The organism is Stenotrophomonas sp. 116085_Sma (genome assembly GCF_056479585.1).
In genome coordinates, this window is the sequence record NZ_CM151057.1 from 2,578,964 (window position 1) to 2,635,864 (window position 56,901).

The following is a 56,901-nucleotide window of genomic DNA, read 5'->3' on the forward strand; positions in this document are numbered from 1 at the left end:
GATCGCGGCTGCTGACTGCCTGCGGATCCAGCAGGCCCAGCTTCACCGCCAGCGCCTGCATCACCTCCAGCGGCGGCAAGCGCAGCGGCCCCACGGCAAACGACGCCAGCACTGCCCCCAGCAGTGCCAGCAACGCCACCATCAACATCGTCCGCCCGCGACGGCGGCGCCGATCCGCCGGACTCATGCCTTCGGCAACGCCGCCAGGGCCTTGGCCAGCGCCAGTGCGCCAGCACCGGAACCGACACTGGTGTACTTCAGCTGCACATCCGGCATCACCCAGACCCGGTTGGCCTGCCCGGCCGGCGTCTGCTTCAACATCGGGTACGCCTTCCACAGGCCCTCGGCGCCGCCGAACAGCTGCAGGTCATGCTCGGTCACCAGGATCACCTCCGGTGCCGCAGCGACTACGCCCTCGTTGCTCAGCTGCGAGTAGTTCTTCACCCCGGCTTCGGTGCCGATGTTGACGCCACCGGCCAGTGCGATCAGCTGCGCCGACGCACTGTCGGCACCGGCGACGGTCGGAGAGCCACCGGCGCCGGTGGCCGAGATGTGGATCACTCGCGGCGCATGGCCCAGGCCCTTGCCAATCGCTGCAGCCTCGTCCAGCTGCCGCTGCACCTGCGTGGCCAGTGTTTGCCCCGCTTCGGCCAGCCCTAGTGCCGCGGCGACCTTGCGCACCTTGTCCGGCGCCGGCTGCAGGTCATCGATGACCACCGCCGGCTCGCCCACCTCGCGCAGCTTTTTCGCCAGCTCGGTGTGGCGGCGCAGGCTGTTGCCAAGGAACAGCGAGCCCTTCAGGCTCAGCACGCCTTCCACGCCCGTGGTGCGGTTGAACAGGAACTGGTGCGGCGCGGCGAGGCCAGCCTGGGTGGTGGTGTTGGTGGGCGCAGCGAACACCTGCCTGCCCAGCCCCAGCGCCTCGATCACCGCGATGACATCGTCGCCACCGGCAATGATCCGGCTGGTGTCGGCCACTTGGACGTCGGCGCCATCATCGGAATGCACCTTGGCCGGCAGCACGGCCTTCTGGTCGAGCACCGCCGGCATCTTGGCACCGACCACGCGCTGCCAGCCTGCCGGCAACGCGGTTTCCGCAGCCGACGCTGTGGCCGACGGCTCGACAGGCTTCGCGGCATCCGAAGGAGCCGAGGGTCCGCCACAGGCAGCCAGCGCCAACGAAACAGCCAGCGGAAGCGCACACAGGCGCAGACGGGACGCGATGTTCATGGAGGTTCTCCTTGCTGGCGGGGCGACGTGCACGCCGCCCCGCCGGGTGACTTACTGCTTGGGGGTGATGCGGGTGATGCGATCACCCTTCGGATCTTCGGCGCCGCGCGACTTGTTCACCGCGAACACATTGCCCTTGCCATCGGCACGGACATGGTTCGGCAGCGTGCCGCCGTCGAGGTTGGCGACCACCTTGCCGTCGCCGTTCACCACGGTGACGGTACCGGCGCCGCGGTTGCTGACATAGGCCAGGCCGGAGGCATCATCGAAGGCGACGTTCAGCGCACCGGCGCCGACCGGGACATCGTGCAGCACCTTGCCGGCGGCCACATCGACGATCAGCAGGTTGTCGGTGCCCTGCGAAGCCACGTACAGGCGGTTGCGCGCCGCATCGAAGGCCACGCCCGAGGCGCTGATCGAATTACCCAGGTCGATGACCTTGTCGACCTTCCCGCTGGCCACATCAATCACCGCTGCTTCCGGCGTACCGATGCTGACGGTGAACAGCTTGCCGCTTCTCTCGTCCAGCACCAGGCTCATCGGGGTGAACTTGCCGTCATCGACGCCGGATTCCAGCGTCACCTGCGGCAGCTCCTTGAAGGTCTTGGCGTCGAACACCGACAGGTGGTCCTCACCCGTGGCCGAGGCGAACACCTTGCCGCGGGCGCCGTCGACCACCACGTCGCGCGCGTGCGGCACGGTGTCGACCGGGAACTGGTGGACCAGCGACAGGTCCTTCTGGCGATAGACCGCGATCGAGTTCTGGCGGGTATTGGTGACCCAGACATTGCCGTTGGTGTCATCCACGCCCACGCCATAGACCGCGTACACCGCACCGTTGGTGCTGCCTGGCACCTGCGCCGGGGTGATCGCCTTGGTCACCTTCAGGGTCTTCGGGTCCAGCTTCAGCAGCTGCGACTGGGTCACCGGCGGGCGGCCCACGGCCGAGGTGACGAACACGGCATTGCTGGCCGCGCTGTAGGCGGACTGGTACAGGCCCGGCACCAGCTTGTTGGACTGGGTGACGAACTGCGCCTGGCCCGACAGCGGCAGCTGCGGCGACACACGCAGCTTCAGCACCGTGGCCGCGGCCGGCTGGCTGGCGCGCACCACCACCGGGTGGGTACCAGGTACCGCATCGGCCGGAATGCTCAGCTGGGTCTTGAAGTTGCCATCGGCATCGACCACCACCGGCTGTGCGTTGAGCACGCTGTCGCCACGCAGCAGGCTGACCTTCTGGCCGGGCACGAAGCCACGACCGACCACGTCGGCGGTGCTTCCGGGAACCACGTTCTCACCGCGTGAGACGACCTCACCCTTGAAGGTGGCGTTGGCCGGCTGATCGAACACCGGTTGCGCGGTGGCAGTCACCGCCAGCAACAGGCCGGCGGCGAGAGAGGTGAGACGGAAAGACGGACGGAACGACATGGAAGGCTCCTTGCACACGTAGGCCGCGCCACATGGCGCGGGATTCATCGGTTGCCTGGGCCGCTGCACGCCGGCAGCCTCGCCTGGGTAGTGGGGACGCACGGCATTGCGTGCGAAGGGATTCATTCGGCGGCGTTGTCACCGCCCGTGGCGGCGCCGTCACCGGCACTGCGATCGGTCACGCCGTACAGCTCGTGCAGCGCCGCGTGGAACGAGGCCGGCAGCATCGGGCCGTGGCCCAGACCCTCGAACTCGCGGTACTGCACGCTCAGTCCCGGCACCCTGGCCAGCCGCTCGGACAACTGCATGGCTGCATCCGGCGTGGCACCGCCAATGCGGCGCAGGTGCGCGACCACGCGCGGGTTGTTCATGTCGCGCTTGCCGCGATCACCAACGCGCTCGGCACCGCCGAGCATCAGCCACAGCTTCGCCGGCTGGCCATGCACGTTCTGCACGAACTGCTGCTCTGGATCGCCCAGCGCAGCGCCCTGGCTCCACCACAGCGACGGGCTGGCGGCCAGATAGGACTGGAACGCGGCAGGACGGGTGTACAGCGCATTGAGCACGAACAGTCCCCCCAGCGAGTGGCCCCACAGCGCTTGCTGCTGCGCATCGATGCGTGCGCGGCGCTCGACTTCCGGCTTGATGCGGCGCTCGATCACATCGAGGAAGGCCGCTGCACCGCCGCCAACTGCCTGCGTGCTGCCGCTCTCGTCGTCGGCGCGGTCGATCCACGCGGTGTAGTCACGGGTGCGCGCCTTCGAATCGATGCGCAGATCGTTGTCGTAGCCGATGAGCACCAGCACCGGCGGCGCCTTGCGCGCGGCCAGCTCGGCCAGGATCGGCTGGTCCAGCACCATCGCCACGGCATTGCCATCCAGCGCGTACAGCACCGGCAGCGGCGCCTTGCCGGCCTTGGCCGGGATCGCCACATTCACCCGCCAGCGGCGTTGCTGGTCGGGGCTGTCCACCACGAACTGCTCGAAGCGATAGCTGGCCGCCGGCTCGTCGAGCACGGTGTGGCCGATCTTCTGCAGCGGATTGCGCTGCTGCGCATGGGCGTAGGGGGTGGCCAGGAGCAGACCCATCATCAAGGCGGCCAAGCCGCGGGCCAGCGGACCACGGCACGAAAGCGGGACGAAATGCTTCATCAGCGGCGGCAGGAGCGGCCCACGGCCGCCGGTTCACAAGGGACCGCAGTCTACCTTAAACGCGAATGATTATCACATCGATCAAACGTCACGCTATGTATCACGCGCGCGCACGGCCAGTTGCACAGGAGGCGGCACTTCCCCTATTTTGCCGGCCACCGGGGCATTGGATCGCCCCGCTTCCAGCGCAGCCATGGATGGCGGGCACTTCCCGCCATCCGGGTCGCGCTCATCTGCACACAACCGCCATGGGATTGGATCCCATGATTGTGAGACCCCCTTGAAGCACACCGCACTGATCGCCCTTACCTTCGGCCTGCTTGCACCGTTGGCCGCCCACGCCGCGCAGGATCTGCCGTCGCTCTACCAGGCCTTTGAAGAGGCCGGCAATTCGACGTTGAGCATGGAACAACTCAACCAGACGGTGACGTTCACCGCCGTGGCGCTGGGCGTTTCCAGCAACCTGGCGGGCGAACCGCTGATCGAGGCCGGCGATGACCAGGGCAATGTCCTGGCCCGGCTGACCACCGACGACGAGCAGCAGGCGGCCAAGCTGGGCGCCCTGGAAGAAGGCGCAACGTTCACCGCCAGCTGCACGCTGCAGTTCAGCTCCGGCACGGACTACCTGTCCTTCGGCGATTGCACCGTCAAGTAAAAACGAAGCCGGCAAGATGCCGGCTTCTCTTCCTTGCCTCTGTAGAGTCGAGCCATGCTCGACTCGCACAGCGTCACGGCCCCGAAGGCACCGAACCATAGACATTCTCCTGCGGCGTGCCCGGCAGCAGCGAGAAGATCATGATCACGATTCCACCGCCCGGCACCAGCGCCAGCAGGAACAGCCAGCCCGACTGATTGCAGTCATGCAGGCGCCGTACGGTCACTGCGATCAGAGGAACGATCGTCGCCAGCCACGTCACACACAGCAGTACCACCATGCCGATCAGGATGCCGGCCAGCGCATCGGGACTGTTGCGCAGCAGGATCGCCAGCACGCCGGCCAGCAGCATCACCGCCGTCGCCACCAGGAACAGGAACAGCTGGTACATCCAATATTCGCGGCGGTTGGCGCGGCCCTCGAACTGGGCATAGCGCTTCAACGGCAGAATCATTTCCTGCACGGCATCAATCCTTGAAAAAGTGGCCGCGCAGTGTGCCAAATGCACGCGCACAGAACAATGTGGCGACGAACCATGCTCGACTGCCATTGCCCTCTGTAGAGCCGAGCCATGCTCGGCTGCTTTTCCAGAAGGCACCCGTAACCGGCGCAGGAGCGAAGTCGAGCATGGCTCGACTCTACAGAAGCTGGGTCAGCGGCCCTTCGCGGCCCTTGCCGCCTCGCGCTCGGCGCGCAGCCGGTCCAGCTTTTCCTTCAGCTTGATTTCCAGGCCACGCGGCACCGGGTTGTAGTACACGCGCTCGCCCATCGCGTCCGGGAAACCGGTCTGGTCCAGCGCGATGCCCCCTTCGGCATCATGGTCGTACTGGTACTCAGCGCCGTAGCCGAGCTCTTTCATCAGTTTGGTCGGCGCGTTGCGCAGGTGCAGCGGCACCTCTTCGGTACCACTCTCGCGCACGTCGGCCTTGGCCTGGTTGAAGGCCGCGTAGCCAGCGTTCGACTTGGCGGTGCTGGCCAGATAGAGCACCAGCTGCGCGAACGCCAGCTCGCCCTCCGGGCTGCCCAGCCGCTCGTAGATGTCCCAGGCCTCCAGCGCCATGCTCTGCGCACGCGGATCAGCCAGGCCGATATCCTCGATGGCCATGCGGGTCAGCCGGCGCGCCAGATACGACGGATCGCAACCGCCATCGAGCATGCGGGTCAGCCAGTACAGCGCTGCATCGGGGTTGGAGCTGCGTACCGATTTGTGCAGCGCCGAGATCTGGTCGTAGAACTGCTCACCGCCCTTGTCGAAGCGACGGGTACGATCGGCCAACACCTGGGTCAGGGTCTGCGGCGTGATGCGCCCGCCCTCCCCGCCTGCCAGCTCGGCGGCGATTTCCAGCAACGTCAGGGCCCGGCGCACATCACCGTCGGCAGCGGTGGCGATTTCCAGCAGCAGCTCGGGCGCGACCTCGATGCCCTCTTCGCCCAGTCCCCGCTCGCGGTCACCCAGTGCACGCTCCAGCGCCTCGACGATATCGGTTGGCGAGACCGCCTCCAGCACATGCACGCGGCAACGCGACAGCAGCGCCGAGTTCAGTTCGAATGATGGATTTTCAGTGGTGGCGCCAACGAACAGGATGGTACCGCGCTCGATATGCGGCAGGAACGCATCCTGCTGCGCCTTGTTGAAGCGGTGCACCTCGTCTACGAACAGCACGGTGCGGCGGCCTTCGGCGAAGCGCTGCGCGGCCTCGGCCAGCACCTGGCGCACTTCCGGCAGACCGGACAGCACGGCGGAGATGGCACGGAATTCAGCGTCGGAGTACTCGGCCAGCAGCAGCGCCAGCGTGGTCTTGCCGCAGCCGGGCGGCCCCCACAGGATCATCGAATGCACGCGGCCGGATTCGACCGCGCGACGCAGCGCGCTGTCCGGCGCCAGCAGGCGCTTCTGCCCGACCATCTCGTCGAGGGTTCGCGGGCGCATGCGCTCGGCCAGCGGGCGCAGGTGATCCCGATCGACGCTCAGCAGATCGGGGCCGGGGAAGGAAGTTGAACGATGTCTTGCCACCTGCCCATTGTACCGTGAGAGCGTGCCAACCAAGGTTGGCACCCACCAGGGCGGTGCTGGTCGACACCCACCAAGGCGGTGCCGGTTGGCACCCCCAGAGCAGGTAGCGCCGGGCCAAGCCCGGCGTCACCCATCAATTGCCGATGACGTCGGTGCCCTTCGGCGGGGTGAAACTGAAGGTGCCGGCGGCGAAGCCCGGGTTGCGCTTCCAGCCACTGAAGCTGATCACGGTACGCTGGCCCACGGCGTCGGTGATCTCCATCTTCGCCAGGCCCTGGGCGTTGAAGCCCAGCGCGGCGTACTGGAAGCTGGCCTCGGTTTCGCGCTTCGGCGACAGCGACAGCCACTGCAGGCCATCACGCTGTGCGGCCTCTTCGCTGACGTCGTACTGCTGTTCCAGCAGCGCCGGGTTGATCAGCGCGGTCAGCGGGCTGTTCTGCTCTTCCTTGCCCTGCTCGCGCACGGTGGCCTGCTCCAGGTCCGGCTCGTACATCCAGACCTTCTTGCCGTCGGCCACGATCAGCTGCTCGTGCGGGCGCACGTACTCCCAACGGAACAGGCGCGGCGCCGACAGCGCCACACGGCCACTGGTCGATTCCTTCACCTTGCCGCGGCTGTCGAACACCTGCTGGTTGAACTGCCCATCCAGGCCCTTCAGGCCACTGGTGAAGGTCTTCAGGTCATCGCGGGCGCCGGCCCAGGCGCTGCCGGCGGCGGCGCAGGCCACGGCCAGGGTGGTGGTGGCAAGGAAACGGCGGAAGCGGAAGTTCATGCGGAAATCCTGTGGGCGCGGGCGCCAGGAAAGGTGGTTGCCAGTGTGCCCGGGTAAAGATGAATGGGCGATCAGGGCGACATTATGCCGCCCCTAACGTCCATCGGCGATTCAGCCGCCCGAGCCGGGCAGCTTGCCGTACAGCACCTGGCCACGGAAGCCGCGCCGCACTTCGCGATACAGCGCGCGGAACGCCGGATAGTCCTGCGGCTGGCACAACGCCTCCGGCCCGCGCACCGCGTTCTGCTGCAGGCGATGATGCACGGTGACCTCCTGGCCTTCGCGGCTCCAGTCCACCCGATACTCGCCGGCCGCGTTGGCGAAGCGCTGGCTGGCCGGAATGGCGATGATCGGTGCATTGGCCGGGAACTGCAGGCGGTAGGTTTCCTCGCGCAGGCTGGCATTGCAGTAGAACGGCGTCTCGTTGGCGGGCGCCGAGGCGGTGGCGTACAGGCCGCGCACCGACTCCCCACCTGGCGGATCCGGCACCGCCATGCCACCGGCCACGCTGAAGTCGGCGTAGTCCTCGGCCTGGAACGCCATGCGATAGCCGAACGGCCGGGTCAGGTCGACCGGCACGCCCTGGATCTGCAGCTGTCCTCGCCCGTCGAAACCGGACGCGGCCATGATCTGCTCTTCAGCGCGCGCACGGTTCTGTGCGTTGAGCTGGGAGAACTGGGCGCGCATGCCGATCTCGGCGTTCTCGCCAAGCTTCGGAATGGTCTCGCCGCGCAGGTTGCCGTTGGCGTCGAAGGTGAAACGCACGTCCATCGAGGTGGCATTGCGTTCCGGCGTATTGGCCGGGGTGCGCGCCAGCGTGGCATCGCGCGTGCGCATCACCGGCGCACCGAGGTCACCTTCCGGCAGCTGGCCGAAACGCGCCCACGCGGTGGTCGAATCCAGGTACAGATCGAACTCGGGAATGTAGGTGATGGCGTGGTTGAAGCGGCCCAGCACCGGGATCTTCGGCAGCGTCGGTCCACCACCGGCACCGATCAGCACCGGCGAACTGGCGATGCCCTTGGCCGCCAGCAGCGCCTCCAGGATCGTGACGTGATCCTTGCAGTCACCGTAGTGGTTGTCGAGGATGCTCAGCGCACTGTTCGGCTCCAGGCCGCCATTGCCCAGGTACACCGCCACATAGCGGATGTTCTGCGCAACCCAGCGGTACAGCGCGTCCGCCTGCTCGCGGCGGTCGCTGATACCAGCGGTGATCTCATCAGCCAGCGCCTGCAGCGCCGGGGTCACCTCGGCCGCCGGGCCCGCCTTGAGCTGGTAGGCGCGACCCATCTGCGACCAGTCACGATAGGTACTGGCCATGATGTTCGGGCCGAACTCCCAGCCCGCCGCCGACCAGTTCTGTGCCGGCATGGCTTCGCGACGCTGGTAGCGCCAGCGCCACTGCGCCTGGCCGTTCTTTACCGTCGGGCGATCGCTGCCCTGCACGCCACGGCTGTCGACGAACATGGGCAGGTTGGCCGGCGCACTCAGGGTGACCTCGGCGTCCTCGTACTCGGTAAACACATTGAACGTCTCCCACAGGCCGAAGTAGCCCGGGAAGTACGGCGTGGCCTGCGTGCGGCGCACCTGGTAGTACAGGCGCGTGCCCGGGGCCAGGTTCGGGAACACGATCACCCGCACCTTGCGGTCGGCGTACATCGCCGCCGAAGCGCTGGAGTAGCTCTCCTGGGTGTAGATGCGATCGGCCGGCACGTCGCGGCGCTGGCCGTCGGCGGTGATGGTGTAGGCGCCGAGCACTTCCAGCGTTTCCATCTTCTCGCTGTAGCTCAGCCGCACCTGGCTGAACTGCTCGACGGAGGCCTTGGTCTTGAGCAGCACTTCGTAGATTTCGGTCTGCACATTGCCCGCATCGGGCCGCACCTGGTAGTCGGCGCGGTAACGGACAATGCTGAAATTGTTGCTGGCTTCGGTATCGCCGCGGGTGGAAGGCGGCGCCGTGGCGGGCGCGGAGGTGGCGGTGTCTGCCAGTGCCGGGCCGGCAGCCATCAAGGCTGCCAGCGCCAGCGCCAGCGCGCTTGGTACGGGGTGAAGCATGCGTCGGTTCCTTGGACGTCGTGGGGGATACGTCGGTTCTTACTTCGGCGGCGGCGGTGCCAGCACCGTGCGGTCGCCGTTGTGCTCGGGCGGGCTGACCACCCCGGCCGCTTCCATGGCCTCGATCAGTCGCGCTGCACGGTTGTAGCCGATCTTCAGCCGGCGCTGCACGCCGGAAATCGAGGCACGGCGGGTCTCGGTCACCACCCGCAGTGCTTCGTCATACAACGGGTCGGACTCGTCGCCGGACGAACTGTTCTCCGGCAGCCCGGTGGCGCCGACGACCACGCCGTCGCCCATTGTCTGCACTTCGTCCAGCACGCCGTCGACATAGTCGGCCGGACCCATCGCCTTGAGGTGCTCGACCACGCGATGCACTTCATCGTCGGACACGAACGCACCATGCACGCGCTCGGGCAGCGCGGTGCCCGGCGGCAGGTACAGCATGTCGCCGTGGCCGAGCAGGGTTTCCGCGCCGGACTGGTCGAGGATGGTGCGCGAGTCGATCTTGGAGCTGACCTGGAAGGCGATGCGGGTCGGGATGTTGGCCTTGATCAGGCCGGTGATCACGTCCACCGACGGGCGCTGCGTGGCCAGGATCAGGTGGATGCCGGCCGCACGCGCCTTCTGTGCCAGTCGCGCGATCAGCTCTTCCACCTTCTTGCCGACGATCATCATCATGTCGGCGAATTCGTCGATGAAGATGACGATGAACGGCAGCGTTTCCAGCGGGCGCGGCGCCTCGCCCAGCTCGGGGTTCGGCTTGAACAGCGGGTCCATCAACGGCTGGCCGGCATCCTGGGCTTCCTTCACCTTCTTGTTGAAGCCGGCCAGGTTGCGCACGCCTACAGCGCTCATCAGCTTGTAGCGGCGCTCCATCTCGGCCACGCACCAGCGCAGGCCGTTGGCAGCCTCCTTCATGTCGGTGACCACCGGCGCCAGCAGGTGCGGAATGCCCTGGTAGACGCTCAGTTCGAGCATCTTCGGGTCGATCATCAGCATCCGCAGGTCTTTCGGCGAGGCCTTGAACAGCAGGCTCAGCACCATCGCGTTGACCGCCACCGACTTGCCCGAACCGGTGGTGCCGGCCACCAGCAGGTGCGGCATGCGCGCCAGGTCGGCCACGGTAGAGCGGCCAGCGATGTCCTTGCCCAGCGCCAGGGTCAGCACGCTGGCCGACTTGTCATACTCCTTCGACCGCAGCAGTTCGGAGAGGTAGATCATCTCGCGGGTGACGTTGGGGATTTCCAGGCCGATCACCGACTTGCCCGGAATCACGTCGACCACGCGCACCGACTTCACCGACAGGCCACGCGCGATGTCCTTGTCCAGCGAACTGATCTGGCTGACCTTGATGCCCGGCGCGGGCTCGATCTCGAAGCGGGTGATGACCGGACCGGGGTTGGCGCCGACCACCTGGGCGTCGATGCGGAAGTCCTTCAGCTTGAACTCGATCTGTCGCGACAGCGCGTCCAGGGTTTCCTTGTCGTAGCCCACCGGCTGCGGCTTGGGGTCGTCCAGCAGGGCCAGCGGCGGCAGGTCCGAACCATCGCCGTTGACGCCACGGAACATCGGAATCTGCGTATCGCGCTTGGCCCGGTCACTCTTCTCGATCACCGGCTCCGGGCGCGGCTCGATCTTCACCGGCTCACGCTTGGCGCGCACCTCGGCGTCGGCCTTGCGCACTTCCTGGCGCTCCTCGCGCATCACCCGCGTCTGCTGCCACTCGGTGACTTCTTCCTTCTTGCGCGCCAGCAGCGGCGCCAGCGACATCACCCCGCGGCCGATCTTCTCCATCACCGTGAACCAGGACAGCCCGGTGGCCAGCGTGATCGAAGCCAGCAGCAGCACCAGCACGAACAGGTTCGCGCCCAGCGCGCCGAAGCCTACCGTGAGCGAATTGCCGACCAGCTTGCCGAGGATGCCGCCGGCACTGGAGACGTCGCCACTGAACAGTCGTACGTGCAGGAAGCCGGTGCCGGCGATCAGGAAGCCGACCAGGCCGACCAACCGCAACGCGGGGTCCAGATCGTTCTCGCCCTTGCTTTCGCGCTTCAGGCCGAACATCGCGATCCAGGCCAGCGCGCCCAGCACCACCGGCAGCAGGAAGGCGATGTAGCCGAACAGCTGCAGCAGTACGTCGGCGATCCACGCGCCCGCGCGGCCGCCCATGTTGTGGACCGGCGCGACCACGCTGCCGGTGTGCGACCAGCCCGGATCGGTGGCTGAGTAGGTGAAAAGGCTGGCTGCCAGATACAGCAGCGCCGGTGCGATGGCGATCAGACCCAGGTCGCGCCACAGGCGCTGACGGCGTGGATTGTCGGTCGGGGCCGCTGCCGCCGAGCGACGCGATGCCTTTTTGTCGTCGGACTTGGAGCGTTCGGGGACCTGCTTCGCCACCTTAGACCATACCTTTGGAATGCGCTGTTAGTGTTTGATAATAAACGAGACGGCGTCAGTTTTCAGTTATCCGTTGCCGCACAGGCAGGGACAGGGCCCAAAGCCGCCCGTGGATGACGGCGTTCTGTTCATCGGCTTGAATCGCCCTGCCCCAGCCGCCACTCTATGACCAGCCAAGGATGCTGTGCAAACATCGCCGCGCCTTGTCCCATCTACCTTTTCGCGAGTCTACATGAGCACCAGCCTGCCCTCCCGCCACCAGCGTCTTGTCATCCTCGGTTCCGGCCCGGCCGGTTGGACCGCTGCCGTCTACGCTGCCCGCGCCAACCTGAAGCCGGTCGTCATCACCGGCCTGCAGCAGGGTGGCCAGCTGATGACCACCACCGAAGTGGACAACTGGCCGGGTGACGCCCACGGCCTGATGGGCCCGGACCTGATGGCGCGCATGCAGGCCCACGCCGAGCGCTTCGAGACCGAGGTCATCTTCGACCACATCCATACTGCGGACCTGTCGCAGCGCCCGTTCAAGCTGATCGGCGACAGCCACGAGTACACCTGTGACGCCCTGATCATCTCCACCGGCGCGACCGCCAAGTACCTGGGCATCCCGACCGAAGACGAGTTCAAGGGCCGCGGCGTGTCTGCCTGCGCCACCTGCGACGGCTTCTTCTACCGTGACCAGGACGTGGTCGTGGTCGGCGGAGGCAACACCGCCGTGGAAGAAGCGCTGTACCTGTCCAACATCGCCCGCAAGGTCTACCTGGTCCACCGCCGCGACACCCTGAAGGCGGAAAAGATCATGCAGGACAAGCTGTTCGCCAAGGTCGCAGCCGGCAAGATCGAAACCGTCTGGCACCACCAGGTGGAGGAAGTGCTGGGCAACGAGGCCGGCGTGACCGGCGTGCGCGTGAAGTCGACCCTGGACGGCAGCACCCGCGACATCGACGCGCATGGATTCTTCGTGGCCATCGGCCACCACCCGAACACCCAGCTGTTCGACGGCCAGCTGACCATGAACAACGGTTACCTGGAAATCCGTTCGGGCCTGGGCGGCAACGCCACTCAGACCTCGGTGGAAGGCGTGTTCGCCGCCGGCGACGTGGCCGACCAGCACTACCGCCAGGCGATTACCTCGGCCGGCTTCGGCTGCATGGCCGCACTGGACGCCGAGCGCTACCTGGATGCACAGGGCAAGGCCAGCTGAGGCTGGCTTCTGTAGCGTCGAGCCAGGCTCGGCTCAGGTAAAGGCCGACGCTTTCGCGTCGGCCTTTTGCTGTCATGAAGACGCCATGGCGACGTTCTCCGGCAGGCCATTGCGCTCGCCGCCCACTTCCGGGTACGCAGCGAACTGTATAAGGCATCGGCTTGGACTGTACTCCGTCGGTATCAAGCACATGCGTTTCCCAACCAAGCGTCCCTATGCTGTTGCGACCGCAGCTCAGCTTTACCCGGCTGGGCTGATCGGGAGTATCGACGATTACTGTCGTGCCGGTACAGGTCCAGCCTGGTGGACATACCGTGTTCTTCGTGACCAGGCGAATTGGAAACTGCGGATGGCCGTCGAACGTCACATCTACCTCGCGCGAGCTTCCGGCTGGCACGTCGATATCCGCGACGGGATGCCCGGTTAGCGGCGCACAGGCTTTGCCCTCCGCCCACAGGCGATAGCCCTTCTCCACACCTTTCATCGACGCCGCGCGGAAAACAGGATCCTGCAAGGCAGCCACATCGTCGGGATTGGAGTGATATGCGGTCTCGACGATGATCGATGGCATCGTTCCGATGCGGTTCTCACCGTGCCGACCCGAGGTCGCCATCTCACGGACAGGAAAATTTTCGTACCCCGGTTGACTCTGGATGATCTCACGCATTCCACACAGGATGCTGTCCCCCAGTGCCTTGTCCTGCGGTTTGGATTGGTGGTAATAGACTTCCGCGCCGCGAACACCTGGGTCAATACTGCCGTTGGTGTGCAGGCTCAGCATCACGTCGACGCCGAGATGATTGGCGTAGTTGGGACGAGCACGGATATCCTCCTTCACCTCTCGATCACTGTCGGGACTATTTGGAAACTCATTCCAAATGTCAGCGCGGTCAGGAAAAAGCGCCTTGAGGTGGTAGCGCGCCGACATATGCTCCCACGGATGTATGGCCTCCGGATGAGGTTCCACCGAGCGGCTTCGGGCGCGATACACGACCAGACCACTCCTTTGCTCTAACAGATCCTCAAGCGCGTCACCATATATCGGGCTCAGCACATCTTCCTGCAGCCCGAGCGGAGACGGCCGCTGGAACTCCCATTCCCCGCCCGGATGCAAGGCAATGTATCCATGACTCGAAGACACCAAGGCTTTGCTGTGCGCTGATCGGGATTCCGTCATCGCGGACGGGGGGGTGATCCTCTGGGAAGTGCTCGTCCATCGACTTACCCTGAAAGAGGAATTCCACATCCAGGGATTCCATCCCGGACCGCTCTGAATAGCGTCGCAGATCGGCAGCCAACGGCTCCAGGAAGAGCTCACCATAGCTATCCTTCTTTCCGGGAAGGTACCCCGGACCAAAGTTGATGACCATCCTGCGCTTTCGGGGTTCAATCACTATGCCGACAGTCACCTGACGTAGTTTCCCTTGGTCCTGCAAATGACGCGTCAACCGGGTTGCCACTTCCCGCTCAAGCATTGCCACAAGTTCGGCATACATGCCCGGATCTTCGACTGATGACGAGGCTTCAACTCCGGAGGCTGACACTGGCGGCACACAGACCAAGCCCAGCGCGACTACCAGGACTGTAGATCTAAATCCATTCATTGTTGATCTCTCCATATGGATGTTTACGCGCACCACTTCGGTTGCGTGCCACCACCGTGCGCCCGCACCCACTGACAAACCGGCATCGGGCGCGCACATATGGAAATTTCAAACTTTCCTCATACAGGCAGCGAAACGAACCAACCTTATCCCACCAACACCGTTCGCATCCCACCTGCCCTATCCTTCCCCCATGCCCTCCGCCCGCTTCCTCGACTCCCTGCAGTCCATTTCCGCCACCGACTGGGATGCCCTGCACGACGGCTGCAACCCGTTCGTCAGCCACGCCTTCCTGTCAGGCCTGGAAACCCACGGCTGCTTGCGCGAGGACTGGGGCTGGCAACCTCAGCACTTCACTCTGTGGGAAGGCGACACCCTGGTCGGCGCCATTCCCGGCTACCTGAAGACCAACTCGCACGGCGAGTTCGTGTTCGACCACGCCTGGGCCAATGCCTATGCGCGCCACGGGCGCGACTACTACCCGAAGTGGCTCGGCGCGGTGCCGTACTCGCCGGTGACCGGCCCGCGTCTGCTGGCCCGCGATGAATCGCGGCGCCCTGCCTTGCTGGCTGAGCTGCACGACCAGTTGCCCGCACTCGATGTGTCGTCAGCACACATCAATTTCCACACGGCGGCTGACGAAACCGCCTTCGGCGATGACTGGCTGCTGCGTGAGGACATCCAGTTCCAATGGCAGAACCCCGGTGACTGGACGACATTCGACCAGTTCCTCGGTGCGATGAACCACAAGCACCGCAAGAACATCCGCCAGGAACGCGCCAAGGTCACCCGCCAGGGCATCACCTTCCGCGTGGTGCATGGCGACGAGGCCAGCCGCGCCGACCTGCAGGCGATGTACCGCTTCTATCTGCAGACGTTCCTCGAGTACGGCAACGCCCCGGCGCTGACCGAGGCCTTCCTGCGCCATCTGGCCATTTCATTGGGCCGCGGGCTGGTGCTGTTCCTGGCCGAACAGGACGGCGAGCCGATTGCCGGCGCGCTGTGCCTGCGCGGTGGCGACACCCTGTACGGCCGCTATTGGGGCGGCGCCACCCTGCCCGGCCTGCACTTCGAAGCCTGCTACTACCAGGGCATCGAATACTGCCTGCGCGAAGGGTTGATCCGTTTCGAGCCGGGCGCGCAGGGCGAGCACAAGCTGGCGCGGGGCTTCCTGCCGACGCTGGTACGCAGCCGGCACTGGGTGGCTGATGCGGACTTTGCAGAAGCACTGCAGGACTGGTGCCGGCAGGAGCGTCGCGATGTGCGTCGCTACCAGCAGGAGTTGCAGGGGCATGGGCCGTTCCGCGTAGAGCCGTAGAGTCGAGCTTGCTCGACTTGGGCACAGCCAAAAGCGTGCCAACCAAGGGTGGCACCCACCAGAGCAATAGCGAGAGCCGCACGCATTCGTAGAGTCGCGAGCGATGGCGAGGAAGCCGTACTCAGGTGCACTGCCAGAAGTGCCCGCTCACCCGGCACTTCGCACACCAGAACGTGTAGAGCATGCCGCCACTGCCCCATAGCAGCGCGCCTCCACCAGTGGTCGGCAGCGTCGAGTCCAGCTGCATCACGAAGTGCATTTCCTCGCCGCAATCGATGCACGCCGGATACCAGGCACTCTGCACCCAGCTCGGTGCGCCGCCCACGCGCGACAGGTTCTGCCGATGATTGGACTGTCCCCAGTCCTGCTGCCGCCAGCGCGCGCTGTCCATGACGGCCAGGTCCACTTCGGCACGCATCAGGTCCCCGCTGTCGGTGGGCGTGGCCGGTACTGCACGGTACTGGCTCGGGTGGCAGGCGGGCAGACCAGTGGCATCATGGCGATAGAAGCGCACAGGCGGCTCCTCCCAGCCACAGCAATCCAGGCACAGGCCCAGCGTGATCTCACCCGCCGCGCCCGGCTGCAGCGCGGCAGCGTCGGTTCGCAGCAGGCCCTGCAGCGGTGCATGGCAGCTGCCACACAGCGCCTCCAGCGGTCCTCCCATGTGCCCAGCATGATGCACCCGTCCCCCATTCCAGGTCGGGTGCAGGCGCCAGATGCGCTTGCGCCAGCTCGGTTCGTCCGCCTGCTGCGCGCGATGCTGCTCGCGGCCGAAGCGGATGTGCAGCGGCCGCTCCCCATGCAGGCGCCGCGGCTGCGGTCCGTCGGCGACGCCGGCCCAGTGCGCCCAGACCTCGGCATCCAGCCGCCCCCAGTCGACCACGTAGCCGCGGGCAACGGCGTAGGTCTCTGGCTGGGCAGCCAGCAGCAACGCCCTGGCCCTCGCCATTTCGCGATCATCGTCGGCTTCGGCCAGGACCTGCGCCCAGTGTGCGGCAATGGCAGGGGGCAAGCCCTGCCACACCTGTGAGGCCAGCTGCAGCTCATCTTCAATGGCCACCGCCAGCAACGCCTCCCAGTCATCCTGCAGCACCTGCGGCGCCTGGTAGCTGGCGAACTCCAGCACGCTGGCCAGCAGTTCACCGCGCTCGCCGTCGCGATAGCGGCGCCAGGCCTCGGCGCAGACCGGCTCGACAGCTTCATCGGGCAGCAGGTCCAACGCCATGTCGAGAAAGGCTGAAGCCGGTGAGCGCCGCGCCAGCGCAACCCGGATCAGTTCGCCCAGCTTATCCGGCGCCTCGCCAGCCAGCGACAGCAGCATCTTCTGGCTGTCGTTGCGGGTGCGCGGGGTGTCGTGCACATCGAGGATGGCACTGATCGACTCACTCATGCGGGGCTCCTTGCCGATGGAGACTGATGGTGCCAGACATCGCCGATCACCACGACGAATAAAATGCCGGCATGACCCGTCAACTGCCCTGGCGCCTGGCCGATACGCCGGACGCCCCCTTTCCTCCGGCCGAGACCGCGCTGCGCCAGCCTGATGGCCTGCTCGCCATCGGTGGTGACCTGCACCCTGTGCGGCTGCTCAATGCCTACGCTGGCGGCATCTTCCCGTGGTTCAGCGAGGGCGAGCCGATCCTGTGGTGGTCACCGGACCCGCGCGTGGTGTTCCGCACCGAGGGCGTGCATCTGTCCAGCCGGTTCCGCCGCCAGCTGCGTAGCAGTACGTGGGAGGTCACCGCCGACACCGCTTTCAGCCGCGTGATGCGTGCCTGCGCGGCGGCACCACGGCCCGGCCAGGATGGCACCTGGATCAGCCCGGCGATGGTCGAGGCCTACAGCCAGCTGCACGACCTGGGCTTCGCCCATTCGTTCGAAGTCTGGGACCGGGAGACCCTGGTCGGTGGCATCTATGGGGTGGCAATCGGGTCGATGTTCTTTGGCGAGAGCATGTTCAGTGGCGCCAGCGGCGGCTCCAAGATCGCCCTGGCCGCCCTGGCCTCCACTCTGCATGGTTGGGGCTGGGAACTGATCGATGCCCAGGTGGAGAATCCGCACCTGCTGCGGATGGGTGCCGAGCACCTTCCGCGCGCGGAATTCCTGCAGCACGTGCGCCGGGCCGTGCGCGGTGACGGCCGGGAAGGCCCATGGACCCAGGCGGTCGGGCGCTTGCCAGCACGGGGTTTGGCCGGGGGTTAACACAAACTTTGCAAGCTGGCGCCGTCACGCGTAAAATACTGCGCCTTAGGCCCAGCGTGGCCGTTTTCTGAACCGCACAGGACTACATGTCGAAAGACGATTCCATCGAGTTCGAGGGCACCGTCAGCGAGACGCTGCCGAACACCACTTTCCGCGTTCGCCTGGAAAATGGGCACGAAATCATCGCCCATATCTCCGGCCGCATGCGCAAGAACTACATCCGCATCCTCACCGGTGACCGGGTCAAGGTTGAAATGACCCCGTACGACCTGACCAAGGGCCGTATCACCTACCGCATGAAGTAAGCGGTCGGCGCCTGGCGCCATTTCGACAAGGCCAGCCCTGGTTGCTGGCCTTTTGTCATGCCCGGAATCCGGCCCTGCCGGAGGTCACAGTGACCGAGCTCACCGTGGCGTCGGTCAGCCCTGCTTGCGGCAGATTCGCGCTTGCAGCCGCCGCGGCATCGTGGGATCCGATCCAGTCCGGATCGCCACCCCCCGCCCGATCATGAACGCCCTGCTCCCGCACGTCCTGCTGCCGGCAGTTCTGCTGGCCAGCCTGCCCCTGGCGGCATTCGCCGCTGAACCCACAAAGCCCTCCAATGCATCCGAGTGCATCGCTCTCGGCGCCAATCGCGATATCCGCCCTTCCAGCACGGAACGCGAGGTGCTGCTGCGCGACGGTGACAGCCACTATCGGGTGCATCTGCAGAAGCGCTGCCTGGGCGCTGCCGCCTCGGCCAGCTACGTCTTCTTCACCCCCAGCACCCCTGAACGGATCTGCGGTGACGCCCGCAGTACGCTGAAGACAGACAGCAACCACTGCACTGTGACCCGGATCGAGCCGATCGACGCGGCAACCTTCAGGCGGCTGGCACAGCAGGGGCGTTAAGTTTTGGTACATGCAACAAGGGCGGCCGAAGCCGCCCTTGTCGCTGCCCACATCGGGCACCGGCCCGACGTGGAATTACTCCACCGTCACCGGCAACAGGCGCTCCGGCTCGGCCTGGGTTTCGACCACCAGCTCGTCGTCGCGCACGTCGATGCTGACCTTGCCACCGTTCACCAGCTTGCCGAACAGCAGTTCGTCGGCCAGCGGGCGCTTGACCTTGTCCTGGATGACGCGGGCCATGGGCCGGGCACCCATCAGCGGGTCGAATCCGTGGTGGGCCAGCCAATCGCGCGCAGTCGGGGTGGCCGACAGGCTGACGTGCTTCTCCTGCAGGCGCATCTCCAGCTCGATCAGGAACTTGTCCACCACGCGCAGGATGTGCTCGAAGCCCAGCGCCTGGAACTGCACCACCGCGTCGAGGCGGTTGCGGAATTCCGGGGTGAAGCTGCGGCGGATCGTTTCCATCGCGTCGGTGGCATGGTCCTGCTTGGTGAAGCCGATCGAGCGCCGCGAGGCCTGCGCCGCGCCGGCATTGGTGGTCATCACCAGCACCACGTTCTTGAAGTTGGCCTCACGACCGTTGGTATCGGTCAGCACGCCGCGGTCCATCACCTGCAACAGGATGTTGAAGATGTCCGGATGCGCCTTCTCGATCTCATCCAGCAGCAGCACGCAGTGCGGCGTCTTTACGATCTTCTCGGTCAGCAGGCCGCCCTGGTCGAAGCCGACGTAGCCCGGAGGCGCGCCGATCAGCCGGCTGATCGAATGCGGCTCCATGTACTCGGACATGTCGAAGCGGACCAGCTCGATGCCCAGCTGCAGCGCCAGCTGCTTGGTCACTTCGGTCTTGCCGACACCGGTCGGGCCGGCGAACAGGAAGTTGCCGATCGGCTTTTCCGGGTTGCCCAGGCCTGAACGGGCCAGCTTGATCGCCGAAGACAGCGTCTCGATGGCCGGATCCTGGCCGAAGATCACCATCTTCAGGTTGCGCTCCAGGTGCTGCAGCACATCCTTGTCGGTGGCGCTGACCTGCTTGGCCGGGATGCGCGCCATCTTGGCCACGATCGCCTCGACCTCCTCGACGTCGATCAGCTCCTTGCGCTGCCCCTCGGGCAGCAGGCGCTGGCGGGCGCCGGCCTCGTCGATCACGTCGATGGCCTTGTCCGGCAGCAGGCGGTCGCCGATGTGCTTCACCGACAGATCCACTGCGGCCTGCAGGGCCTCATCGGAGTAGGTCACGCCGTGATGCAGCTCGTACTTGGATTTCAGCCCCTGCAGGATCTCGTAGGTCTCGCCCACGGTCGGCTCGACGATGTCGATCTTCTGGAAGCGGCGGGCCAGTGCCCGGTCCTTCTCGAAGATGCCGCGATATTCCTGGAAGGTGGTCGAGCCGATGCAGCGCAGCTCGCCCGACGCCAGCGCAGGCTTGATCAGGTTGGACGCATCCATGGTGCCGCCCGACGCCGAACCGGCACCGATGATGGTGTGGATCTCGTCGATGAACAGCACCGCGTTGGGCACCTTCTTCAGTGCCGTCAGCACGCTCTTCAGGCGCTTCTCGAAGTCACCACGGTACTTGGTACCGGCTACCAGTGCGCCCAGGTCGAGCGAGTAGATCACCGCGTCGGCCAGCACGTCGGGCACCGAGCCTTCGATGATGCGACGGGCCAGGCCTTCGGCGATGGCCGTCTTGCCCACGCCCGCCTCACCCACGTACAGCGGGTTGTTCTTGCGACGGCGGCACAGGACCTGGATGGTCCGCTCGATCTCGTCGGCACGGCCGACCAGCGGGTCGATGCGACCTGCCCGCGCCTGGTCGTTGAGGTTGCTGGCGAACTCGGTCAGGGCATCTCCCTTGGGCTCGCCCTCCCCGCCTTCCATGCGGCTCTCGCCCTCCGAGGACGAAGACGGCTGCTCGCCCTCCTCGCCCAGCTTGGCGATGCCATGGGAAAGGTAATTGACCACATCCAGCCGGGTCACATCCTGCTGGTTGAGGTAATAGACGGCATGGGAGTCCTTTTCGCCGAAGATGGCGACCAGCACGTTAGCGCCGGTGACCTCCTTCTTGCCCGAGGACTGCACGTGGTACACGGCCCGCTGCAGCACGCGCTGGAAGCCCAGCGTCGGCTGGGTATCGCGGCCGTCATCCTCGGCCAGGCGGGACACGGAGGCCTCGATGGCCTGCTCCAGCTCCTGGCGCAGGCGTTCGGCGTCGGCACCACAGGCCTTCAGTACGGCCTGGGCGGACGGGTTGTCGAGCAGTGCCAACAGCAGGTGTTCGACCGTCATGAACTCATGCCGGGCCTCACGGGCGCGCTTGTAGCACTGGCCGATGGTGTGTTCGAGGTCTTTGCTGAACATGGATTACTCCGGCGGCAGATGGGAACAATATGCGGCCTGACTACGCGTTTTCCATCACCCTAGCGGATTGCTGCGTTCAGATGGCGTTAGCAGTACACATCGCTTGATCTTCATTCACTCCAGGACAGCCCGCCCAGCATGAGCGAACCCTACCTGAGCCTCTGGCGATTGCGGCGTGATGGCGAGGCCATCGAAACGCCGCGCGCCCACCTCTGGCCGGTGCTGACCGCCGCCGGCGAACCGGCGATGCTGAAGGTCAGCGACGAACCCGAGGAACAGAACGCCCATCGGCTGCTGCGCTGGTGGGCTGGCGACGGCGCTGCCCAACTGCTGGCCCACGAGGGGCCGGCAATCCTGATCGAGCGTGCCGGTGGCGACTCGCTGCGGCAACGTTCGATCCAGGGCGACGACGACGCCTGCACGACGATCCTGTGCGAGGTCCTGCAGCGGCTGCACCGGCCACGGAGCGCAACGCCAGCGGAACTGGTCTGCCTGCGTACATGGTTCGCCGACCTGCTGCAGCCAAGGGCTGCGCTGCCGCCACTGCTGGAACAGTGCAGATCACTGGCGGAGGGGCTGCTGCAGGACGAACGGGAGATCAGGCCACTGCATGGCGACCTGCACCACGACAACGTGCTGGATTTCGGCGCGCGCGGCTGGCTGGCGATCGACCCGAAGCGACTGCTGGGCGACCGGGCCTTCGACTACACCACGCTGTTCAGCAACCCGGACCTGTGCGGTCCCGGCATCCATGTCGCGACGCGATCGGAGCGCTTTGCCGCCCGGCTGCAACAGGTCAGTGCGCTGGCTGGGCTGGAACGCACGCGCCTGCTGCGCTGGATCGCAGCCAGCACGGGATTGTCGGCGGTCTGGTTCCGGGATGACGGCGACCCCGCCGACATCGATGAGACGGTGGCGCAAATGGCGTTGGAGGCACTCGCGGAAGCGTGACCCAGCTGTAGAGCCGAGCCTGCGCTCGGCTGCCGTTGGCAGAGATCTGGATGCCTGGGTGAACAGCAGCCGAGCGCGGGCTCGGCTCTACAGGCTCCTGCCCTGGTAGGTGCCCACCTTGGTGGGCACGATGCGTCAGGCGTCGGCACGCCTTGACGATCGGTCTACCCGGACGAGAACCGGCAGCCGGTCAGGCCTTTTCCATCGTGCAGAGCAGCGGGTGCTGGTTCATCCGCGAGTACTCGTTGACCTGGGCAACCTTGGTCTCGGCCACCTCACGGGTGAACACCCCGCACACGCCGCGGCCGCGGGTATGAACGTGCAGCATCACCTGCGTGGCCTTGTCCAGGTCCATGCTGAAGAACTGCTGCAGGACGTCCACCACGAAATCCATCGGGGTGTAGTCGTCGTTGAGCAGCATCACCTGGTAGAACGGCGGCGGCGCCACTTCCGGGCGCGCGGGCTCTACGGCAACGCCGTGCTCGTGCTGGGAATCAGGGGAAGACTCATGAGGCATCTGCCCATTATAGAGGCTCGGGCGAGCCTGCGTCGGCCTGCCGCACATTGGACGGCACGCACGCCCGCCGTCACAATTGCACCCTCTCTCAGTAATGTTTCACAGGATCTTCATGAAAAGGACGCTTCTCTCCACCCTGCTGATCGCCCTGGCTGCATCCGGCTCCGCCGCTGCCGCAGACGCCGACAAGGCCGTGGCCCGCCACCTGGACAAGCTGGGCTACACCTATGAAGTCGACGAGGACGGCGACTACCGCATGGTCTTCGACGTCGAGGGTGACCGCACCCAGATGGTCTACGTACGCTCGGCGGTGGAAGATTTCGGCACCCATAATATCCGCGAGATCTGGTCGCCGGCTTACAGCGCCAAGACCAAGCAGTTCCCGGTGGCCGTGGCCAACCGCCTGCTGGAAGATTCGCAGGACGCCAAGATGGGCGGCTGGGTAAAGCAGGACACCACCGCCATGTTCGTGGTGAAGATCGGCGCCGATGCCACGGCCGACCAGCTCAGCGACGCCATCGATGCGGCCATCCGCACCGCCGACGCCATGGAGCTGGAACTGACCAAGAAGGACGAGTTCTGAGTTGAACGCCACGCCGGACCCGCGCTGGGCACCGCACGCCACCGTCGCCACCGTGGTGGTCGACGGCGGCCGCGTGCTGCTGGTTGAAGAGACCATTGACGGCCGGCAGGTGCTCAACCAGCCGGCCGGCCACCTCGAGCCCGGCGAAAGCCTGGCCGAGGCAGCCCTGCGCGAGACCCGCGAGGAAACCGGCTGGACGGTGCAGCTGACCCATTTCATCGGCTGCTACCAGTGGACTGCCGGCGACGGCACGACCTTCCTGCGCTTCTGCTATGCGGCGCGCCCGGTCTCGCACGACCCGGCGCAGCCGCTGGACACCGGCATCGACCGCGCGCTGTGGCTGACCCCGGCAGAACTGCAGGCCGCAGGCGAGCGCCAGCGCAGCCCGCTGGTATGGCAGGTAGTAGCGGATTACCTGGGTGGCCAGCGCCATCCGCTCTCCCTGGTCCGGGAGGTCGCATGAGCACTCCGCGCGTGATGGTGGGCGTTTCCGGTGGCGTCGATTCCTCGGTCGCCGCCTGGCGCCTGGTTCAGCAGGGCGAGGCCGTGGCTGGCCTGTTCATGCAGAACTGGGCCGACGATGGCAGCGGCGACTGCCGCGCCGAGGACGACCGTCGCGATGCGGTGGCGGTATGCGGCCTGCTCGGCATTCCCTTCCACTTCCGAGATTTCTCCAGCGAGTACTGGCAGGGCGTGTTCGAACACTTCCTGGCCGAGTACGCGGCCGGCCGTACGCCGAACCCGGACGTGCTGTGCAACCGCGAGGTGAAGTTCAAGCATTTCCTGGATGCCGCCCGCGAGCTGGGCGCCGAGCGCATCGCCACCGGCCACTACGCGCGCGTCGCCCAGCGCGGCCACCAGTGGCTGCTGCTGCGTGGCGCCGACCGTTCCAAGGACCAGAGCTACTTCCTGCACCAGCTGGGCCAGGAGCAGCTGGCGGCCACCCTGTTCCCGATCGGCGACCTGGAAAAGAGCGACCTGCGCCGGATCGCGCGCGACGTTGGCCTGCCGACCCACGCCAAGAAGGATTCCACCGGCATCTGCTTCATCGGTGAGCGCGACTTCCGCGAGTTCCTCGGCCGCTATTTGCCGGCCAAGCCCGGCCAGATCCTCGACCCGGCCGACGGCAGCGTCATCGCCGAACATCCGGGCGTGTTCTATTTCACCCTTGGCCAGCGCGAAGGTCTGAACATCGGCGGCGTGCGCGGCCGCCCGGCCGCACCGTGGTATGTGGTCGGCAAGGATGTGGCCAGCAACGTGCTGTACGTGGACCAGGACCGCGACAGCCCGTGGATGCTGTCCGGGCGACTGCGTTCGGAACGCGCGCACTGGATTGCCGGCTCGCCGCCGGCGCGGCGCTTCGAATGCACCGCCCAGACCCGCTACCGCCAGCCCGACGAGCCGTGTACGGTCGAGGTGCTGGACGATGGCAGCGTGCTGGTCACCTTCGCGCGCCCGCAACGCGCCGTTACCCCCGGTCAATCGCTGGTGCTGTATGACGGTGATGTGTGCCTGGGTGGCGCGGTGATCGCCGCCACCGATGCGCCGCTGGAACAGCGCCTGCGCACCACCCCTTCCCCTTTTGAGGTAATCGCTGCATGAGTTTCACTGTCGACGACCGCGTCCTGGCCCTGGCCGGCATTGCCCAGGCCCTGCAGCAGGTACGCCGCATCGCCGATACCGGCCATTCCGACGCCGCCGCCGTGCGCACCGCCGTGGACAGCGTGTTCCGTGTCGATGCGTCCTCGCCGCAGGAGGTGTTCGGTGACCGTCATGCACTGAAGGCCGGGTTGCGCCTGCTGCACAACTACTTCCGCAGCCAGGGCCAGGACCCGATCCTGCCCAAGCTGGCCCTGTCGGTACTGCAACTGGAGCGCCGCTTCGTGCAGGACGGCGCCACCGTGAACAAGGTCGCCTCGGGCATCGAGCGCGCCCAGCGCCAGGCCACCGAGCTGGGCGACAGCGGCCATCCGGATGTGCTGGCCAACCTGGGTGGCCTGTACGCGGACACCATCAGCCACCTCAAGCCGCGGGTGATGGTGCAGGGCAACCCGCACTACCTGGGCCAGGCCGGCGTGGTCGCCGAGATCCGCGCCCTGCTGCTGGCGGCGGTGCGCTCGGCGGTGCTGTGGCGCCAGCTGGGCGGCAGCTACTGGGACTTCCTGTTCAGCCGCAGGGCGATGATCGAGGCCGTGGACCGCCAGCTGGCGTGAGCCCATGGGGTCAGAGCCCTTTTCCATGAAAAGGGATCCGACCCCGCCGCTGCCTACCCAGGGGTCGGATCCCTTTCCGGCACGGAAAGGGCTCTGACCCTGAAGTCGCCGGGGCGCCGGAAAACCGGCGCATTCAGAATGCACTTCAAGGCACATCGACGTTAAAGAGAAAGGGGGTACGGCCGATACATCCTCCGTGCACCTCCCGAGAACGTCCATGTACTCACGCATTTTCATCCGTCTGGCCGCCCCCCTGGCTCTGACCCTGCTGCTCCCCATCGCCATCGGTTTCGAATGGCCGGCCGCCCTGCGCTGGGCGATCCTGACCACGATGACGCTGAGCTGGCTCGGCTTTGCGTGGTGGACCACCCGCGCCCAGGCGCACCGTTCCCCGGAACATGCCCGTGTCCTGCGTGAGCAGGACCAGCTGCTGACCGAACTGCGCAACTTCGTCGGCAACGAGATCGACGGTTCGCGCGGCGAAGTGGAACGCGCCCGTGACCTGATCCGCCAGGCCGTCTCCAGCCTCGGTGGCAGCTTCGATGCGATGAACCGCAAGTCGCGCCAGCAGAGCCAGGCCCTGTCGCGCATCGTCGACCGCGCTGGTGATGAAGGCAATGCCGGCCTCGACGTTGCCCGTTTCGCCCAGCACGCCAGCCACCGCATGGAACAGCTGGTGGAAGCGCTGGAACAGGTCAGCGGCCAGAGCAGCACCACCGTGCAGCACATCGACCAGATGGCGCAGCACCTGGATGGCATCTTCGCGCTGCTGGAAGACGTCAAGTCGATCGCCGACCAGACCAACCTGCTGGCGCTGAATGCTGCCATTGAAGCGGCGCGTGCCGGTGAAGCCGGTCGTGGCTTCGCGGTGGTCGCCGACGAAGTGCGCAACCTGTCCGAGCGCTCGACCACGTTCAACGAGCAGATCCGCAAGCTGGCGCACAGCTCCAAGGACGCCATCGCCAAGGTGCGCGAGACGGTCTCGCACATGGCGTCGCGTGACATGGATCGCTCCCGCGAAGCGCGCCTGGAAGCCGCGGCGATGCTCGACAACGTCGCGCAGATCAATGCTTCGCTGGGCGACGGGATGCGCGAAGTCTCCGAGTGCGCCCGTTCGATCGATGGCAGCGTGGCCGAAGCCGTGCGCGCCCTGCAGTTCGAAGACATCGCCACCCAGGCCCTGGGCGGCGTGCACACCCACCTGGACCGCCTGACCGCGATCAACCGTGAAGCGGTGGCCCTGCAGGAGCTGCTGCACCGCAATGGCGGCGTGTTCGACGAAGAGATCGCCACCGCCCTGCAGCGCACCGGCAGCCGCCTGCGCGAACTGCGCAGCGAGTGGGAACGCCCGCCGCACAAGCCGGTTGCCCAGCAGAGCATGGGCGCCGGCACCGTCGAGCTGTTCTGATCCTGATGTCCGCTGCCGTTGCCGGCAGCCCGCAAGGCCCCGGTCATCCCGGGGCCTTTGCCTGTACCCTGCCGTTGGATGCATCCTGTACGCGCACCATGACCCTGATCCGTGCCCTGCCCTCCCTCACCGACACCGAGCGCCCGCGCAACGCGAGCGTGCGTGAGCAGCTGCAACAGCTGGAAGAGGTCGCCCGCGAAGAGATCCGCGAACTGCAGCAGCTGGCCGATGCACGTCCGGCGCCGTCCCGCGCGGACGAGGAACTGCTGGGGCTGGCGTGGGACCTGGGGCTGGATGGCGAAGCCCTGAGGTAGATCCACGCCATGCGTGGATGGCGTCCGGGAACACGCGCTGCCACATCATCCACGCATGGCGTGGATCTACCAGATGGGCTGAATCTCTGTGGCATGATGCGCGGGTCCCGCTCATGGAAGACCGATGGCCATCGCCCTGATCGCATTGATGCTGTTGGAGCTGCTGCTTCTGTTGTTCTGGGCACCGTTCTTCTTCCGAACCGGCATCGTCCTGTTCAACCAGCGCATCGCCGCCTCTCCGGCTGAACTGACCCAACTGTCACTGATCGGGCTGGAGCACGACCTTCCTACCGACAAGTGGCTGAGCTTTGTGTTCCGTGTACTGCCCGACCGCAGCGTGGCGTTCCGTGAGAGCTTCGCACCGGGCTATGGCGGCCGCTATTTTCCGTTGATGCACGGCCAGCTGTTGGTCGACAAGCGACGCCGCGAAGTGCGTGTGGTCGGGCGATGCAGCTGGTTCGCGCTGGCCCTGACCGTGCTGGTGCTGCCCATCATTCTGGTGCGCCCGGTGGCATGGCCGATGCTGGGCATGCTGCTGGTGTTCTATATGGGGTATCGCATCCAGCTGCGGCGCTATGCCGAGGTTGTCGAGGCAGTGCGGGCGCGGGTGCGGTCGGAGTTCCCGCAGCGATTCGTTGACCCAAGGCGGTAGATCCACGCCATGCGTGGATGATCGCGAGCGCAGGCATTCGTGCCGACCAAGGTCGGCACCCACCAAAGCGGGTTGCGGTAGATCCACGCTATGCGTGGATGGTCGCGCGCGCAGGCATTCGTGCCGACCAACGGTCGGCACCTACCAGAGCGCGCTTTCAGCGCACCAGCACCACTTCCCCACTAGCATCGGTGCGCAGCGAAACCGGCTGTGGCTGGCGCAGCCACTGCGCCAGATCGCGAGGGCTGAGCGGGCGTGAGTAGAGGTAGCCCTGGATCTCGTCGCAGCCCTGGCGGCGCAGCATGTCTTCCTCCTGGTGCGTTTCCACGCCCTCGGCCACCACCTTCATGCCCAGCGCGTGGCCCAGGTGCACGATGGCCTGGGTCACTTCGGCCGTGCCCGAATCGTGCAGCATGCCCTGCACGAAACTGCGGTCGATCTTGAGGCGCCCCACCGGGAAGCGGTTGAGGTAGTTGAGGTTGGAGAAGCCGGTCCCGAAGTCATCCACCGCCAGCGGCACGCCGTGACGTTCCAGCACGTCGAAGCAATGCCGCAGGATGTCGGTGTCACGGATCAACGCCGACTCGGTCAGTTCCAGCTCCAGCCGCTGCGGCGGCCAGCCATGGGCGTGGCAGATCTCGATCACGCGCTCGGCAAAGCCGCGGTCACGCAGCTGCACCGCCGAGACATTCACGGCGATGCGGTCGAAGCGCAGGCCGGCGCGGTCCCAGGCGGTGGCCTGGCGGCAGGCCTCGTTCAGTACCCAGTCGCCGATCCGTACGATCTCGCCGCACTTCTCGGCGATGGGGATGAACTCGGCCGGGCTGCAGTAGCCGATCCCGGGCCGGTGCCAGCGCAGCAGCGCCTCGATCGCCGGCGGCTCGCCGTGATGGGCGTGCAGCAGCGGCTGGTAGGCCAGGCTGAACTCTTCGCGCTCGATGGCGCCGTGCAGGGCGTGCTCGAGCTCCAGCTTGCGCTGGATGCGGGCCAGCGCGTCCTGGCTGTAATACTGGTAGGTATTGCGGCCGGCTTCCTTGGCCGCGTACATCGCCGCATCGGCGGCACGCAGCAGGGAATCGAAGTCGGTCTGCGCGTCACCCAGCATCGCGATGCCGACGCTGGCGCCCACCTTCAAGGTGGTTTCGCCCCGGCGCAGCGGCTCGGCCAACGAAGCGATCAGTTTGCGCGCCACATGGCCCGCATCCTCCGGTTCGGCCAGGTCACGCAGCACCACGATGAATTCATCGCCACTGAAGCGGCCGAACAGATCGTTGTTGCGCAGGTTCTGGTGCAGCCGGGTGGCGGCCGCCTTCAGCAGCGCATCACCGGTGGCATGACCGAAGCTGTCGTTGATGGTCTTGAAACCATCCAGATCGATGAACAGCATCGCCAGCGATGTCCCGCGGTCGCGCGCTTCCTCGATGGCTTCGGCGGTCTGTTCGCCGAGCAGCACGCGATTGGGTAGGCCAGTGAGCAGATCGTAATGAGCCAGCAGCTCGATACGCTCGTTGGCCTCGCGTTCGCGGGTGATGTCACGGAACAGCACCACGAAACGCGGCGGCAGCCCATCACGACGGTCCAGCTCGATCAGCACCTGCACCCAGACCCGCAGGCCGGACTGGCGGTAGAAGCACAGGTCCAGCTGCTCGGGCAGTCCACCATCGGCGATGCGCCCCAACGCCGCTTCGAAAGCGTTGCGTGAGTCCTCGGTGTACAACGCCAGCGCCTGGTCGAGGGTGATGGGTTCCTTGCGCAGGCCGTGGATGCGATAGCACTCCTCGGTCCACTGCATGTGCCGGGCCTGCACCTCGATCTCGCAGCCGCCGATGCGGCCCAGCGCAGAGACGCGGTTGAGCAGTTCGGTACGCCAGCGGATCAGCGCATCGGTCTGGTGCTGCTCGGTGATGTTCTGCACCTGTCCGAGCAGCCGCTTGGGCTGTCCGTCCATGTCCAGCAGCGGCTGCATCCACAGCCGCAGGTGCTGCGACGGTTCATGGCCGCGGGTCAGTTCCAGCTCGAGATTGGCGGCGCGGCCATCGCGCCACAACCGTCGCCAGGCTGCACGCAGTGCACCACGTGAACGCGGGTGCAGCTGCTTCAGCCAGCGGCGCTGGCCGGGCACGGCGCCCTGCTCCAGCGCCAGCAGCGAACGCAGCTCCGGCGACCACCAGAAGTGACCGCTGTTGGGATCGAACGACCAGCTGCCCATGCTGGCGATGCGCTGGGCCTCGCTCAGGTGCAGCTGCTGTTCCTGAAGCAGCCCTTCCAGCTGCTTCTGCTGTTCGATATCGGTATGGGTGCCGACCATGCGCAACGGCTGGCCATCGGCGGTGCGTGCGACCACGCGGCCCCGGTCCAGCACCCAGCGCCACTGGCCATCGGCCTGGCGGAAACGGAACTGTGCGCTGTACTGCTCGCTCAGCCCTCGCAGATGCTCGTCCAGTGCGCCCCGTACCTGGGCGATGTCCTCGCTGTGCACGCGCGCCAGTATCTCGGTGGCGGTTTCATCGCCCAGTGCGGGAGTCCGCACCACACGGTCGCTGGGAATGTCCCAGTCCCACAGGCTGTGGCCGGCACTGTCCAGCGCCAGCTCCCAGCGCCCACCGCCGCCGAGCGGCACCGGTTCGGGAATGCTCAGCGTGAAGGCCAGCAGATTGCCGGCGCCATCATGCACGGCGCGCAGGTGGCCGTCGTAGTGCCCGTGCGGGCCACCCGGCAGCGTGCAGGCCACGATGCCGCCATCAGCCGCCATCAGGCGCAGATCCTCCAGCATCGGCGCATAGGCGGCCACGGTGGCCGGCAGGCCATGCGCGCGCGCAGCCGGATTGGCCGCCAGCGGGCGGCCCGTGCGGTCGACGATGACCAGCGCCGACGCAAGCGGGTGCTGCAGCAGGCTGGCGATGATCCCTTGGTCCACGCGATCTTGCTCCGGATGACACGCCCGTCAGCGGGGCACGCAGTGGTTAACGGCGCCTGCGGCGGATAATTGAGTGGTCAGGGCACACCCGCGCGGTAAGATGGCCGGCGCCCCTTTCATCCAGCCCGTCCATGCCTGCAGAACCGACCGGCATCGCCCCTGTTCCCGACCCGCGGATGGCGCAGGCGCTGAGCCGCGACCGGCGGCGGGTGGTGCTGAGCTACCTGGTGATGGCATTGGCCTGGATGATCGCCTCCGACAGTGCCGTGCAGGCGCTGGTGCCGGATCCGCAGCAGGCGGCGATGTGGCAGAGCGTGAAGGGCTCGTTCTTCGCACTGGCCAGTGCCGGCCTGCTGTACCTGCTGCTGCGGCCGCTGGCTGAGCATGTGCTGCACACCCATGCGCGCCAGCAGGCGTCGGAGCTGCGCCTGCGGCAGATGTTCGAGGGCAACCCTGGCCCGATCCTGGTCTACGACCTGGACACGCTGGCGATCCTCGACGCGAATCCGGCGGCGTGCAGCGCATTCGGCTGGGAGCGCGATGAACTGCTGGAGCAGACCATCGACGCGCTGTGGCCACCCGGCCAGGACCAGGCGCTGCAGACCAAGCTGGAGGCGATCCGCGAGGCACCCGAGGAGCTGTGCATCCTGCGGACCCAGCTGCAGCTGCGCGACGGCTCGCTGCGGCAGATGGAACTGCGCTCCAACGCCATCAGCTATGACGGTCACAATGCCCGGTTGCTGATCGCCATCGACCGCACCGCGGAAGATCTGGCCCAGCTGCGCCGCGACCAGGCGCTGGCCCGGGTCGAGGAAGCCCACGAGCTGGCGCGCATCGGCGCCTGGGAACTGGATCCATCCACCGGCATGGGCCGCTATTCCAACCAGGTCTACCGCCTGCTTGGCCGCCGGCCTCCGGAAGCCCGCCGCTGGCACCGCTTCGACGAGCTGCTGGTGCCCGCCGACCCCGCCACCGCCACGCAGACCGAGCAACTGCTGGCCGACCTCTGCTCGGGTGATCCGGTGCAGGTGGACGTACTGCTGCCCCTGCTGTCGATGGACGGCCGCGCCCTGATGGTGCACCTGCGTGCCGCCAGTGGTGTCGATGAGTCCGGCCGCAGCCGCGTACTGGGTACCCTGCAGGACGTGACCGAGCGGGAGCAATCGCGACGCCTGCTGCGCGAGCGCGAAGAACAGTTCCGCGAGCTGGTGCGGGTGCTGCCCGATGGCGTGGTGATCCTCTCCGACGAGCACGTTCTGTACACCAACGCCTGGGCGGCCAGTCTGTTCGGCTATGGCAGCCACACCCTGCTCGGTGAGCCGCTGTCGGCACTGGTCGCTGCCGGTGACCTGGCCCGCGTCCGCAGCCAGCTGCGCGCCGGGCAGCCACACCTGGGCCCCGGCCACAGCAGTGTGGTGGCCATGCAGCGCGCGGACGGACGCAGCTTCCATGCCGGTCTGGCGGTGGGCGAGGTGCGCTACGGTGGCCGCGACTGCAAGCTGCTGATCGTGCGTGACCTGAGCGATTCCGAACGGACGCGCAGTGCGCTGGAAACCAGCAACCGCGAATTGCAGGCGATGGCCGGCCGGTTGTTCTCGCTGCAGGAGGACGAGCGCCGCGCGATCTCGCGCGACCTGCATGACGACATCGGCCAGGCGATCACTGCGATCAAGCTGTCCGCCCATGCGGCGCAGGACGAGCACGATCCACAGCGCCGCAGCGAGGACCTGGCACAGATCGTCAGCCTGGCCGATACCACGGTGGCAAAGCTGCGCGACATCTCCACCCTGCTGCGCCCGCCGCAGCTGGACGCGCTGGGCCTGGAAGCGGCCCTCAGCTGGCAGGCACGGGTGCTGTTCCGTTCTTCGCCGGTGGAGCTGCTGGCCGAAATCGAGCCCCTGCCGCACCGCCCTGACAACAGCATCGAACAGGCCTGCTTCCGCATCGCGCAGGAGAGCCTGACCAATGTGCTGCGGCACGCGCGCGCCAGCCAGGTACAACTGCAGCTGCGCGACGTCGGCAAACGCGGCCTGCACCTGCAGATCCGCGACGACGGCGAGGGTTTCGACCCGGACGGTCCGCGCGGCCTGGGCCTGATCGTGATGCGCGAGCGCGCGCAGAGTGTCGGCGGCCATGTGCGGATCGAGTCCGCACATGGCGAGGGCACCCTGATCGACGTCCACCTCCCCTACCAGGCGGCCAGCATGGCTGCCGTCGATTCACCGGAATACTGAGCCTATGTGGAATCCCAACCAGCCCCCGGTCAGCATCGACGATGCACCCGACCGCCTCGGTGCCGGCAACCCCGAGCTGCAGGCGATGGTCGCCGAGGCGGCCTCCGGTGGCACCGCGCTGATGCTGATGCACGTGGACATCGACCACTTCGCTTCGGTCAACGAAAACATGAGCGCCGAGGTGGGCGACCAGGCGCTGGTGCTGGTGGCGCAGCGGCTGCAGTCCTACCTGCGCGGGCGAGGCAAGCTGTGGCGCCACGGCAGTGACGAGTTCCTGATCGCGGTGCCGCGCGCCGCCGACGTGCCGCTGCCGGAGGACTTCGCCGAGGAAATCCGCCAGCAGATGGAGCTGCCGCTGTCGGTGCTGCCGTACACGCTGTTCATGACCGGAAAGCTGGGCGTGAGCCTGTGCCCGGAGCATGCCAGCAGCACGTCGCGCCTGCTCGATCACGCCGAAGATGCGCTGTACCAGGCGGCCCGCGAGGGAGGCAACGCAGTGCGCATCCATGCGGTGGACACCCCGCCCAGTGCGCACAGCGAGAGCATCATCGCGCGCCAGATCGTGGATGCCATTCCCAATGGCGAGCTGAAGCTGCGCTACCAGCCGCTGGTCAGTGCCCGCGATGGCCACGTGGTGGGCATGGAAGCGCTGCTGCGATGGCAGTCCCCTACCCTGGGCATGCTGGTGCCGGAGCGCTTCATGCGCACCGCCGAGCGCCTGGGCATCATCGTGCAGATCGGCACCTGGGTGCTGGAAGGCGCACTGAAGCAGGCCCGCCTGTGGCGCGACCAGGGCTTCGACGACTTCACCATCGCCGTGAACGTGTCGACCCTGCAGCTGCTGCGGCCCAATTTCTTCGCCGAAGTGATGGGCCTGATCCAGGCGGCAGGCGTGCCGGCGCAGATGCTGACGCTGGAGATCAACGAGAGCGCGCTGACCAACAACGTCAACTTCGTGCACGAGACGCTGGCCAACCTGCGCAACGAAGGCATCAGCCTCAGCCTGGACAACTTCGGCACCGGCGATTCCAGCCTGAGCGCGCTGGTACGCTATCCGGTGGACAAGCTGAAAATCGACCGCAGCTTCATCAAGAGCGCGCCCGCCGGCAACCGCGAGGCCGCCATCGCCCGCGCGATCATTGCCATGGGCCACCAGCTGGGCATGACCGTGATTGCCAACGGCGTGGAATCGCAGGCCCAGCTGGGCTTCCTGAGGCGCAACGACTGTGACGTGTTCCAGGGTTACTTGTTCGGCGAGCCGATGTCAGCCGATGCCGCCGGCATGACCCTGCGCCGCCGCTACCTGCGTCCGGAGGCGTTCGCCGAAACCCGCCCGGACCGTACTTTGCTGCTGCTGGACGACGAGGAGAACGTGCTGCGCTCGCTGGTGCGCCTGTTCCGCCGTGATGGCTACCGCATCCTGGCGGCCGGCAACGTGCGCGATGCGTTCGACCTGCTGGCGATCAACGATGTGCAGGTGATCCTGTCCGACCAGCGCATGAGCGACATGAGCGGCACCGAGTTCCTGGGCCGGGTGAAGATGCTCTACCCCGATACGATCCGCCTGGTGCTGTCCGGCTACACCGATCTGAACACGGTGACCGACGCGATCAACCGTGGTGCGATCTACCGCTTCCTGACCAAGCCCTGGAACGACGATGAGCTGCGCAAGCACATCCACCAGGCCTTCCGCACCTACGAGGAACAGCGCCGCAGCAATGCGGGGCCGGCGCCGGTGGAAAGCGGAGATGGTGGCGAGGACCGCCCGTTGCGGTAACCGGCCATGTAGAGTCGAGCCATGCTCGACTCTACAGAATCGCCTTAGCGCGGCTGCTTCACCGGCAGTACCACGCGGAAGCGCGAACCGACGCCTGGAGTACTGTCCAGATCGATGCGGCCATGGTGCTTGTTGATGATGCTGTAGGAGATCGACAGGCCCAGGCCGGTGCCGCTGCCAACGGGCTTGGTGGTGAAGAACGGATCGAAGATGCGCTGGCGCAGTTCCGGCGAGATGCCGCCGCCGGTGTCTTCGAACTCGACCCACACCTGGTCACCATCGACACCGGTACGCACAGTGATCGTGCCGCGCTCGGCAATGGCGTGGCCGGCATTGAGCAGCAGGTTCATGTAGACCTGGTTCAACTCCGACGGCAGGCACTCCACCAGCGGCAGCTGGCCGAACTCGCGGTGCAGGGTGACCTTGTACTTGAGCTCGTTCCAGATGATGTTGATGGTCGATTCCAGGCCTGCGTGCAGGTCGACCAGCTTCCACGATTCGTCGCGGCCGGAATATGAGAAGTCCTTCAGGTCACGCACGATGCGGGTGACCCGCTCGATGCCCTCGCGCGATTCGGCCATCAGCTGCGGCAGGTCGCGGCTGATGAAATCGATGTCCAGGCGGTCACGTATATCGTCGATTTCCGGAATCAACGCCTTCGGGTCCGGCGCGCGCAGGGCGCGCTCGTACGCCTCAATCACGGTGAAAAGGCTGCGCAGGTATTCCTGCAGGCTGCCCAGGTTGGAGTGCACGTAGCCGATCGGGTTGTTGATCTCGTGCGCGACACCCGCCGCAAGCTGGCCGATCGAGGCCATCTTTTCCGACTGCAGCAGCTTCTCCTGGGTACCGTTGAGGCGCAGGTAGGCCTGGCGCAGCTCGGCGTGGCGCTGCTGCAGCTCGCGCTCGTAGTCTTCCTGTCCTTCGATATGGCGGAACAACGCCAGGAAGTGCCCCTGGCCCACCGGACCGTGGTGGTACAGGTGGGCAATGACCACGCCCTCGCCCAGCGGCAGGCTGCCGTTCCAGTGGCCATGCTGCCGCGCCTGTTCCAGCGCATCGGGGGGCAGCAGTTCGCGCAGGCGCTGCGGTGGCGGCAATGCGCCATCCTCGCCACTGGCCAGCAGGTTCTGCGCGGCCGGATTGGCCAGCGCCACCTGCCCGTCTTCAGTGAACAGCAGCAGCCCTTCGCGCAGGCGCTCAAGCAGGGCCTGCAGCACCGGCTGAGGCGGAAGGGGGGCGGTAACCAGGGCGTTGGCAGCGGACACGGCGACTCGGGGCATTCGAACAGGCGCCCAATATACGCGGTCACGCAGCGGGCTTCAGCCCGCGGGGGTGGGTAGTGCGACCGCCGTCGCGTCAGGCGACGGCGAGTGGGCGGCGGGCAGTGACGGTGTGTGACTGGCCCTTGGCGTCATAGGCCGAGGCGTCTTCGGTACGGCCCAACTGGCGCAGTGCCCAGTTGACCTCGCGCCGGCGCCGCGAAAGCAGCACGCCGTTGGCGCGGTTGCGCTCGGCCAGTTCCTGCAGCTGTTCGCCCTCGCCGACCGGCGGTGCGCCTTCCAGCGCCCGCAGCGCCTCCAGCTTGGCGCCGGTGGCACGGATCAGGGCGTGCACGTCGTGCTCGACCAGGGCCTGGCGTTCAACGTCCAGGGCCTGGGCGAGACGCTGCAGCGGCTCGCTCATCGCTGCGGTCATCCCTGCAGCTGCTGGTCCAGATCGAGCATGCGCGATGCGATCGCGTCCGGATTGATCTTGTAGGTGCCGTTCTGCAGCGACTCGCGCACGGCGGCCACGCGCTGGGCGTCGATCGCCGGGGCGGTGGTCAGCTCACGCTCGATGGCCTGCAGATTGGTGGCCTCACCGGTCAGGCGCAGGCTGTCGGCTGCCTCGACCGGGCGCGCCGGCGCATCGCTGCTGACGCCGGGCTTGCTGGCCGGGGTCGTCACGCTGCGCAGTGCCTGGGGGACCTGCAGGTTGCCGTCGATTTTCTGGCTCATGGGGTGTCCTGGAGTTGCCGTTCACAAGGGATAACGGCCTCAGGGCCGCGATCTTTAGGGATATTTTGCGGTAAATCAACGCGCCACGATTACGTCACCTGCGGCATCGACCGTGCCCTGCACGATCCGCCGCGAGGACAGGTTCTCCACCGAGACCCGTTCATTCTCACCGGCATCGCCCATCGCGCGACCGGCAATGCGGACCTCGACCGAGCCGCGACGCGATACCAGGGCCACATTGTCTCCTCGCTTGATGAGACGCTGCACCACCAGATCGTTGTTCGACAGCAACGCCCCGGCCTGCAATGGACGGCGGGCGATGCGACCGATCGCCGCGTTGGGATCGGCCAGCACCGCACCGGCAATCCGGGCAGCGTCACGCTGGGCAGTGGTGATATCGGCGGCAGTGAGGGTTTCTCCAGTGCCGATTCCACGATTGAGCACCAGCACGGTCTGGTTGCGCCGCACTTTCACCGGCACGAACAGCCGCCAGCCGCCCGCATCGGGGCAACTGACCTCCACGGTGGTGTTGGCGGTGGGCTGCACCTGCAGTGCGCCGCCGCACTTCGGCAGGCGCAGCGCATCGGCCACCTGGGCCTCACCCTCGCTACCCGTCGGCAAGGTCGTCAGCGCCGCGGCGCGGATGCTGGCCACGGGCTGCCAGTCGGAGGCCACCGCCCACGGCGAGGCCAGGGCAAGCGCGATGGCCAATAGAGATGTGACCCGGCGCATGGCGCCTCCTGTCGTTGGGACCTGGCCCAGCTGCGTGCAAGGGGCGTGCCAGAGGGGCCGCGCTGCCTTTTGTAGCGTCGAGCCATGCTCGACTGCTTTGCGCCCAACAGCCAGTCGAGCATGGCTCGACGCTACAAGGCCCTCGGTCGAGCATGGCGCAGCGCCACAATTGCGGTGCGGACCACGTGGGCGGCAGAGCGCCCTCAAGTTCCGCCACTGCGGCGCCGATACAGCAGCCATGTCCCATGACCTGCTCAACCGGATCGACCAGCGAACCCGTCTGGCCGGCCACAACCGACTGGCGCTGCTGCTGTTCCGTCTCGGCGGACGTCAGCTTTTTGGCGTCAATGTCTTCAAGGTGCAGGAAGTCCTGCGGCGCCCGGAGCTGTTCCAGGTGCCCGGGCTGCCCAGCCAGTTCTCCGGCGTGGCCGACGTGCGCGGCCGCTCGGTGCCGGTGCTGGACCTCGGCCTGGCCATCGGCCATCCCGAGCGCGAGCCGGAGGCGGACACCTCGCCCGGCTACCTGGTCGTGACCGAGTTCAACCGCTCGATCCAGGGCTTCCTGGTCAGCGGTGTGGAGCGCATCGTCAACATCGCGGTGGAAGACATCCACCCGCCACCGGAGCTGGGCGCCGAATCGAGCTACCTGACCGCCGTGACCCGCTTCCAGGGCGAGCTGATCCAGGTGATCGACGTGGAAAGCGTACTGGCCGACATTGCCCAGGTGCGCGGCGAGGCAGTGCTCGACCCGGCGATGGCGATGCCCTCCGACGGCCCGCAGCTGCAGGTGCTGGTGGTGGATGACTCGCGCGTGGCCCGCCAGCAGATCCGCAGCGTTCTCGACCAGCTGGGCGTGGGTGCCACCCTGCTCTCCGACGGCAAGCAGGCGCTGGACCACCTGCTGCAGATCCATGCCTCGGGCGAGAACCCTGCCGAACGCTACGCCATGGTCATCTCGGACATCGAGATGCCGGCCATGGACGGCTATACGCTGACGACGGAAATCCGGCGCCATCCGGGCCTGGCCGGCCTGTATGTGCTGCTGCACACCTCGCTGTCAGGCGTATTCAACAATGCGATGGTCGAGCGCGTGGGCGCCAATGCCTTCGTCGCCAAGTACTCGCCGCACGAGCTGGCCGACTTCGTGCTGGACCGCCTGCGCAAGGTCGCGATGGCGGCGTAAGGCCCTCTCCTGTAGAGCCGAGCCCATGCTCGGCTTGTGCGGCGCCTGAACGAAAGGCAGCCGAGCATGGCTCGGCTCTACAGGATCGCGCGCACTTTGGCACACCCCTTGCAGCTTCCCGGGCAACGTTCCCGTGGGAGTGCACCGTGCGCAACCTGATTACCGACTACCTGGGCGTCCACGCCCAGGCCATGCCGTTGCGCGAACAGCGGATGAAGCTGATCGCCAGCAACCTCGGCAATGCCGACACTCCCGGCTACAAGGCCCAGGACCTGGACTTCGATGCCGCCCTGCGCCATGCCCAAGGGCAGGATGCCAATGGCCTGATGGCCACCACCCATGAGCAGCACTACGAAATCAGTAGTGGCCTGAACCCGTTCCAGATCGCGCGCGAAGGCGTGCAGCCCAGCCTGGACGGCAACACCGTCGATCCCGATGCCGAGCGTGCGGCCTATGGCCGTGCCGCGCTCGAGTACCGCGCTTCGCTCAGCTTCGTCGAGAGCAAGGTGCGTTCCATGTTGACCGCGATCACGGGGCAATAAGCCATGAGCAACCTGCCGATCTTCGATATCGCCGGCTCCGCGCTGCAGGCGCAGTCGGTGCGCATGAGCACCATCGCCTCCAACCTCTCCAACGCCGACACCGTCGCCGGCTCCGCCGACGCCGTGTACAAGCCGCTGGAGCCGATCTTCCAGGCCGTCACCAGCAAGAACGATCCAAACATCACCTCGGTGAAGGTGAAGGAGATCACCCAGAGCGATGCGGCGCCGATCAAGCGCTACGAGCCCGGCCATCCGCTGGCCGACGCCGACGGCTACATCTACCAGCCCGACGTCGATCCGGTGGCGCAGATGGTCAACCTGATCTCGACCTCGCGCAATTACCAGGCCGGCGTGGAGATGCTGACCACCGCCAAGGAACTGGCCCTGGCCACCCTGACCATGGGCCGCTGAGGCCCGCAGTACCGGATACCGCCATGACCACCGCCGTCAACAACCAGACCAACCAGGACGTCTACACCGCACTCGGTCTGAACGCCCCGAACAGCAACGCCACCAAGAAGAAGAACACGCTGGACCAGGCCGATTTCCTGCGCCTGATGACCGAACAGCTGCAGCACCAGGATCCGCTGAAGCCGATGGACAACACGCAGATGGTCGCGCAGATGGCGCAGATGTCCACCGTGCAGGGCATCACCGACCTGAACAAAACGGTGAAGGGTTTCCAGGAATCGATGGCCAGCGACCAGGTGCTGCGTGGCGCGGCGCTGGTCGGCCACCAGGTGCTGGTGCCGTCGGAAAAGCTGGTACTGGAAAAGGAAGGCAACGTTGAAGGCACGGTGGCCGCGCCTTCTGCCGGCATCATCACCGTGGACATCACCGATGCCACCGGCGCCAAGGTCACCTCGCTGAGCGTGGAAGCCAAGGCCGCCGGAGAGACCGCGTTCCAGTGGGACGGCAAGGATGCCAACGGCAAGCGCATGGAGCCGGGCAAGTACTCCATCGTCGCCAACCACGTCGACACCGCCGGCAAGAGCACCAAGTTGTCCACCTACGTGCAGGCGCCCGTGGAAAGCGTGACCGTCGGTTCCGACGGCCTGTACCTGAACCTCAAGGGCCTGGGCACGGCCCCGATCGACTACGTGCTCCGCGTCAGCTGAGCCGCACACCCCGTACTTACCAGGAGCATCCCATGGGCTTCAATGTCTCGCTGTCCGGCATCAATGCCGCCAATTCCGACCTGAGTGTCACTGCCAACAACGTCGCCAACGTCAACACCACCGGCTTCAAGGAATCGCGCGCCGAATTCGCCGACCTGTTCTCGGCCACCGGTTACGGCCTGTCGAAGAACGCCGTGGGTTCGGGCGTCCGCGTCTCCAACGTTGCCCAGCAGTTCAAGCAGGGCCACAACGAACAGACCGGCCGCAGCCTGGACATGGCCATTTCCGGTGAGGGCTTCTTCACCATGAACATGAACGGCACCCGCGTGTACTCGCGCGCCGGCAACTTCCAGACCGATGCATCGGGCTACGTGGTCAACCCGCAGGGCGCGCGCCTGCAGGTGTTCGCACCGAATGCCGACGGCACCAACTTCGATGCCGGGCGCATGGTCGACCTGCAGCTGCTGACCACTGACAGCCCGCCGAAGCAGACCAGCGAAGTGAAGGTCGGCTTCACCCTGCCGGCCAACGCCAAGCAGCCGACCGTCACCACCTTCGACCCGACCGACTCCAACAGCTACAACCACTCCAGCGGCGGCATCACCGTGTACGACTCGCTGGGCGTGAGCCACATCCAGGTTTCGTATTTCGTGAAAGGTGCCAACCCGAACGAGTGGACCGTGCGCAACTACGTGGACGGCCAACCGGCGGGTACACCGACCCCGGTCACCTTCGACAACAGCGGCAAGCTGGTCGCACCAGCCAACGGCAAGGTCAGCCTCGGCACGTTCACCCCGAACACGGGCGCCGGCGTGTTGAACATGACGCTGGATATCAACGGTTCGACCCAGTACGGCGAGAAGTTCGCGCTGCGCAACACCCAGCAGGACGGCTATGCCGCCGGCAAGCTCAATGAGATCACCGTGTCGGAAACCGGCGTGGTCTATGCCCGCTATTCCAACGGTGCCGACAAGCCGCTGGGCCAGGTCGCGCTGACCACCTTCAACAATCCGCAGGGCCTGGAATCGAAGGGCAACAACCTGTGGGTGGATACCTTCAGCTCGGGCACGCCACGCACCGGCATGCCGGACACCTCCAACCTCGGCAAGATCCAGGCCGGCTCGCTGGAAGCGTCCACCGTCGACCTCACCGAGCAGCTGGTCAACATGATCACCGCGCAGCGCAACTTCCAGGCCAACGCGCAGATGATCACCACCCAGGACCAGATCACCCAGACCGTCATCAACATCCGTTGATGAACTGCTGACCCCGTCTCGGAACTTCCCGCATGGATAAAGCCCTCTACGTGGCGATGACCGGTGCCCGCGCCTCCCTGCAGGCGCAGGGTACGCTCAGCCACAACCTCGCCAACTCGGACACCCCTGGCTTCAAGGAAGCGCTGGCCAACACCGAAGCCTTCCCGATCAAGGGCCAGGGCTTTGCCTCGCGGGTGGATGCACTGCACGTCGACGCCGGCTTCAACCGCCGGCCCGGCGCGCAGCACATCACCGGCAAGCCGCTGGACCTGGCGCTGCAGACCGGCACCTGGCTGGCCGTGCAGTCCACCGATGGCACCGAGGCGTACACGCGTGGCGCCGCACTGTCGGTCACGCCGAACGGACAGCTGGTGACCTCCAGCGGCCGCGCGGTGCTGGATGACAACAACAACCCGATCGCCATTCCGCCCTACCAGGCGATGGAGATCGGTGCCGACGGCACGATCTCGATCATTCCGCAGGGCGAAGGCCCGCAGACGATGGCGCAGGTCGGACGGATCAAGGTGGTGCAGGCGCCGGACGAGCGCCTGGAGCGCGGCCTGGACGGGCTGTTCCGCAACACCGATCCGCGCCAGCCGTTCGCACCTGCGCAGGGCACGGCGGTGCACAGCGGCCAGCTGGAAGGCAGCAACGTCGATGCCGCCGGCGCGCTGGTGCAGATGATCCAGCTGCAGCGCCAGTACGAAATGCAGGTGCAGGTGATCAAGCACGGCGACGACAACGCGCGCAGCGCCAACAGCCTGCTGCGCCTGGGCAGCTGACGGAAGTCCGGCGCCGCTTGAATGCGGCGCTGGCACACCGCTTGCACACCCGAAGACAAGGGCCGCACCGCGCGGCCGGCTCCACCAGACAGGACACCGAAGATGAACCAGGCATTGTGGATCGCGAAAACCGGACTGGATGCGCAGCAGATGCGCATGTCGGTGGTTTCCAACAACCTCGCCAACACCAACACCACCGGCTTCAAGCAGGACCGCGCCAGCTTCGAGGACCTGCTGTACCAGCAGGTGCGCCAACCCGGCGGCTCCTCCTCGGCACAGACACAGCTGCCGACCGGCCTGCAGCTGGGTACCGGCGTGCGCGTGGTCGCCACCGCCAAGAACTTCGAACAGGGTGGCCAGCAGCAGACCGGCCGCGCACTGGACGTGATGGTCAACGGCCGCGGCTTCTTCGAAGTGCAGATGCCCGATGGCAGCTCGGCCTATACCCGTGATGGCTCGTTCAAGATCAACCAGGACAGCGAGCTGGTCACCAACAGCGGCTACCCGGTGCAGCCGGGCATCCAGATTCCCGAAGGCGCGCAGTCGGTGACCATCGGTACTGACGGCACCATCAGCGTGAAGATGGCCGACGGCGCGGCCTCGGTGGAAGTGGGCGCGCTGACCCTGACCGATTTCGTCAATCCGGCCGGCCTGCAGGCACGGGGTGAAAACCTGTTCCTTGAGACCACCGCATCGGGCCCGGCGCAGAACGGCAATCCCGGCCTCAACGGCCTGGGCACCGTGGTGCAGGGCGCGCTGGAGGGCAGCAACGTCAACGTGGTGGAAGAGCTGGTGTCGATGATCGAAACCCAGCGCGCCTACGAAATGAACGCCAAGGCGATTTCCACCACTGATTCGATGCTCGGCTACCTCAACAACAAGCTCTGACCGGCCAACCCGGGAAACCGCCATGTCGCCCATTTCCAACTTCGCCCGCACTGCCCTCGCCTGCACCGTGGCTGCCCTGCTCGGTGGCTGCGTGATTGCCGGCGACGTGCGCCCCTATCCGGCAATGGCACCGATCCAGCCGATCATGCCACCGCAGGCCGAGCCGACCGCCGGCGCCATCTATGCGGCCGGTCCGACCCTGCAGTTGTATTCGGACCGTCGCGCACGCGATGTCGGCGACCTGCTGACCATCACCCTGCTGGAAAATACCACCGCGCAGACCAGTGCCAACACGGCCACCAACAAGGAATCCAACCTCAGCCTGGGCACGCCCTCCATCCTCGGCGCGCCGGTCACCCTGGGCGGCAAGGACATCCTGAGTGCGACGGCCAAGGGCGCGCGTGACTTCACCGGCAAGGGCAACAGCGCGCAGAGCAACCGCCTGCAGGGCAACGTGACCGTGACCGTGGTGCAGCGCCTGCCCAATGGCAACCTGGTGGTGCAGGGGCAGAAGAACCTGCGCCTGAACCAGGGCGACGAGCTGGTGCAGGTACAGGGCATCGTGCGCCCCGGCGACATCGGCGCGGACAACACTGTGCCTTCCAGCCGCGTGGCTGAGGCACGCATCGTCTACGGCGGCCGCGGCCCTGTCGCACAGTCCAACGCGATGGGCTGGCTGAGCCGCTTCTTCAACTCCGGCCTGACGCCGTTCTGAGTATGGCCATGAAACTCTTCTTCTCTTCTTCCTGGCAGCGGCGCACGGCGTCGTTCGTCGCCTTGATGCTGCTGATCGTTGCAGCCCCGGCCAGCGCCGAACGCATCAAGGACCTGGCCCAGGTCGGTGGCGTGCGTGGCAATGCGCTGGTGGGCTACGGCCTGGTGGTGGGCCTGGACGGCAGCGGCGACCGCACCAGCCAGGCACCCTTCACCGTGCAGAGCCTGAAGAACCTGCTCGGCGAGCTGGGCGTCAACGTACCGCCGAACGTCAACCCGCAGCTGAAGAACGTGGCGGCGGTGGCGATCCACGCCGAACTGCCGCCGTTCGCCAAGCCGGGCCAGCCGATCGACATCACCGTGTCCTCGATCGGCAACGCGGTGTCGCTGCGCGGCGGTTCGCTGCTGATGGCCCCCCTGCGCGGCGCCGATGGCCAGATCTATGCCATCGCCCAGGGCAACCTGATCGTGGGTGGCTTCGGCGCGCAGGGCAAGGACGGCTCGCGCGTCTCGGTGAACGTGCCCAGCGTCGGCCGCATTCCCAATGGCGCCACCGTGGAGCGTGCCCTGCCCGACCCGCTGGCCAATGGCGGCGAGATCACCCTGAACCTGCACAACAATGACTTCACGACCGTCTCACGCATGGTCGCTGCACTCAACAATGCATTCGGCGAAGGTGCGGCACGCGCGGTCGATGGCGTGACCGTGGCGGTCACCGCACCGACCGATCCGGGCGCACGCATCGGCCTGCTGGCGCGCATCGAGAACCTGGAACTGACCCCGGGCAGCGCCCCGGCCAAAGTGGTGGTCAATTCGCGTACCGGCACCGTGGTCATCGGCCAGCAGGTGCGGGTCGGACCCGCCGCGATCTCGCACGGTTCGCTGACCGTGACGATCCAGGAAAACACCAATGTCAGCCAGCCCAACGCGCTGTCCGGCGGCCGTACCGTAGCCAGCCCGCAGTCGACCATCACCGCCACCAATGAAGGCAGCCGCATGTTCAAGTTCAGCGGCGGCACCACCCTGGACGAGATCGTGCACGCGGTGAACGCGGTAGGCGCGGCACCGGGCGATCTCATTGCGATCCTGGAAGCCCTGAAGCAGGCCGGCGCCCTGAGTGCCGAGCTCGAGGTGATCTGACATGCGCATCAATCCCGCATTCGATCTGCACCCGGCGCAACAGAATGATCCGGCCAAGATCGACAAGGTCGCGCGACAACTGGAAGGCCAGTTCGCGCAGATGCTGGTCAAGAGCATGCGTGATGCCAGCTTCGGCGACTCGCTGTTCCCCGGCGAGAACAAGATGTTCCGCGACATGTACGACCAGAAGATCGCCGAGGCGATGACCCGAGGCAAGGGCCTGGGCCTGTCCGGCATGATCAGCCGGCAGCTGTCCGGCCAGGCCGCCGATGGCCCGGCGCTGGATACCCGCGTGGACCCGGCCAAAGCCAGCCGTGCCTATCAGCTCAATGCGCCGGCCAAGCCCGCGCCGTCGGTGCCGCTGGAAGACGGCAGCCAGGCGGTGCGCCTGCTGCAGCAGATGGCGGCCGGCGCCCAGTCGGGCGCACACGCGGCGGTTGCACCGATGGAACAGGCGCTGGACCTGATCGCCGGGCGCGAAAGCAGCAGCATGCACCGCTCGCTGGGCACCGAAGATCCGTACATCGGCAGCCTGCAGGGCGAGGACTGGGCCGCCAACAGCGATCAGTGGTCGGCCACCGCCAGCAACCGCGGCACGGCCATCAGCCCGGCCGATGCGATGGCTACCCGCACCGCCGTCGCCCAGCTGGGCGAGCACACCCCGGAAGGTTTCGTCGCAAGCATCTGGCAGCACGCGCAGCGTGCGGCCAAGGAGCTGGGCGTGGATGCCCGCGCCCTGGTCGCCCAGGCAGCGCTGGAGACCGGCTGGGGCAAGCGCCACATCAAGCATGCCGACGGCAGCACCTCGCACAACCTGTTCGGCATCAAGGCCAATGGCTGGAACGGCCAGCGCGCCGTGGCCGGCACCCACGAGTATGTCGATGGCGTGCGCCGCAACGAGACCGCCAGCTTCCGCGCCTACAGTTCGCCGGCCGAGAGCTTTGCCGACTACGTGCGCCTGCTGAAGACCAGCCCGCGCTACCAGCAGGCCCTGCAGGCCGGCACCGATGTGCAGGGCTTCGCCCGCGGTCTGCAGCGCGCCGGCTATGCCACCGACCCGCGCTACGCGGCCAAGATCGCCGCGATCGCCGGCGGACCGACCATCGAGCGTGCCGTCAGCGCCGTGGCAGACGCCGGCTCGCGCCTTGGCCAGACCTTCGCCAGCACCGCAACCGCGGCGCTGGGTATCACCCGTCGTTGAGGAACCCCATGTCCAGCGTACTTTCCACCGGTACCGGTGCCCTGCTCGCCTTCCAGCGTGCGTTGGCGACCACCAGCCACAACGTGGCCAACCTCAATACCCCGGGCTACAGCCGGCAGAAGGTCAACTTCGCCACGGCTGATCCCCAGAACTACGGCTACGGCACGGTCGGCAACGGCACCCGCATCACCGACATCCGCCGTACCGCCGACCAGTTGGCGATCTCGCGCCTGCTCGACAGCAGCGGCGAGCTGGCGCGCCTGAAGCAGCTCTCTGGCATGGCCGACCGGGTCAACTCGCTGTTCTCCGACGCGGCAACCAACGTGTCCGGCGTCTGGTCGAAGTTCTTCGATTCGGTCAGCGGCCTGTCCTCCAATGCGGCCGGCACCGCCGACCGCCAGAACATGCTGGACGGTGGCAAGGCGCTGGCCAACCGCTTCGTGCAGCTCAACACGCACCTGAACAACCTCAACAGCGAGGTCAACAACGGCCTGCTGGCTGGTGCCACCGAGGTCAACCGATTGGCGCAGGAGATCGCGCAGATCAACGGTGCGATCGGCACCAACATCGCTACCGCCGCACCGGACCTGCTCGATCGCCGCGACCAGCTGATCACCCAGTTGATCGGCTACACCGGTGGCACCGCAGTGATCCAGGACGGCGGCATCATGAATGTCTATACCGCCGGCGGGAACGCGCTGGTGGTGGGTACCACGGCAACCAAGGTCACCACCGTTGCCGACCCGTACCAGCCGGAGCGGCTGCAGCTGGCGCTGGAAACGCAGGGCAACACCATCCGGCTCGACCCGAAGGCGGTCGGTGGCCAGATCGGCGGCCTGCTGGAGTTCCGCGACACCGTGCTGACGCCGGCCCAGGCCGAACTGGGCAAGCTGGCGGTAGGCCTGGCCGAGAGCTTCAACCAGGTGCATCACCAGGGCGTGGACCTGTATGGCCAGCTGGGGGGGGACTTCTTCAACATCGGCAACCCGCGCGTCACCGCCAACAATGCCAATACCGGTACCGCAAGCCTCAGCGCCGCTTACGGCGACCTCGGCAAGCTGGACGCGCAGAACGTGGTGCTGCAGTTCGATGGCACCAACTGGAAGGCCAGCCGTGCCGACACCGGCGCCAACGTTCCGCTGACCGGCACCGGCACGGCCGCTGATCCACTGGTGATCAACGGCGTCAAGCTGGTGGTCGGCGGTACGCCGGCAGCCAACGATCGCTTCCTGCTGCAGCCGACCGCAGGCGTGGCCGGCAGCATGGAAGTGGCGATCACCGATCCCTCGCGCATCGCCGCCGCAGCTGCGGTGAAGGGCGCGGCAGCGTCGTCCAACACCGGCACCGGCAAGCTGAGCGGTGTCACCGTCAGCGATTCGACCAACGCCAACCTGCGCAATCCGGCCGCGATCGTGTTCACCTCGGCCACCACCTACACCATCGATGGTGGCCCGCCACAGACCTACACGCCTGGCCAGACCATCAGCGCCAATGGCTGGAGCTTCGTGCTGGACGGTGCGCCAAAGGTCGGCGACACCTTCAACATCACCCCGACCCCGGCGGGCTCTTCGGACAACAGCAATGCCTCCAGGCTGTCCAAGGTGGAGAGCGCCAAGGCGTTCAACAGCGGCACGGTCACCCTCAACGGTGCCCTGGGCGGCCTGACCACCCAGGTCGGTGCAGCCGCCCGCTCGGCCGAGTATTCGCTGGAAGCGCAGCTGGTGATCAACGACAAGGCGCAGGAAGCGCGCGATGAGGTGTCCGGCGTCAACCTGGACGAGGAAGCGGCGGACATGCTGCGCCTGCAGCAGGCCTACCAGGCCGCGTCGCAGCTGATCTCCACCGCCGACAGCATGTTCCAGACCATTCTGGGAGCCGTCCGTCGATGAGCAGCCGTATCTCCACCAGCATGATGTTCAACCAGTCCGTGTCGCTGATGATGGCCAAGCAGGCCAAGCTCAGCCACCTGGAGCAGCAGATCGCCACCGGCAGCAAGATCGTCAGCGCCAAGGACGATCCGGTCGCCGCGGGTGCGGCCGTGGGGCTTGACCGCAGCCTGGCCGCACTGGACCGGATGAAACTCAATGCCGGCAACGTGCAGAACCGGCTGGGCGTGCAGGAAAACACCCTGGCCCAGGTCAACGACCTGATGGCGCGCGTCAACGACCTGACCATCCAGGCCAGCAACCCCGCGCTGGGCGCCGCCGACAAGAAGACGCTGATCACCGAATTGAACCAGATCCGCGAGGGCCTGCTGTCGCTGGCCAACGCCGACGACGGTACCGGCCGTTACGTGTTCGGCGGCACCAACGATGGCGATCCACCGTTCGCCAAGATCAATGGCAAGGTGGTCTACCGTGGCGACCAGACCCAGCGCCAGATTGAAGTCGGCCCCGACACCTATGTGCGGGACGCCCTGCCCGGCAGCGAAATCTTCATGCGCATTCCTACCGGCGACGGCTTCGTCGATGGTGGCGCCGCGGCCGGCAATACCGGCAACGGCGTGCTGACCAACATCACCCGCGATGGCAGCGACAGCTGGAACGGCCAGTCCTTCAGCATCCGCTTCACCGCCGCCGACCAGTACCAGGTACTGGACGGCGCTGGCAACGTGACTGGCACCGGCACGTTCAAGGCCGGTGACAACGTGGAAGTCAACGGTGTACGCCTGCAGATCACCGGCGCACCTGCTGCCGGTGACAGCTTCAACGTGAAGCCGGCAACCAGCCGCGACATCTTCGACACCATGGACAAGCTGATTGCCGCGCTTGATGCCGACACCGGCACCACCGCGAAAATGAGCGCGCAGCAGAACGAACTGCAGAGCGCCCTGCGCGATGTGGCCCGTGCATCGGAACGGATGATCGATTCGCGCGCGGCCGGCGGTGCGCAGCTGAAGGCACTGGACAATGCCGCCGACATGCGCGAAGCCAACAGCGTGACCCTGAAGACCACGCTGTCGCAGATGCGCGACCTGGACTACGCCGATGCGCTGAGCCAGTACCAGCTGCAGAGCACCGCACTGCAGGCGGCACAGACGATCTTCTCGCAGATGCAGTCGATGTCGTTGTTCAACAAGATCCGCTGACGCTTCCCAAGCGTCACTCCCTGAAGGCCGCGATGCCCTGCATCGCGGCCTTTTTCGTTCCTGCGTGCCCGTTCCGTCGCGCTCGCCGGGCGTGGCCCGGCGCTGCCGGAAAGGTGCTCCTGCGCATTTTCCGTGATTGCCCATCAAGCCCGGCCCTGCCCCGCCGATACCTTCATCAGCGCTGGTTGGGCATGCCCAACCGCCCCTTCCGGGGTCGCCTTCACGCCCGACAAGGGCTGAAAAACCCCGGGAAAACAGCCGCCGGCACCGGATTTCAGCATCGACGGAATTCACGGCTAAAGGTTGTTGACAAAGCGCCGTTATTCATTTGGCAACAGCGAAGCACACAGCCACACAAAAAAACAGGCGGCGCTTCGTTTCATTCACCAACGGGTTCCATATAAGAGGAGACGACCCCATGGCACAGGTAATCAACACCAATACGATGTCGCTCAACGCTCAGCGCAACCTGAGCACCAGCGGCAGCTCGCTCGCTACCACCATCCAGCGCCTCTCGTCCGGCCTGCGCATCAACAGCGCGAAGGACGACGCGGCCGGCCTGGCCATCAGCGAGCGCTTCACCACCCAGATCCGCGGGCTGGACGTGGCCATCCGCAATGCCAACGACGGTATCTCGCTGGCCCAGGTCGCCGAGGGTTCGCTGAGCGAAGTCGGCAACAACCTGCAGCGCATCCGTGAACTGGCCGTGCAGTCCTCCAACGCCACCAACTCGGCCAGCGACCGCAAGGCCCTGCAGGCTGAAGTGACCCAGCTGGTCTCGGAAGTCGACCGCGTGGCCAAGCAGGCCGACTTCAACGGCACCAAGCTGCTGGACGGCTCCTTCACCAGCCAGCTGTTCCAGGTCGGCGCCAACGCCGGCCAGGCCATCGCCATCAACAGCGTGGTCAACGCCAAGGCCGATTCGCTGGGCGCGGCGACCTTCGCCAATGGCTACACCGGCACCAGCCTGGCCGCGGCCGACAAGGCCACCGCCGACACCACCTACTCCGGCCTGCAGATCTCGGTGACCCCGCCGGGCGGCACCGCCACCACGGTCACCATCAACGACTTCACCGTGAAAGCGGGTGAATCGATCACCTCGGCCACCTCTGCCGCGATCAACAACAAGCTGGGCGAAACCGGCGTCATGGCCTCGGTCAATGCCGGCGTGATCAGCCTGGCCTCGGTCAAGGACGGCCAGACCTTCACGCTGGGCGTCAGTGCCGCAACCCCGCCGGCCGGCGCCACCGCCGCGACCATCGCCGGCCTGGGCCTGACTGAAACCAGCACCAACGGCGGCCTGCTGACCGGCGCCACGTCGAACTTCGTCAAGGACCTGAACGTCACCACGGCCGAAGGCGCGCAGAAGGCGCTATCGATCGTCGACAAGGCCCTCGAATCGGTCAACAGCGTGCGCGCCGACCTTGGCGCGATCCAGAACCGCTTCACCTCGGTGGTGGCCAACCTGCAGACCTCCTCGGAGAACCTGTCGGCCTCGCGCAGCCGCATCCGCGATACCGACTTCGCCAAGGAAACCGCCGAACTGACCCGCACCCAGATCCTGCAGCAGGCCGGTACGGCCATGCTGGCCCAGGCCAACCAGGTACCGCAGAACGTGCTCAGCCTGTTGCAGCGCTGACATGAGCCGCCCCCGGGGCACGTCGGGGGCGTCTAACCCAACTCACGTGCAACCGCTCAAGGACCTCTCCTCATGGCACAAGTCATCAACACCAATACGATGTCGTTGAATGCTCAGCGTAACCTGAGCACCAGCGGCAGCTCGCTGGCCACCACCATCCAGCGCCTGTCCTCCGGTTCGCGCATCAACAGCGCCAAGGACGACGCCGCCGGCCTGGCGATCTCCGAGCGCTTCGGCACGCAGATCCGCGGTACCGACGTTGCCATCCGCAACGCCAACGACGGCATCTCGCTGGCCCAGGTCGCCGAAGGTTCGCTGACCGAAATCGGCAACAACCTGCAGCGCGTCCGCGAGCTGTCGGTGCAGGCCTCCAACGCCACCAACTCGGCCAGCGACCGCAAGGCCCTGCAGGCCGAAGTGACCCAGCTGGTCTCGGAAATCGACCGCGTCGCCAAGCAGTCGGACTTCAACGGCACCAAGCTGCTGGACGGTTCGTTCTCCAGCCAGCTGTTCCAGGTCGGCGCCAACGCCGGTCAGGCGATCGCCATCGACAAGACCATTGATGCCAAGGCCAATGCCCTGGGCGGCGCCAAGTTCGACACCAACGCACTGGCCCTGGCCGACCCGGGCACCAACGCTGACTTCAGCACCAGCGGCCTGTCCATCAACGGCGTGGCCATCGCCGATGTCTCGGTCAAGCAGGGCGCCGACGCCGCTGCCACCGGCAAGGCATCGCGTGAAGCGCTGGTGACCGCGATCAACGCCAAGATCGGCGAGACCGGCGTCTACGCTGAAGTGAACGGCACCGCTGGCGTGACCCTGACCTCGGTCAAGGACAGCACCAACGCCGACGGCTCGTTCAAGGCCATCACCGCCACCCCGGGCACCTGGACCGGCGCCACCGCGCCGACCTTCACCGCCACCACCGCTGCTGCGGCCCCGGCTGCGAAGTACGCCAGCAACCTGGACGTCAGCACCGTGAAGGGCGCCCAGCAGGCAATGGAAATTGTCGACAAGGCGCTGGGTGCGATCAACAGCACCCGCGCCGACCTCGGCGCCGTGCAGAACCGCTTCACCTCGGTCGTGGCCAACCTGCAGACCTCGTCGGAAAACCTGTCGGCTTCGCGTAGCCGCATCAAGGACACCGACTTCGCCAAGGAAACCGCCGAGCTGACCCGCACCCAGATCCTGCAGCAGGCCGGTACGGCCATGCTGGCCCAGGCCAACCAGGTGCCGCAGGGCGTGCTCAGCCTGCTGCGCTGATCCGCTCGCTGATCGACCTCCGGGCGCCGCATGACGCGGCGCCCGGATCCTGAAATACGTTCCACCTTCGCCAAAGGAAAAGCACCATGGCACAAGTCATCAACACCAACACCATGTCCCTGAATGCTCAGCGCAACCTGAGCACCAGCGGCAGCTCGCTGGCTACCACCATCCAGCGCCTGTCCTCCGGTTCGCGCATCAACAGCGCCAAGGACGACGCCGCCGGCCTGGCGATCTCCGAGCGCTTCGGCACGCAGATCCGCGGTACCGACGTCGCCATCCGCAATGCCAACGACGGTATCTCGCTGGCCCAGGTCGCCGAAGGCTCGCTGACCGAAATCGGCAACAACCTGCAGCGCGTCCGCGAGCTGTCGGTGCAGGCCTCCAACGCTACCAACTCGGCCAGCGACCGCAAGGCGCTGCAGGCCGAAGTGACCCAGCTGGTCTCGGAAATCGACCGCGTTGCCAAGCAGTCGGACTTCAACGGCACCAAGCTGCTGGACGGCACCTTCTCCAGCCAGCTGTTCCAGGTCGGCGCCAATGCCGGTCAGGCCATCGCGATCGACAAGACCATCGATGCCAAGGCCGGTTCGCTGGGCACCTCGACCTTCGCCACCGGTGCGACCGCTGCCCTGGCCGCCAGCACCGACGGTGCCCGCTTCTCCGGCACCGTGATGGGCGTGGACATCGGCACGGTTGAAGTGAAGGCCGGCGCCACCACGGCTGATGCCTCCAAGGCCGTCGCCACCGCCATCAATGCCAAGATCGGCGAAGCAGGCATCTACGCCGAAGCCAATGCCGACGGCTCCCTGAAGCTGAGCTCGGTGAAGGAAGGCAAGGCTGTCGCCGCCGCCGATATCGCCCTGATGCGCAGCGACTACGACGCGACCGCCAAGACCTGGGGCACCGCGGCAGCTGCGGGCGCCTACACTGCCGGCACCGATACCTCGGCCAACGTGCAGAAGCTGGACGTGAGCACCGTGCTCGGCGCCCAGCAGGCCCTGGAAGTGGTCGACAAGGCCCTGGGTGCGATCAACAGCACCCGCGCCGACCTCGGTGCGATCCAGAACCGCTTCACCTCGGTGGTGGCCAACCTGCAGACCTCCTCGGAGAACCTGTCGGCGTCGCGCAGCCGCATCAAGGACACCGACTTCGCCAAGGAAACCGCAGAGCTGACCCGCACCCAGATCCTGCAGCAGGCCGGTACGGCCATGCTGGCCCAGGCCAACCAGGTGCCGCAGGGCGTGCTCAGCCTGCTGCGCTGATCCACGGCAAGAAGGCGCCGCTACCGTCGGATCGAACCGACGGTAGCGGCAACCCGGAAGCCACGGTGCACGAAGGCGCGGGCCATGCCCGGCCCGGGATCACTCCCGAACCGGCTTGGCATCGCCCGCTCCTGCGGACCTCTCTTTCAGCGCTGTACCTTTGACTGTACGTACCGGGCGGCTTCGTCTCCCCCCGATTGTCAGTAGCCTGATCCCTCCCCTGCCTTGGGGGAGGGTTTTTTGCAGACTCCCGGCAGCCTGCGGTGATTCCACCCGCACCCTGCCCCAGCCCTCTTGCAAACCGCGTGCCAGATCCGCCGCCAGACAACTGGCACGGCGCATGCATCAACGAAGTCCTCAAGACCCAGCGGCGCAGGCCGCTATTTTCGTTGACGACGGGCCACCGCACGGCGGCCAGGCCCGGATACCAGGAGAATCACATGGCAAGCTTTGGATACGGTGGCATTGGCTCGGGGCTCAACATCTCGGACATCGTCAACCAGCTGGTCGCAGCCGACCGCAAGCCCGCCGACAACGCGCTGAACCTGCAGCAGTCCAAGGCCAAGATGCAGCTGTCGTCGATCGGCACCGTCACTTCGGCCTTCGACAAGCTGAAGACCGCACTGACCGCACTGAAGGCCACCACCGCGTTCGATACGCGCACCGTGACAGCCACCGGCAAGGCCGGCCCCACCAATGCCGACGACGTTCTGACAGCCTCGGTGGCGCTGTACGACCTCGGCACGACCAAGGCAGCCGCCTCCAACGGCACGCACCAGGTGGAGGTCACCTCCCTGGCCACCGCGCACAAGCTGATTGCCGACACCTCATTCCCGAAGACCGACACCTTCGGTGCCGGAACCTTGACGCTGACCGTTGGCGTCGGCGACAAGGCCAAGACCATGAACGTGGCGGTGGAGGACGGCGATACGCTGACCACCATCCGCAACAAGATCGATGCGGCCGGCCGCAAGGAGGGCGTGCAGGCCACACTGATCACCTCGGGCGACAACCAGTATCTGTCGATCGCCCAGGAAAAGACCGGCGCTGCCAACGCGATCAAGCTGGAGTACGGTGGCAGCGACCCGAAGCTGGGCGCACTGGTCGGCAGCCTGAAGCAGAACACGGCCGCAGCGGACGCCGAGCTGACCATCGATGGTGTGAAGGTCGTCAGCGCCAGCAACACGGTGGCCGATGCGGTTCCGGGCCTGACCCTGAACCTCAAGGTTCCCGGCAAGAGCACCGTGGTGATCAGTACCGACACTGCCGCCGCGACCAAGGTGATGCAGGAGTTCGTGACCGCCTACAACGCGGCGATCGCGGCGATCAACACCGAAACCAAGTACGACGCCAAGACCAAGGAAGCGGCCACGCTGACCGGTGACGCGCAGATGCGCGGTGCCTCCAGCCAGCTGCGCTCGATGATGTCCGGCGTGCTGAAGGAGCTTTCCGCTGACGGCCTGGACCCGAAGGTGCTTGGCCTGCAGACGCGCGGCTATCCCAATGCCGACGGCAGCCTGGTGCTGGATACCACCAAGTTTGCCGCTGCACTGGCCAGCCAGCCGGAGAAGATCCGCGCCGCCATCACCGGCGACACCGGCGGTGCCGGCACGCTTTACACCATGGTTGACGGCTACGTCAGCACCACGGTCGGCAAGGAAGGCGCCTTCGTCGCCCGCACCAAGGGCCTGAACACCACGCTGGACAACATCGACAAGCGCCGCAAGGACCTCGACACACGCATGAAGAACGTGGAAGAGCGCTACAAGAAGCAGTTCATCGCGCTGGACAGCCTGATGGGCAAGCTGCAGCAGAGCAATACGTCGCTGCAGCAGCAGCTGGCACAGCTGAACCGTTAAAGGACGGCGTGCAACGCTCAAGTTTGGCGTGCAACGCACCGATAACGGACGCAACAGCAATCAACGCCGCACCGCCGGTAACGGTCCCCACGACCTGCCGGCGGCACCCAGCGCAAGGAGAATCACGAATGTACGGTTCCAGCCGTCAATATGCCGAGCAGTACCGCCAGGTGGGAGTGACCAGTGCGGTTGCCGACGCCGATCCGCACAAGCTGGTGGCGATGCTGCTGGCCGGCGCGCTGGAGCGCGTGCGGCGCGCACTGGCCAGCCTCGAGCGTGGCGACCAGGCCGGCAAGGGCAAGGCGATCGGCGAGGTCTGCGCGATCGTCGGCCACCTCAACGGCTCGCTGGACCACGAGGCCGGCGGCGAGATCGCCGGCAATCTGTCGGCGCTCTACGACTACGTGCTGCAGCGCCTGACCGAGGCCAACCTGCACAACGACCGTGCCGCCCTCGACGAATCCCTGCAGCTGCTGGGCGAGATCGACAGCGCCTGGAATGCGATCCCGATGGAACAGCGCCGCTCGGCCGCGGTGGCACCATGAGCCTGCACGAACTGCACGCCCAGCTGGATGCTTTCGAAAAGGCCCTGGGCGAAGATGCGCTCGACCAGGCCGACAGCCTGCTCGACGGCCACGACAGCACGCTGCATGCCCTGCTCAGCCAGCCGCTGACCTTGGACGACCACGCACCACTCAGTGCGCTGTTCGAGCGCCAGCAGAACCTGCTGGGCCTGCTGCGCCAGCGCCGCGATGCGGTGGCTGCACTGATGAATGACGGCCAGCGCTCCCTTCGCGCGGCGCATGCCTACCTGCAGGCAGAATCGCTGGCATGACCCAACTGCCGACAACGTCGCTGCACCATCCTGCCGAAAGCGAGCTGTTCGACGAAACGCTCAGCTGCGAACTGGCCCTGCCCGCCGAGTTCCAGCCCGGCAGTGCCGCCGGTCGTACCAGCAGCGCCGAAGGCCTGCTGCGCAGCCTGGCGCTGGTGGAAGACAGCCGCGTTGACGAGCATGACGACCGCAACGAGGCCAGCCTGCAGCTTCAGCGGCTCGAGGCGAAGCTGGATCTGGCGATGGTGCTGCTTGGCCGCCTGGTCCGCCAGCAGGGCCAGGAGCTGACCCTGCGCCCGGTGCGCTGGTCACGTCGCGGGATACGCCTGCAGCTGGGCCCGCGCAGTGGCGCCAGTCCCGGCCAGGCAGGCCTGGTGCGCCTGCAGCCCAGCGACTGGCTGCCCGACCATATCGACCTGCCGGTGGAAGTGATCGCCGAAGCAGCGGATGGCGGCGGCGGCCACTATCTCTGGCTGCGCTTCCAGCGCCTTGGCGATGGCCTGGAAATGGCCATGGAGCGCCACCTGTTCCGCCTGCACCGTCGACAG

General features: G+C 66.4%; 53 protein-coding genes (2 of these 53 only partly in view). 35 read left to right on the forward strand and 18 right to left on the reverse strand.

What is annotated here, in order from left to right:
- The 4 genes from ACZK0Z_RS12150 to ACZK0Z_RS12165 form a co-directional block, all read right to left on the reverse strand.
- A protein-coding gene (locus ACZK0Z_RS12150; protein WP_197619147.1) for a FecCD family ABC transporter permease crosses the window boundary here: on the reverse strand, positions 1-187 show its 5' end (the start). It extends 857 nt beyond the left edge of the window; the window shows 187 of its 1,044 coding nt (coding positions 1-187); the start codon lies at positions 185-187; its stop codon lies off the left edge, out of view.
- A complete protein-coding gene (locus tag ACZK0Z_RS12155; protein ID WP_197632008.1) occupies positions 184-1,230 on the reverse strand; it encodes a heme/hemin ABC transporter substrate-binding protein in 1,047 nt (348 codons plus the stop codon). Before ACZK0Z_RS12155 ends, ACZK0Z_RS12150 begins: the two co-directional genes overlap by 4 nt.
- A gap of 51 nt (positions 1,231-1,281) precedes the next feature.
- Positions 1,282-2,658 (reverse strand): YncE family protein, encoded by a 1,377-nt coding sequence (locus ACZK0Z_RS12160; RefSeq protein WP_197632009.1) that lies wholly within the window; start codon positions 2,656-2,658, stop codon positions 1,282-1,284.
- Positions 2,659-2,780: 122 nt separating this feature from the next.
- Positions 2,781-3,809 carry an alpha/beta hydrolase gene (locus tag ACZK0Z_RS12165; protein WP_197632010.1) on the reverse strand — a complete coding sequence of 343 codons (1,029 nt, stop codon included), beginning with the start codon at positions 3,807-3,809 and terminating at the stop codon, positions 2,781-2,783.
- 280 nt (positions 3,810-4,089) lie between these two features.
- Here ACZK0Z_RS12165 and ACZK0Z_RS12170 point away from each other — a divergent pair, with 280 nt between their 5' ends.
- Entirely contained in the window at positions 4,090-4,464 is a 375-nt protein-coding gene (locus tag ACZK0Z_RS12170) for a hypothetical protein (protein ID WP_197632011.1), read from the forward strand.
- Between the two features lie 73 nt (positions 4,465-4,537).
- Here ACZK0Z_RS12170 and ACZK0Z_RS12175 read toward each other — a convergent pair whose 3' ends face one another.
- From ACZK0Z_RS12175 to ACZK0Z_RS12195, 5 genes are all read right to left on the reverse strand, one after another.
- Complete coding sequence (locus ACZK0Z_RS12175; RefSeq protein ID WP_197632026.1) at positions 4,538-4,927, reverse strand: DUF805 domain-containing protein; 390 nt, start codon at positions 4,925-4,927, stop codon at positions 4,538-4,540.
- A gap of 189 nt (positions 4,928-5,116) precedes the next feature.
- On the reverse strand, positions 5,117-6,394 hold the full coding sequence (locus ACZK0Z_RS12180) for a replication-associated recombination protein A (RefSeq protein ID WP_227199431.1): 1,278 nt from the start codon (positions 6,392-6,394) through the stop codon (positions 5,117-5,119).
- Between the two features lie 217 nt (positions 6,395-6,611).
- A complete protein-coding gene (gene lolA / locus ACZK0Z_RS12185; protein WP_049432212.1) occupies positions 6,612-7,250 on the reverse strand; it encodes an outer membrane lipoprotein periplasmic chaperone LolA in 639 nt (212 codons plus the stop codon).
- A 111-nt stretch (positions 7,251-7,361) separates the two neighbouring features.
- On the reverse strand, positions 7,362-9,305 hold the full coding sequence (locus ACZK0Z_RS12190; RefSeq protein ID WP_197632012.1) for a DUF3857 domain-containing protein: 1,944 nt from the start codon (positions 9,303-9,305) through the stop codon (positions 7,362-7,364).
- Positions 9,306-9,344: 39 nt separating this feature from the next.
- A complete protein-coding gene (locus ACZK0Z_RS12195; RefSeq protein ID WP_197632013.1) occupies positions 9,345-11,705 on the reverse strand; it encodes a DNA translocase FtsK in 2,361 nt (786 codons plus the stop codon).
- A gap of 232 nt (positions 11,706-11,937) precedes the next feature.
- Here ACZK0Z_RS12195 and trxB point away from each other — a divergent pair, with 232 nt between their 5' ends.
- Complete coding sequence (gene trxB / locus ACZK0Z_RS12200) at positions 11,938-12,909, forward strand: thioredoxin-disulfide reductase (RefSeq protein ID WP_176020735.1); 972 nt, start codon at positions 11,938-11,940, stop codon at positions 12,907-12,909.
- Here the strand turns inward: trxB and ACZK0Z_RS12205 are convergent.
- The gene (locus ACZK0Z_RS12205; RefSeq protein ID WP_414489338.1) at positions 12,833-14,050 is read right to left on the reverse strand and encodes an N-acetylmuramoyl-L-alanine amidase family protein; all 1,218 of its coding nucleotides are present in this window, start codon (positions 14,048-14,050) and stop codon (positions 12,833-12,835) included. The two genes, trxB and ACZK0Z_RS12205, sit on opposite strands and share 77 nt — an antisense overlap.
- Before the next feature lie 656 nt (positions 14,051-14,706).
- Between ACZK0Z_RS12205 and ACZK0Z_RS12210 the strand changes: the two genes are divergently transcribed.
- Positions 14,707-15,831 (forward strand): GNAT family N-acetyltransferase, encoded by a 1,125-nt coding sequence (locus tag ACZK0Z_RS12210; protein ID WP_197632014.1) that lies wholly within the window; start codon positions 14,707-14,709, stop codon positions 15,829-15,831.
- A 121-nt stretch (positions 15,832-15,952) separates the two neighbouring features.
- Here ACZK0Z_RS12210 and ACZK0Z_RS12215 read toward each other — a convergent pair whose 3' ends face one another.
- Positions 15,953-17,221 (reverse strand): hypothetical protein, encoded by a 1,269-nt coding sequence (locus ACZK0Z_RS12215; protein WP_197632015.1) that lies wholly within the window; start codon positions 17,219-17,221, stop codon positions 15,953-15,955.
- 71 nt (positions 17,222-17,292) lie between these two features.
- Between ACZK0Z_RS12215 and aat the strand changes: the two genes are divergently transcribed.
- The 3 genes from aat (at position 17,293) to ACZK0Z_RS12230 (ending at position 18,924) form a co-directional block, all read left to right on the forward strand.
- Positions 17,293-18,033, forward strand: a complete 741-nt coding sequence (gene aat / locus ACZK0Z_RS12220; protein ID WP_197632016.1) for a leucyl/phenylalanyl-tRNA--protein transferase — start codon at positions 17,293-17,295, stop codon at positions 18,031-18,033.
- 86 nt (positions 18,034-18,119) lie between these two features.
- Entirely contained in the window at positions 18,120-18,338 is a 219-nt protein-coding gene (gene infA, locus ACZK0Z_RS12225) for a translation initiation factor IF-1 (protein ID WP_005409596.1), read from the forward strand.
- Positions 18,339-18,540: 202 nt separating this feature from the next.
- Positions 18,541-18,924 (forward strand): hypothetical protein, encoded by a 384-nt coding sequence (locus ACZK0Z_RS12230; protein WP_197619132.1) that lies wholly within the window; start codon positions 18,541-18,543, stop codon positions 18,922-18,924.
- 75 nt (positions 18,925-18,999) lie between these two features.
- Here the strand turns inward: ACZK0Z_RS12230 and clpA are convergent, their stop codons facing one another.
- Positions 19,000-21,285: an ATP-dependent Clp protease ATP-binding subunit ClpA gene (clpA, locus tag ACZK0Z_RS12235; protein WP_049432227.1), complete on the reverse strand. Its 2,286-nt coding sequence runs from the start codon at positions 21,283-21,285 to the stop codon at positions 19,000-19,002.
- Between the two features lie 138 nt (positions 21,286-21,423).
- On the opposite strand from clpA, the gene ACZK0Z_RS12240 reads away from it, so the two are divergent.
- Positions 21,424-22,236, forward strand: a complete 813-nt coding sequence (locus ACZK0Z_RS12240) for an APH(6) family putative aminoglycoside O-phosphotransferase (RefSeq protein WP_049432229.1) — start codon at positions 21,424-21,426, stop codon at positions 22,234-22,236.
- A gap of 190 nt (positions 22,237-22,426) precedes the next feature.
- On the opposite strand, the gene clpS is transcribed toward ACZK0Z_RS12240, so the two are convergent.
- Positions 22,427-22,753, reverse strand: coding sequence for an ATP-dependent Clp protease adapter ClpS (gene clpS, locus ACZK0Z_RS12245; RefSeq protein WP_005416477.1), 327 nt, complete (start codon positions 22,751-22,753; stop codon positions 22,427-22,429).
- Positions 22,754-22,865: 112 nt separating this feature from the next.
- On the opposite strand from clpS, the gene ACZK0Z_RS12250 reads away from it, so the two are divergent.
- From ACZK0Z_RS12250 to ACZK0Z_RS12280, 7 genes are all read left to right on the forward strand, one after another.
- Positions 22,866-23,336 carry a hypothetical protein gene (locus tag ACZK0Z_RS12250; RefSeq protein ID WP_197633713.1) on the forward strand — a complete coding sequence of 157 codons (471 nt, stop codon included), beginning with the start codon at positions 22,866-22,868 and terminating at the stop codon, positions 23,334-23,336.
- A gap of 1 nt (position 23,337) precedes the next feature.
- Positions 23,338-23,799 carry an NUDIX hydrolase gene (locus ACZK0Z_RS12255; protein WP_049427056.1) on the forward strand — a complete coding sequence of 154 codons (462 nt, stop codon included), beginning with the start codon at positions 23,338-23,340 and terminating at the stop codon, positions 23,797-23,799.
- The gene (gene mnmA / locus ACZK0Z_RS12260; RefSeq protein ID WP_197633714.1) at positions 23,796-24,938 is read left to right on the forward strand and encodes a tRNA 2-thiouridine(34) synthase MnmA; all 1,143 of its coding nucleotides are present in this window, start codon (positions 23,796-23,798) and stop codon (positions 24,936-24,938) included. Before ACZK0Z_RS12255 ends, mnmA begins: the two co-directional genes overlap by 4 nt.
- Complete coding sequence (gene hflD, locus ACZK0Z_RS12265) at positions 24,935-25,549, forward strand: high frequency lysogenization protein HflD (protein ID WP_125437020.1); 615 nt, start codon at positions 24,935-24,937, stop codon at positions 25,547-25,549. The genes mnmA and hflD overlap by 4 nt, the downstream gene beginning before the upstream one ends.
- Positions 25,550-25,766: 217 nt before the next feature.
- Positions 25,767-26,957 carry a methyl-accepting chemotaxis protein gene (locus ACZK0Z_RS12270; protein WP_049427835.1) on the forward strand — a complete coding sequence of 397 codons (1,191 nt, stop codon included), beginning with the start codon at positions 25,767-25,769 and terminating at the stop codon, positions 26,955-26,957.
- 98 nt (positions 26,958-27,055) lie between these two features.
- Complete coding sequence (locus ACZK0Z_RS12275) at positions 27,056-27,271, forward strand: hypothetical protein (protein ID WP_049427834.1); 216 nt, start codon at positions 27,056-27,058, stop codon at positions 27,269-27,271.
- Between the two features lie 124 nt (positions 27,272-27,395).
- Positions 27,396-27,923, forward strand: coding sequence for a hypothetical protein (locus ACZK0Z_RS12280; RefSeq protein WP_049427832.1), 528 nt, complete (start codon positions 27,396-27,398; stop codon positions 27,921-27,923).
- A gap of 157 nt (positions 27,924-28,080) precedes the next feature.
- Here the strand turns inward: ACZK0Z_RS12280 and ACZK0Z_RS12285 are convergent, their stop codons facing one another.
- Positions 28,081-30,840, reverse strand: coding sequence for a bifunctional diguanylate cyclase/phosphodiesterase (locus tag ACZK0Z_RS12285; RefSeq protein ID WP_197633715.1), 2,760 nt, complete (start codon positions 30,838-30,840; stop codon positions 28,081-28,083).
- A gap of 131 nt (positions 30,841-30,971) precedes the next feature.
- Between ACZK0Z_RS12285 and ACZK0Z_RS12290 the strand changes: the two genes are divergently transcribed.
- Positions 30,972-33,074, forward strand: coding sequence for a sensor histidine kinase (locus ACZK0Z_RS12290; protein ID WP_197619126.1), 2,103 nt, complete (start codon positions 30,972-30,974; stop codon positions 33,072-33,074).
- A gap of 4 nt (positions 33,075-33,078) precedes the next feature.
- Positions 33,079-34,851 carry an EAL domain-containing protein gene (locus ACZK0Z_RS12295; RefSeq protein ID WP_049432160.1) on the forward strand — a complete coding sequence of 591 codons (1,773 nt, stop codon included), beginning with the start codon at positions 33,079-33,081 and terminating at the stop codon, positions 34,849-34,851.
- A 44-nt stretch (positions 34,852-34,895) separates the two neighbouring features.
- On the opposite strand, the gene ACZK0Z_RS12300 is transcribed toward ACZK0Z_RS12295, so the two are convergent.
- The 4 genes from ACZK0Z_RS12300 to flgA form a co-directional block, all read right to left on the reverse strand.
- Positions 34,896-36,116, reverse strand: coding sequence for an ATP-binding protein (locus tag ACZK0Z_RS12300; RefSeq protein ID WP_049432157.1), 1,221 nt, complete (start codon positions 36,114-36,116; stop codon positions 34,896-34,898).
- A 91-nt stretch (positions 36,117-36,207) separates the two neighbouring features.
- Positions 36,208-36,546 (reverse strand): flagellar protein FlgN, encoded by a 339-nt coding sequence (locus tag ACZK0Z_RS12305; protein WP_006366325.1) that lies wholly within the window; start codon positions 36,544-36,546, stop codon positions 36,208-36,210.
- Positions 36,543-36,848 carry a flagellar biosynthesis anti-sigma factor FlgM gene (gene flgM, locus ACZK0Z_RS12310; protein WP_049432154.1) on the reverse strand — a complete coding sequence of 102 codons (306 nt, stop codon included), beginning with the start codon at positions 36,846-36,848 and terminating at the stop codon, positions 36,543-36,545. The genes ACZK0Z_RS12305 and flgM overlap by 4 nt, the downstream gene beginning before the upstream one ends.
- A 75-nt stretch (positions 36,849-36,923) precedes the next feature.
- Entirely contained in the window at positions 36,924-37,580 is a 657-nt protein-coding gene (gene flgA / locus ACZK0Z_RS12315; RefSeq protein WP_197619124.1) for a flagellar basal body P-ring formation chaperone FlgA, read from the reverse strand.
- A gap of 238 nt (positions 37,581-37,818) precedes the next feature.
- Between flgA and ACZK0Z_RS12320 the strand changes: the two genes are divergently transcribed.
- From ACZK0Z_RS12320 to ACZK0Z_RS12410, 19 genes are all read left to right on the forward strand, one after another.
- Positions 37,819-38,763 (forward strand): chemotaxis protein, encoded by a 945-nt coding sequence (locus tag ACZK0Z_RS12320; RefSeq protein ID WP_106549951.1) that lies wholly within the window; start codon positions 37,819-37,821, stop codon positions 38,761-38,763.
- A 146-nt stretch (positions 38,764-38,909) separates the two neighbouring features.
- Positions 38,910-39,305 carry a flagellar basal body rod protein FlgB gene (gene flgB, locus ACZK0Z_RS12325; RefSeq protein WP_005409576.1) on the forward strand — a complete coding sequence of 132 codons (396 nt, stop codon included), beginning with the start codon at positions 38,910-38,912 and terminating at the stop codon, positions 39,303-39,305.
- Between the two features lie 3 nt (positions 39,306-39,308).
- Positions 39,309-39,716, forward strand: coding sequence for a flagellar basal body rod protein FlgC (flgC, locus tag ACZK0Z_RS12330; RefSeq protein WP_033835497.1), 408 nt, complete (start codon positions 39,309-39,311; stop codon positions 39,714-39,716).
- A 23-nt stretch (positions 39,717-39,739) separates the two neighbouring features.
- The gene (locus tag ACZK0Z_RS12335; protein WP_005413273.1) at positions 39,740-40,423 is read left to right on the forward strand and encodes a flagellar hook assembly protein FlgD; all 684 of its coding nucleotides are present in this window, start codon (positions 39,740-39,742) and stop codon (positions 40,421-40,423) included.
- Positions 40,424-40,455: 32 nt separating this feature from the next.
- The gene (gene flgE / locus ACZK0Z_RS12340; protein ID WP_049432148.1) at positions 40,456-41,679 is read left to right on the forward strand and encodes a flagellar hook protein FlgE; all 1,224 of its coding nucleotides are present in this window, start codon (positions 40,456-40,458) and stop codon (positions 41,677-41,679) included.
- A gap of 32 nt (positions 41,680-41,711) precedes the next feature.
- Positions 41,712-42,461, forward strand: a complete 750-nt coding sequence (locus ACZK0Z_RS12345; protein WP_049432144.1) for a flagellar basal body rod protein FlgF — start codon at positions 41,712-41,714, stop codon at positions 42,459-42,461.
- 102 nt (positions 42,462-42,563) lie between these two features.
- Positions 42,564-43,349, forward strand: coding sequence for a flagellar basal-body rod protein FlgG (gene flgG, locus ACZK0Z_RS12350; RefSeq protein WP_005409571.1), 786 nt, complete (start codon positions 42,564-42,566; stop codon positions 43,347-43,349).
- 22 nt (positions 43,350-43,371) lie between these two features.
- A complete protein-coding gene (gene flgH, locus ACZK0Z_RS12355) occupies positions 43,372-44,064 on the forward strand; it encodes a flagellar basal body L-ring protein FlgH (protein ID WP_049432141.1) in 693 nt (230 codons plus the stop codon).
- A gap of 2 nt (positions 44,065-44,066) precedes the next feature.
- A complete protein-coding gene (locus tag ACZK0Z_RS12360; protein WP_197619120.1) occupies positions 44,067-45,203 on the forward strand; it encodes a flagellar basal body P-ring protein FlgI in 1,137 nt (378 codons plus the stop codon).
- A 1-nt stretch (position 45,204) separates the two neighbouring features.
- The gene (gene flgJ / locus ACZK0Z_RS12365) at positions 45,205-46,404 is read left to right on the forward strand and encodes a flagellar assembly peptidoglycan hydrolase FlgJ (RefSeq protein ID WP_197619118.1); all 1,200 of its coding nucleotides are present in this window, start codon (positions 45,205-45,207) and stop codon (positions 46,402-46,404) included.
- Positions 46,405-46,412: 8 nt separating this feature from the next.
- A complete protein-coding gene (gene flgK, locus ACZK0Z_RS12370) occupies positions 46,413-48,293 on the forward strand; it encodes a flagellar hook-associated protein FlgK (protein WP_197619116.1) in 1,881 nt (626 codons plus the stop codon).
- A complete protein-coding gene (flgL, locus tag ACZK0Z_RS12375) occupies positions 48,290-49,492 on the forward strand; it encodes a flagellar hook-associated protein FlgL (protein WP_049432134.1) in 1,203 nt (400 codons plus the stop codon). Before flgK ends, flgL begins: the two co-directional genes overlap by 4 nt.
- 418 nt (positions 49,493-49,910) lie before the next feature.
- Positions 49,911-51,131: a flagellin gene (locus ACZK0Z_RS12380; protein ID WP_100443521.1), complete on the forward strand. Its 1,221-nt coding sequence runs from the start codon at positions 49,911-49,913 to the stop codon at positions 51,129-51,131.
- 72 nt (positions 51,132-51,203) lie between these two features.
- Positions 51,204-52,394: a flagellin gene (locus ACZK0Z_RS12385; protein WP_099482075.1), complete on the forward strand. Its 1,191-nt coding sequence runs from the start codon at positions 51,204-51,206 to the stop codon at positions 52,392-52,394.
- Between the two features lie 86 nt (positions 52,395-52,480).
- Positions 52,481-53,659, forward strand: a complete 1,179-nt coding sequence (locus ACZK0Z_RS12390) for a flagellin (protein ID WP_072166967.1) — start codon at positions 52,481-52,483, stop codon at positions 53,657-53,659.
- Between the two features lie 440 nt (positions 53,660-54,099).
- Positions 54,100-55,518: a flagellar filament capping protein FliD gene (fliD, locus tag ACZK0Z_RS12395; RefSeq protein WP_197619112.1), complete on the forward strand. Its 1,419-nt coding sequence runs from the start codon at positions 54,100-54,102 to the stop codon at positions 55,516-55,518.
- Between the two features lie 128 nt (positions 55,519-55,646).
- Positions 55,647-56,063 carry a flagellar export chaperone FliS gene (gene fliS, locus ACZK0Z_RS12400; protein WP_049427435.1) on the forward strand — a complete coding sequence of 139 codons (417 nt, stop codon included), beginning with the start codon at positions 55,647-55,649 and terminating at the stop codon, positions 56,061-56,063.
- Positions 56,060-56,353, forward strand: coding sequence for a hypothetical protein (locus tag ACZK0Z_RS12405; RefSeq protein ID WP_049427432.1), 294 nt, complete (start codon positions 56,060-56,062; stop codon positions 56,351-56,353). The genes fliS and ACZK0Z_RS12405 overlap by 4 nt, the downstream gene beginning before the upstream one ends.
- Positions 56,350-56,901 carry the 5' portion of a PilZ domain-containing protein gene (locus ACZK0Z_RS12410; protein WP_197619111.1) on the forward strand. 27 nt of this gene lie beyond the right edge of the window, so 552 of the gene's 579 nt are visible here — the first part of the coding sequence; its start codon is at positions 56,350-56,352; the stop codon falls past the right edge of the window. The genes ACZK0Z_RS12405 and ACZK0Z_RS12410 overlap by 4 nt, the downstream gene beginning before the upstream one ends.

Bases quoted from the DNA above. Each gene is read 5' to 3' on its own strand.
- flgC (WP_033835497.1), top strand. From the start codon at position 39,309: ATGAGCAACCTGCCGATCTTCGATATCGCCGGCTCCGCGCTGCAGGCG.
- flgA (WP_197619124.1), bottom strand. From the start codon at position 37,580: ATGCGCCGGGTCACATCTCTATTGGCCATCGCGCTTGCCCTGGCCTCG.
- ACZK0Z_RS12190 (WP_197632012.1), bottom strand. From the start codon at position 9,305: ATGCTTCACCCCGTACCAAGCGCGCTGGCGCTGGCGCTGGCAGCCTTG.
- hflD (WP_125437020.1), top strand. From the start codon at position 24,935: ATGAGTTTCACTGTCGACGACCGCGTCCTGGCCCTGGCCGGCATTGCC.
- ACZK0Z_RS12165 (WP_197632010.1), bottom strand. From the start codon at position 3,809: ATGAAGCATTTCGTCCCGCTTTCGTGCCGTGGTCCGCTGGCCCGCGGC.
- infA (WP_005409596.1), top strand. From the start codon at position 18,120: ATGTCGAAAGACGATTCCATCGAGTTCGAGGGCACCGTCAGCGAGACG.
- mnmA (WP_197633714.1), top strand. From the start codon at position 23,796: ATGAGCACTCCGCGCGTGATGGTGGGCGTTTCCGGTGGCGTCGATTCC.
- ACZK0Z_RS12405 (WP_049427432.1), top strand. From the start codon at position 56,060: ATGAGCCTGCACGAACTGCACGCCCAGCTGGATGCTTTCGAAAAGGCC.
- ACZK0Z_RS12335 (WP_005413273.1), top strand. From the start codon at position 39,740: ATGACCACCGCCGTCAACAACCAGACCAACCAGGACGTCTACACCGCA.
- ACZK0Z_RS12155 (WP_197632008.1), bottom strand. From the start codon at position 1,230: ATGAACATCGCGTCCCGTCTGCGCCTGTGTGCGCTTCCGCTGGCTGTT.
- ACZK0Z_RS12390 (WP_072166967.1), top strand. From the start codon at position 52,481: ATGGCACAAGTCATCAACACCAACACCATGTCCCTGAATGCTCAGCGC.
- clpS (WP_005416477.1), bottom strand. From the start codon at position 22,753: ATGCCTCATGAGTCTTCCCCTGATTCCCAGCACGAGCACGGCGTTGCC.
- ACZK0Z_RS12345 (WP_049432144.1), top strand. From the start codon at position 41,712: ATGGATAAAGCCCTCTACGTGGCGATGACCGGTGCCCGCGCCTCCCTG.
- ACZK0Z_RS12240 (WP_049432229.1), top strand. From the start codon at position 21,424: ATGAGCGAACCCTACCTGAGCCTCTGGCGATTGCGGCGTGATGGCGAG.
- flgK (WP_197619116.1), top strand. From the start codon at position 46,413: ATGTCCAGCGTACTTTCCACCGGTACCGGTGCCCTGCTCGCCTTCCAG.
- ACZK0Z_RS12380 (WP_100443521.1), top strand. From the start codon at position 49,911: ATGGCACAGGTAATCAACACCAATACGATGTCGCTCAACGCTCAGCGC.
- ACZK0Z_RS12290 (WP_197619126.1), top strand. From the start codon at position 30,972: ATGCCTGCAGAACCGACCGGCATCGCCCCTGTTCCCGACCCGCGGATG.
- aat (WP_197632016.1), top strand. From the start codon at position 17,293: ATGACCCGTCAACTGCCCTGGCGCCTGGCCGATACGCCGGACGCCCCC.
- ACZK0Z_RS12275 (WP_049427834.1), top strand. From the start codon at position 27,056: ATGACCCTGATCCGTGCCCTGCCCTCCCTCACCGACACCGAGCGCCCG.
- flgH (WP_049432141.1), top strand. From the start codon at position 43,372: ATGTCGCCCATTTCCAACTTCGCCCGCACTGCCCTCGCCTGCACCGTG.
- ACZK0Z_RS12385 (WP_099482075.1), top strand. From the start codon at position 51,204: ATGGCACAAGTCATCAACACCAATACGATGTCGTTGAATGCTCAGCGT.
- flgL (WP_049432134.1), top strand. From the start codon at position 48,290: ATGAGCAGCCGTATCTCCACCAGCATGATGTTCAACCAGTCCGTGTCG.
- trxB (WP_176020735.1), top strand. From the start codon at position 11,938: ATGAGCACCAGCCTGCCCTCCCGCCACCAGCGTCTTGTCATCCTCGGT.
- fliS (WP_049427435.1), top strand. From the start codon at position 55,647: ATGTACGGTTCCAGCCGTCAATATGCCGAGCAGTACCGCCAGGTGGGA.
- ACZK0Z_RS12250 (WP_197633713.1), top strand. From the start codon at position 22,866: ATGAAAAGGACGCTTCTCTCCACCCTGCTGATCGCCCTGGCTGCATCC.
- ACZK0Z_RS12360 (WP_197619120.1), top strand. From the start codon at position 44,067: ATGGCCATGAAACTCTTCTTCTCTTCTTCCTGGCAGCGGCGCACGGCG.
- ACZK0Z_RS12320 (WP_106549951.1), top strand. From the start codon at position 37,819: ATGTCCCATGACCTGCTCAACCGGATCGACCAGCGAACCCGTCTGGCC.
- ACZK0Z_RS12180 (WP_227199431.1), bottom strand. From the start codon at position 6,394: ATGCGCCCGCGAACCCTCGACGAGATGGTCGGGCAGAAGCGCCTGCTG.
- fliD (WP_197619112.1), top strand. From the start codon at position 54,100: ATGGCAAGCTTTGGATACGGTGGCATTGGCTCGGGGCTCAACATCTCG.
- ACZK0Z_RS12210 (WP_197632014.1), top strand. From the start codon at position 14,707: ATGCCCTCCGCCCGCTTCCTCGACTCCCTGCAGTCCATTTCCGCCACC.
- ACZK0Z_RS12230 (WP_197619132.1), top strand. From the start codon at position 18,541: ATGAACGCCCTGCTCCCGCACGTCCTGCTGCCGGCAGTTCTGCTGGCC.
- flgJ (WP_197619118.1), top strand. From the start codon at position 45,205: ATGCGCATCAATCCCGCATTCGATCTGCACCCGGCGCAACAGAATGAT.
- flgE (WP_049432148.1), top strand. From the start codon at position 40,456: ATGGGCTTCAATGTCTCGCTGTCCGGCATCAATGCCGCCAATTCCGAC.
- ACZK0Z_RS12280 (WP_049427832.1), top strand. From the start codon at position 27,396: ATGGCCATCGCCCTGATCGCATTGATGCTGTTGGAGCTGCTGCTTCTG.
- ACZK0Z_RS12295 (WP_049432160.1), top strand. From the start codon at position 33,079: ATGTGGAATCCCAACCAGCCCCCGGTCAGCATCGACGATGCACCCGAC.
- clpA (WP_049432227.1), bottom strand. From the start codon at position 21,285: ATGTTCAGCAAAGACCTCGAACACACCATCGGCCAGTGCTACAAGCGC.
- lolA (WP_049432212.1), bottom strand. From the start codon at position 7,250: ATGAACTTCCGCTTCCGCCGTTTCCTTGCCACCACCACCCTGGCCGTG.
- ACZK0Z_RS12305 (WP_006366325.1), bottom strand. From the start codon at position 36,546: ATGACCGCAGCGATGAGCGAGCCGCTGCAGCGTCTCGCCCAGGCCCTG.
- ACZK0Z_RS12215 (WP_197632015.1), bottom strand. From the start codon at position 17,221: ATGAGTGAGTCGATCAGTGCCATCCTCGATGTGCACGACACCCCGCGC.
- ACZK0Z_RS12270 (WP_049427835.1), top strand. From the start codon at position 25,767: ATGTACTCACGCATTTTCATCCGTCTGGCCGCCCCCCTGGCTCTGACC.
- flgG (WP_005409571.1), top strand. From the start codon at position 42,564: ATGAACCAGGCATTGTGGATCGCGAAAACCGGACTGGATGCGCAGCAG.
- flgM (WP_049432154.1), bottom strand. From the start codon at position 36,848: ATGAGCCAGAAAATCGACGGCAACCTGCAGGTCCCCCAGGCACTGCGC.
- ACZK0Z_RS12160 (WP_197632009.1), bottom strand. From the start codon at position 2,658: ATGTCGTTCCGTCCGTCTTTCCGTCTCACCTCTCTCGCCGCCGGCCTG.